Below are 46102 nucleotides of genomic sequence, written 5' to 3'. Positions count from 1 at the left end.
TGTGTTGCTGCGGGAGTGGAATTCTACTCAACCGCCTTCTCGAGTCAAGCCTTATTTTCAAAGGCTTTTCGAGGTTATCGACGAGGTTGTTTGCGTTGCCGCTTGCCCTGTCGATGGAGGCGCATTATAGGGAACAGATTCTTTCTGGCAACCCCTCTCCTGCAATAAAATTGCAAAAAACTGCACTTTTTTAGTTATTCATCTCCAACCACAGCTTTTATACAAACTTATCCACAGAAATGAGTTCCAGGTTGCTAGAATGGCCGAAAACAAGGAGGCCAAGATGGACTTGCGACTGAGACCTTACAAGGAAAAACGCCCACAACTGGGCAAACGGGTGTATGTAGACCCCTGCGCAACACTGGTGGGCGATATCGAGTTGGCCGATGATGCCAGCATCTGGCCCATGGTGGCGGCGCGGGGGGATGTGAACCATATCCGCATCGGCGCCCGCAGCAATATTCAGGACGGCACTGTGCTGCACCTGACTCGCAAGAGCGCCAGCAACCCGACCGGCTATCCGCTGCTGATCGGTGAGGATGTCACGGTCGGCCATAAGGCGATGCTGCACGGCTGCACCATCGGCAACCGGGTGCTGGTCGGCATGGGTGCCATTCTGCTTGATGGCGTCGTGGTTGAAGATGATGTGATGATCGGCGCAGGTTCGCTGGTGCCACCGGGCAAGCGACTCGAATCAGGCTTTCTATATATAGGTAATCCCGTCAAACAGGCTCGCCCGCTCAAGCCCGCCGAGATCGCCTTCCTCAAGACCTCGGCGGACAACTATGTCCTGCTCAAGGATGAGTATCTGCAAGAGACCTGATAGGGCTGGCAGAAACAGGAAGCCCGGCATGATGCCGGGCTTCGCTTCTTATATAGCTATATAGCCGTGCAGAACGGCTGACCGGAAATCAGTGGGCCTGATCCCAGTTGTCACCGGTACCCGCTTCAACCAGCAGCGGCACATGCAGTTCGGCTGCGGCCGACATCTTCTCCTTGATGATGGCGGTGTACTCCTCCAGCTTCTCTTCGCGGATCTCGAACACCAGTTCATCGTGTACCTGCATCAGCATGCGGATCGACTCATCCTCGATACCGCGGATCCAGCTATCCACGTTGATCATGGCGCGCTTGATGATATCGGCGGCCGTGCCCTGCATCGGGGCGTTGATGGCGGCCCGCTCGGCTGCCTTGCGCAGACCGGCGTTGCGGGACTTAATATCCGGCAGATAGAGGCGACGACCAAACAGGGTCTCGACATACCCCTGGGCTTCCGCCTGCTGACGAGTACGCTCCATATACTCCAGCACACCCGGGTAGCGCTCGAAGTAGAGATCCATGTACTTCTGCGCTTCGGCACGACCGATCCCCAGCTGCTTGGCCAAACCGAAGGCGCTCATGCCGTAGATAAGGCCGAAGTTGATCGCCTTGGCGCTGCGGCGCATGTCGGTGGTGACCGCATCGAGCGCCACGCCGAACACCTCGGCGGCAGTCGCCTTGTGGATGTCCTTGCCCTCGGCAAAGGCGGTCAGCAGCCCCTTGTCACCGGAAAGGTGCGCCATGATGCGCAGCTCGATCTGGGAGTAGTCCGCCGCCACCAGCTTGTAACCGGCGCTCGGGATGAAGGCCTGACGGATCCGGCGCCCCTGCTCGTTGCGCACCGGGATGTTCTGCAGGTTGGGATCAGATGATGACAAACGGCCCGTAGCCGCTACCGCCTGATGATAGGAGGTGTGTACCCGCCCGGTTTGCGCCTTGATCATCAGCGGCAACTTGTCGGTGTAGGTGGACTTGAGCTTGGCCAGCCCACGATGCTCCATCAGCAGTTGCGGCAGCTCGTAGGTCTCCGCCAGCTCGGCCAGCACCTCTTCTGCGGTGGACGGTGCCCCCTTCGGAGTCTTTTTGATGATCGGCAGGCCCAGCTTGGTGAAGAGGATCTCCCCAAGCTGCTTGGGTGAGGAGAGGTTGAACTCCTGCCCGGCCAGCTCGTGAGCCTGCTTCTCCAGCTCCGCCAACCGCAGCTCGATCTCCTGGCTCTGCTGGTGCAGCAACTTGGGATCGATAGTGGTGCCGAGCAACTCCATCCGCGCCAGCACTGGCAGCAGGGGCAGTTCGATCTCGCTGAATACCCTGGCGAGACCCGGCACGGCCTCCAGCTGACCCCACAGGGTCTGGTGCAGACGCAGGGTGATATCGGCATCTTCCGCCGCATAGGGGGCGGCCTGCTCCAGCTCGATCTGGTTGAAGGTGAGCTGTTTCACCCCTTTGCCCGCGATATCTTCAAAGGAGGTGGTCTCGACCCCGAGGTAACGCTTGGCCAGCGAATCCATATCGTGGCGACTGGCGGTGGAGTTGAGCACATAGGATTCGAGCATGGTGTCGTAGGCAATGCCCTGCAGGTCGATGTCATGGTTGAGCAGCACGTTGCGATCGTACTTGAGGTTCTGCCCCACCTTGAGACGGGTCGGATCTTCCAGCAGCGGCTTGAGCTTGCCCAACACCACGGCCTCGCTCAGCTGTACCGGTGCCCCCAGATAGTCGTGGCCAAACGGCACATAAGCAGCCTTGCCCGGCTCAACCGCGAAGGAGACACCGACGATCCGCGCCTCCATATAGTCGAGACTGGTGGTTTCGGTATCGAAGGCAAACAGCGGTGCCGCTTTCAGCTGCTCCAGCCAGCCGTCAAACTCGGCTTCATCCAGAATGCAGCGGTAGTCGGTTTCGATGGCGGCAACCGGAGCGGTGTTGTCATCGCCAGCCTCGTCTTGTCCGGCGCTCTCGCTGCCCTCTTCACCACCGGATTCCAGCTCCTTGATCAGGTTGCGCAGCTCGTATTCGCGATAGACCGCCAGCAGGGACTCCTTGTCGACCGGCTTGAGCAGCAGCTCTTCCAGACTCTGTTCCAGTTCGACGTCAGTCTTGATGGTCGCCAGTCGATAGGAGAGACGAACCTGCTCCTCCTGCTCGCGGAACTTGTCGGCGAACGCCTTGGAGCCTCGGAAGCCGAGGGCGGCAACCTTGTCGAGGTTGGCGGCGATCTCGTCGATGCTGCCAATCCCCTGCAGCAGAGCCAGTGCGGTCTTCTCGCCGACACCGGTCATGCCGGGAATGTTGTCGACCTTGTCACCCATCAGGGCCAGGTAGTCGATGATGAGCTCGGGCGGCACGCCGAACTTCTCGATCACCCCTTCCCGATCGGTCTTCACATCTTTCATGGTGTCGATCAGGGTGACATGGTCGGAGACCAGCTGTGCCATATCCTTGTCACCGGTGCTGATCAGGACCGGCAGCTGCTTCTCGGTCGCCTGGCGGGCCAGGGTGCCGATCACGTCGTCGGCCTCCACCCCCTCCACCATCAGGAAGGGGAAACCCATCGCCTTGATCATCTGGTGGATCGGGGCAACCTGGCTGCGCAGATCGTCCGGCATGCTGGCGCGGGTCGCCTTGTACTCGGGATAGATGTCATCGCGGAAGGTCTTGCCCTTGGCATCAAACACCACGGCCACATGACAGTCAGGATATTGCTTGCGCAGGCTGCGCATCATGTTGGCCATGACACGGACGGCGCCGCTCGGCAAACCGGTCGATGTGCGCAGATCGGCCTGCTGGGAGGCGAAGAAGGCGCGGTAAAGATAAGAGGAGCCGTCGACCAGAATAAGGGGGTTGCTAGGGGCCATGAAATCGTCCTGCCAGAGATAAACAGCCGCTAGGATGCCACAGGGCCCCCCTCACACCAAGGGGCGCAGCAACAGCACACAGCGCCTGATAAAGGGACTCAATCTGTGGATAACTCTGTGTTCAAAAATGGGGCGCATCAGAGCGCACAGTGATAAAACTGTGCATAAGAATATAAAAAGCCATTAAAAACAATGCGTTGAGATCGTAAAAACCGATCATGAGACAGTTAGAATGATCTCGATCAATGTGGAAAAAGATTTAAGGGAGTAGGTACGGCAGGATCCAAAACGAAACAATCCTAGCACAGCAAGATGACTTGACCAGCGGAGGGCGAGCGATAACCATACAAAAGTACAACAATCCATCCTGGCTCACATTTTCAACAACGAGGAGTTTGCCATGAAAAAAGTGGCCGTGATTTTGAGTGGCTGCGGTGTCTTTGACGGAGCCGAAATCCATGAGGCCGTCATCAGCCTGCTGGCGCTGGCCCGTCAGGGAGCCGCCGTCCAGTGCTTCGCCCCGAACGTGGCGCAGCTCCATGTCATCAACCACCTGACCGGTGAAGTGAGCAAGGGAGAGAGCCGCAACGTGTTGGTCGAAGCGGCCCGCATCTGCCGTGGCCAGATCAAGGATGTGGCCGAGCTGGATGCGGTAGATTATGACGCCCTGCTGGTGCCCGGCGGCTTTGGCGCTGCCAAAAACCTGTGCGACTTCGCAATCAGGGGCGCCGAATGCCAGATCCAGCCCGATGTGCTGAAAGCGTGCCAGAGCTTTGCCAAAGCCAATAAACCGGCCGCCTATATCTGCATCGCGCCCGCCATGATCCCGCTGATATATGGTGCTGGAACGCTGGCGACCATCGGCCATGACGAGGGTACCGCCAACGCCATCGAGGAGATGGGTGGCAGCCATCTCAACTGCCCGGTCAACGAGTTTGTGGTGGATCAGGAGCGCAAGGTGATCTCCACCCCCGCCTACATGCTGGCCAACAACATAGTCGAAGCCGCGGACGGCATCGAGAAGACAGTCAAACAACTGCTGGCGCTGTAATTCCCATCCCGCCAAAACAAAAATAGACGGGCCGCTCATAGAGCGGCCCGTTTTCAATTCTGCCTGAAGGCGATGAATTAGATGGTTTCGCCCATCTGATCCATTTTACCCAGCAGGGCACGCAGACGCTCCTGCCATGCAGCGTGCTCGTTACGCAGCTGATGGTTCTCGTCTTGCAGCTTGCTGTTCTGTTCTTTCAGCTCGTCCAGCTCCATCTTCAGCAGGGAGATGTTGTCGACAGCGGATTGTACTTTGGATTCGAGTTGCTCAAGGACTTCTAGTGACATATGCATACCTGTTTGTTCAATTGCGATGCCCCACAGAGGGCGATTCAAGCGCGTGAAGCCAGCATACCCCGAGCGCATCGGCACAAACAAGCCAGTGCGCTGTAAAATGCGCCTTCCATAGATGTATTGTCTAAATATGCGTCTATTTTTCTCGCATCCTGCGCCCGAGCCGCGACAACACACTGAACCGTGCGTAAAAGACCCCGCCGCCCGCGCATCATTTGCACCCTCTCGACGGAATCGCCGTTATCCATGCAAGGCGATATAAGCCCCCAGCAACAGACAGGCGACCACATACATCAGCAGGCCGTAGAGCAGGTTCCAGCGCAGGATCAGCCCGGCACTGAGGTTGTAGCGTGAGGCCAGCGCCAGATTGGAGCCGGAGAGCGGACTGGTGCCGGTGGCAAGCCCCCATCCCAGCAGGAAACACATGCCGAGCAGGCTGGGATCCGGCGCCAGCGGCCAGAGTAGCGGCGCCAGCCCGGAGATACTGATGAGCGGATGTACCCCGACGATGGCCACCAGCAGGATCAGCAGCAGAGTGAGGGATGCCTCCAGCCAGCCAAAGTGGTTGAACAGCGGCAGGCCGTGACCGGCACCGAAATCGATGACCGACAGCGCACTGTTGATGCCTGCCGCCAACAAACCGGCCCCCAGAAACAGCACCAGCTGACCGCCGATGGCGGGGAAACGCTCCACCACCTGCCGCTTGAGGGCCGCCTTGCGCCCGGCCCTCGGCATAAAGAGCAGCGCCAGCAGCGGGGCCACCAGTGCGATCACCGCCAGAATGCCGAGCTGGGGCCAGATCTGCTTGATGAGCAGTACCAGCAACGCCAGCGTGACCGGCAACCCCAGTGTCTGCAACCGCAGCGGATAACCGGCAAAGTCGGCCACTCCGATCCTCTCCACCTGCCAGGCAGTCAGCCCCATCGCCAGCAAGGCGGCGAGGATCCCGAGCGGCAGAATATGGGAGAGCTGCAAGCCCGGCGCATAGGTGAGCGCCACCGCCATGGCGACAAAGAAGGGTGACCAGAAGGCGGCGGCACAGAAAATCCGGCTCAGCACCATCACCTGACGCCGCTCCAGGGTGCCATTACGCTCCAGCCGATCGCCGATGATAAAGAGCACCGAGAGATTGATGACCGCCCCCAGCAGATTGAGGCTGGCCATGGTGCTCCACAGCCCCTTGCGCCCGGTCCAGGAGGTGGTGCCGGTCAGCAAGCCGGAAGTGGCAAGGTTGAGGGTGCTCACCGCGGCAAACATGGTGAGCATATTGATATTGGGCAGCAGCCAGTCACCGGCAATGAGGGTCGCGCCCTGCCACCAGGAGAAGATCAACAGCAGCAGGGCGGCACTATACAGGGCCAGCGCCTGCCGCCTGGCGGCCCCTACCAGCCAGGGCCAGGTGAGCAGTGACGCCCCCCAGGCTGCAATGGCCGCGGGCCAGGGGGAGAGACCCAGATAGAGATGAAGCAGGTTGAGCAGCCACATCCCCAAAATCAGATAACCCGACCAGCGTTTGGCCATCGACGCCTCCGGTCAGGAGATCAGAGACACTGATCCATATCCAGTGAAGGCTTGTCGCACTCCGGACGGCCGACGATCTTGGCGGGTACGCCAGCAACCGTGGTATGAGGTGGCACCGGGTTGATCACCACGCTGCCGGCGCCGATTTTGGCACCCACGCCCACTTCGATATTGCCGAGCACCTTGGCGCCCGCCCCTATCATCACCCCTTCGCGGATCTTGGGGTGGCGATCGCCGCTCTCCTTGCCGGTACCACCGAGGGTAACGCTCTGCAGGATGGAGACATCATCTTCAATCACCGCCGTCTCGCCGACCACTATGCCGGTGGCATGGTCAAACATGATGCCCTTGCCGATGCGGGCGGCCGGGTGCACATCCACCCCGAACACCACCGAGATCTGGTTCTGCAGATAAAGAGCCAGCGAGCGGCGCCCCTGACGCCACAGCCAGTTGGCGACCCGATACCCCTGCAGGGCATGGAACCCCTTGAGGTAGAGCAGCGGGGTGGAGAAGAGGTCGACCGCAGGATCGCGCTCCTGCACGGCGCAGATGTCGGCCGCCACTACCGTCAGCAGCTCGGGCTCGCTGCGCAGGGCCAGCTCGATCACCTCGCGCAGGGCGATGGCGGGCATGGTGGCGCTGTCGAGTTTGTTGGCCAGCTGGAAGCTCAGCGCCGAACGCAGATTCTTGTGATTGAGAATGGTGGAGTGGAAGAAGCTGGCCAGCATCGGCTCCTGGGCCGCCATGCACTCCGCTTCTTGCTGAATTTTGTGCCAAGTTTTGGCAACCAGTTCATCCATGTTGCAGCCTACTGTTGTTCTGGGTGAGGGCTCTGTTGTTCTTTTGTCAGCACCGAGATGGGGTCCATGTGGATGATGACATCCATCCGCTCGAATGCCTGGCGAACCGCCAGCTCGGCTTCATCGGCGATCTGATGGGCCTTGACCAGGGGGATCTGATCATCCAGTTCCAGATGCAACTGTACGAATCGGGTCGGCCCGGATTGACGGGTGCGCAGGTCATGTACGCCGTGTACCCCTTCGACGGCGCAGCAGAGGGCCATTATTCTCGCTTGTTCTTCCGCTGGCAACTGACGATCGAGCAGGGCCTGCACCGACTCGTAGCCGATATGTCCCGCCCCCCACAACAGGAACAACCCGATCAGGATGGCAAACAGGCCGTCAGCCCAGTACCACCCCTGCCCCGCCAGCACCAGCGCCAGCAAGACACCGGCGTTGAGCAGCAGATCGGAGCGGTAGTGCAACATGTCCGCCTTGATGGCCACGCTGTTGGTCTTGCGAATAACGAAACTCTGGAAACTGACCAGCAGCAGGGTCAGCACAATGGAACCGCCACTAACCCAGAGACCCGCCTCTAACCGTTCAATAGGTGCCTGTTTGAGCAGGGAGGAGATGCCGTGCATCACCAGCAGCAATGCGGAACCGGAGATAAAGGCCGACTGGATCAGCCCCGCCAGAGACTCCGCCTTGCCGTGACCGAAGCGGTGTTCATCATCGGCGGGGGCCAGCGCATAGCGAATGGCCAGCAGGTTGATGATGGAGGCACTCACATCCATGAAGGAGTCGGTGAGCGACGCCAGCAGGGTCGACGAGTCTGTCATCAGCCAGGCGATCAGCTTGCCGGTGATCAGCAAGGTTGCAGTGGTAACCGCCGCCATGCTGGCAAAGGTAACCCAACGGGAATATTGTTGATGGCTCAAAACCGGCTTTCCTCTGGCGATGAAAAACTTATTATACCCTGACCCCGGCGTCAGTTTGGCGCGAAAATCTGCGGAATAACACCCGATGAACAGAATACTCCTGGTCGACGACGATCTTGAATTGACCCAGCTGCTCACCGAAATTCTGACCCTGGAGGGATTTCAGGTCACGGTCGCCGAGGATGGTGAAGAGGGGCTGCAACGGCTGGCGGAGCAGAGCTTCGATCTGGTGTTGCTGGATGTGATGATGCCCAAGCTCAACGGCTTTGCCATGCTGACCAAGCTGCGCAAGACCCATGAAACCCCGGTGCTGATGTTGACCGCTCGTGGCGACAGCCAGGATCGGGTTAACGGTCTGGAAGCGGGTGCCGACGACTATCTGGCCAAGCCGTTCGACGATCGGGAGCTGCTGGCCCGGGTTCGCGCCATCCTGCGTCGTACCCAGAGTGCCCCGCCCCAGCGTGGCAGCTCCTCCGACGAAGTGCACTTCATGGATATCGTGCTGCAACCCGGCCTGCAGCAGGCCCGCTGCGGCGTACAACTGCTGGAGCTGACCGCCACCGAATTCGGGCTGCTGGAGTGCCTGCTGCGCAATCCCGGCCAGATTGTCAGCAAGAGCCACCTCTCCGAACAGGTGCTTGGCAAGAAGCTGGAGCCCTTCGATCGGGCCATCGACATGCACCTGAGCAACCTGCGCAAGAAGCTGCCGGACCGCAGTGATGGCCAGCCCCGCTTCAAAACCGTACGGGGGCGCGGTTACCTGTGGCTAGAGCAAGAATAAAGAGTACCAGCTCCCTCAACGGCATATCGACCCACATCTTCCTCTGGTTCTGGTTCATGCTGCTGGTGATGCTGGCCGCCGTGATCAGCCTGCCCACTCTGGATCCTCGCAACCAGATCCCGCTGCCGACCCATGAGGCGGTGCGAATGCAGAAAAATGTGCAGGCCCTGCTCAACGCTGCCGATCCGAATCAGGATTTCGATCTGGCCAAAACGATGGACAAGATCGCCATGCTCCCGGTGGACAATGTCTACCTGCGCGACGAGAGGGGGCAGATCCAGTCCACCACCCATCCGCGCAAGTTTGTGGTGCGCTTTATGGTGGACGCCGATGACCCGGCCAACCCCATGCTGGGCAACGAGGATCGCAAGGCGATCGCTGGTCCCTTCCTGATGGAGCACCGCGGCCATCGCTATCACGTCTATTTCGGCCTCAATGCCGAGAACCCCTACCTGTTCCTGTTCATACAGGTGCTGGATCACCCGATCCGCATTCTGGGCATATCAATGCTGGTCAGCACCCCGCTCTGCCTGCTGCTCGCCTGGCGGCTGACCCGCCCCATCCTGCAGTTGCAGAAGTCGGTCTCCCAACTGGCGGCTGGCAATCTGGAGGTACAGATCCCCAACCTGGGACGGGGCGACGAGATCGGTCAGCTGGCGGATAACGTCAGCCGCATGGTGGAGACACTCAAGAGCATGATCCAGAAGCAGAAACAGCTGCTTTCCGATATCTCCCACGAGCTGCGCAGCCCCCTCACCCGGATGCAACTGGCGCAGGCGCTGATCCGCCGCAAGCAGGGTGACAGCGCCGAGCTGGCGCGGATCGAATCGGAGATCGGACGGCTGGACAAGCTGATCGGCGATCTGCTGGATCTGTCGCGAGTGCAGCAGCATGTGGAGGCGCCGGTGGTACATCCGCTGGCCGACCTGCTGGAACCCATCCTCGAAGATGCCATGTTCGAAGCGAATCAGAGTGGCAAACAGCTCAGACTGCCGCCGCTGCCCGCAGAGTCGATCCAGATGTGGCCCGAGCTGCTGGCCCGGGCCGTGGAGAACCCCCTGCGCAACGCCCTCAAATATGCCCGCGAGTTCATCAAGGTGGACTGGTATCGGGAGGGACTGGAGTGGGTGATGACCATTCGGGATGACGGCCCAGGGGTGCCAGACGAGCAGCAGGCGCTGCTGTTCCAGCCCTTCTTCCGGGTCGATGACGCCCGCAACGCCAAGACTGGCGGCACCGGGCTGGGGCTGGCCATCGCCTCGGAGGCAATACAGCGCCACGGCGGCACCATTGCGGCCAGCAACAATCACCCCACCGGGCTGACCATCACCATCCGCTTGCCCATCGCCTGATCCTTTTCATCCGGACGGGCGCTGGGTATGCTGGCGCCCCTTCTTGGCTTTACACCTCTTTGCAGGAGCTCGTCATGCTCGATATCGTCCTCTACCAGCCGGAAATTCCGCCCAACACCGGCAATATCATCCGGCTCTGCGCCAATACCGGTTACCGGCTCCATCTGATCGAGCCGCTGGGATTTGAGTGGGATGACAAGCGGGTAAAGCGGGCGGGACTCGACTATCACGAGTTTGCCGAGGTGAAGCGCTGGCCGAGCTATGAGGCCTTTCTGGCCGCCGTGGCGCCCAAGCGGGTGTTTGCCTGCACCACCAAGGGGCGCACCGCGCACTCGGCAGCACAATATGCCCTTGGCGACGCCCTGCTGTTTGGCCCGGAGAGTCGCGGCCTGCCCATCGAGATCATCGAGAGTCTGCCATTCGAGCAGCGGCTGCGCATCCCTATGGTGCCCCAGAGCCGCAGCATGAACCTCTCCAACGCGGTGTCTGTCTTTGTCTACGAGAGCTGGCGCCAGCTCGGCTACGACGGTGCCATGTAAGCGCCACCGATGATCAGTGGCGGGCGTCGAGCAGATGCCCGCTGCGCTCCAGCCGCCAGCAAGTGACCCCCAGCGACAGACCGCGCCCCACCATCAGCGCCGCCATCGCCGCCCATAACGCGGCCACGCCCCACGACTGACAGAGCCACCAGATCGGGAAGAAGCCGCCAAACGCGGCCAGCAACATGCTGTTGCGCATCTCCCGCGCCCGGGTCGCCCCGATAAATACGCCATCCAGCAGGAAGCACCAGACCGCCAGCAAGGGCATGGCGATCAGCCAGGGAAGCTGACGATTTGCCTCCGCCACCACGGCCGGAATGTCGGTGATATAGCCGATAAGGTGGCTACCAAAGAGGGCAAACACCAGGGTAAAACCACTGGCAATGAGGGCGGCCCAGCCCAGATTGAGCACGATGGCCTCCCGCAGTTTCTGCCGATCCCGCTGACCGATGGCTCGTCCTACCATGGCCTCCACCGCATAGGCAAAACCATCGAGTCCGTAGGAGATAAGCATCAGGAAGTTGAGCAGCACCGCATTGGCGGCCACCGCCACATCCCCCAGTCGTGCCCCTTGCAGAGTCATGAAGGCGAAACAGAGCTGCAAACAGAGGGAGCGCAGAAAGATATCGCGGTTGAGGCCGAGCAACCGCACCATGGGCGCAAGCTGCCGCCAGCGCTGCCAGCCATCCTGCCACACCGTCGGCGCCAGTTGCCGCAGCTGACGGCGTACCAGCCAGATCCCGACCGCCAGCGCGCAGTAGTCCGCCATGACCGAGGCCGCCGCCACACCCCGCACCTGCCAGCCGAGCCCCAGCACAAACAGAGCATCGAGCGCCATATTGACCAGATTGGTGAGGATCAACATTACCATGGGGCTGCGGGCATCCTGCATCCCCAACAGCCAGCCCATGACCACCAGATTGCAGAGCGCCGCCGGGGCGCTCCAGATCCGCACCGCCACATATTGGCCCGCATAAAGCTGCACCTCGGGCGAGCCGCCACTCAGGGCGATCAGTCGTGGCAACAGGGGGAAGAGCAACAACAGCAGCGCCAGACCGAGAGCAATGGCCAGCCCCAGCGCCCGCAGCAGGGTATCGAGCTGGGCACGACCATCGGCGGCGCCGTGCGCCTGCGCCGTCAGGCCGGTGGTCGACATCCGCAAAAAGCCGAGCAGCCAGAAAATGAGGTTGATCAGGGTTGCACCGACCGAAACGCCCCCCAGAAACCAGGCCTGACCGAGATGACCGATCACCCAGGTGTCCACCAGCCCCAGCAAGGGGGTGGTGATATTGGAGAAAACCATGGGCAGTGCGAGCGCAAAGACGGCGCGGTGGCGAGAGGGATCTCGCCACCAGGGGGCAACAGCTGGGGTCACGCTCAGTGGCCTGCCAGCTTCAGAATGCGGGCGAAGTCAGAGAGCATGGTGGCCATCTGCACCCGGGGCACCTGACCCGGCGCCACCTGCGGGCGGAATACCGCCTGCAGCTTGCCCTTGGGATTGATGAGCACGATGGAGGCGGAGTGATCGATCAGGTAATCCTTCTCCCCCTGATTGGCGATGGAGTAGATCAGCCCCAGATTGCGCACGAACGGGAACAGCTTGTCGTGGGGGGCAGTGGCCGCCTTGAATTCGGGATTAAAGAAGGCGGTATAGGTCTTGAGACGGGGAATGTCGTCACGCTGGGGATCCGCCGAGATAAACACCACCTGACTGTCGGGCGCCATCTTCTTCAGCTGGTCATAGACGGAGCGCATATCTGCCAGGGTGGTGGGGCAGATATCGGGGCAGAAGGTGTAGCCGACGAACAGGAAAGTCCAGTGCCCCTTCAAGTTGGCAGGGGTGAACGGCTGGTTGTCCGCATCGGTAAAGACAAAATCGTTGATGTCCCGCCCCGCCGGATAGTAGTCGGCCTGTTCCGGCTGCTCTGGCTGCGTGGCGTAGAACACCAGGATCAGGCAGGCTGTCAGCAGCAGAAAGAGCAGGGGATAGCGGAGCTTCATCATAACAAGAGACCCTTTCAGTTCGAGGCAGATGGCCAGCAGTGACCGGACAAGAGAGGGGCATTGTACCCCAGCGAGCCGCCAAGGTGGTTCAACCTTGTGCAATGCCCTGTCAGGAGTCGACCATTTGGCATAATTAATCGCCAGTTGCGGCCATAAAAAAACCGGCCCCCTCGGGTGCCGGTTATGGATGGATTTGTTTGTCTCTTCTGCTCAGGGGCGAGCGTTACGCCCCTGCTGCAACATCTTGCCGATGGCCCGCACGCCGATGGGAATCACGGGGGCCAGCCAGCCCTCTTCCCCCTGGCGATCACCGTGACCACGCTTGAACAGCAACACCAGACGTACCACCTTCTCTTTCGGACATCCCAGCCAGAGCGTCCAGTGCGAACCACGATGGTGCAGCCAGAGACCGTAAAACCAGGTCATCCGGCTACCTTTGACGAAACGGGTGATTGACGATTCCGCTGGCGCAGCCCCAGCCTCTGAATCCCATGGCGATCTTGATGCCATACCAGTCCTCCTTGACCGACAGGTCATGTTGCTTCGTCGGCCTGAACTGGGAACAGGCCCGTCACGACTATCTGCAACCATTACGAGTGGTTCCCTTTGCCCGACAAGGCTCGGGATCTCCCCACTCCCCCTTCATATCCCGTGAAGGTGTACTGCCCTATTCTCGTTGTTACCGGCCCTTCCGTACCGATGCATTGTGATGGTCAGAGGGAGGTGCCAAGCCCTGTCTCGGCGACAGGGCACTGATCTGAGCATATATCTGAAATGGATGATTGGTAGCCGGTCGCGCAGGACAAAAATGCCGCCGCCGATGATCTGTTTGATATGACAGGGAAAGTGCGCCAGAAACAGCACGGCCTCCCGAAGGAGGCCGTGTGGCAAACGCAGTTGGCGGGGAGGATTACATCCAGTCGGCGTTGCGGATCACCCCGACCGCCAGCCCTTCGATGGTGAGCTGCTGGCAGGAGAGGTCCACCTCGATGGGGGAGAGCTCTTCATTTTCCGGTAGCAGCCATACCTGACTGCCCTTGCGCTGGAAGCGCTTGACGGTGACATCCTCATCGAGACGGGCCACTACCACCTGACCGTTGCGCACCTCCTGGGTCTTGTGCACCGCCAGCAGATCGCCATCCAGAATACCGATGTTCTTCATGCTCATCCCCTGCACCCGCAGCAGAAAATCTGCGCGCGGGTGGAACAGGGTAGGATCAACCTGATAGTGGCTCTCGATATGCTCCTGAGCCAGGATGGGTTCACCGGCAGCGACCTTGCCGATAAGCGGCAGGCCGCTCTCCTCCAGCACCTCTTCCTCTTCGAGCAACAGGCGAATGCCGCGGGACGTGCCCGGCATGATCTCGATGACCCCTTTTTTGGCCAGGGCCTTCAGATGTTCTTCGGCCGCATTGGCCGACTTGAAACCAAGCTTCTGGGCAATCTCGGCACGAGTCGGCGGCATACCGGTTTCGCTCATATTCACCTTGATCAGCTCCAGCACTTCGGCCTGGCGGGGGGTAAGGGGTTTCATAGAATTGGCACCTGTCTTTTTATACAGCACACTGGCAGTATATACAGTGCAGTGGCCAAGGCAAGGCGCAGCTGACATTTGTCGCGACCAACCCCTCATTTACTACTGTTTTGATCCTGCGCAGCCGACTCATCGTACCTCTCGGCGACAAGGGGCTGTCGATTTGCTATGCTCACGCCGCATTTTTTTGGAGAGCAGACGCACATGTCCCTAGGACAGAAGATTTCCAGAGCCATCTTGCAATGGCCGGTCAGCGGCTTGGTCAATCACAAGAGCCTGCCGGAAAATCCCATCACAGAACTCAATCTGGATCCGGCCAGACCCATCGTCTATGCCCTGAAAACCAGTTCGATCACCGACCTGATGACCCTGCAGCAGTGCTGCGAGGATCTCGGTCTGCCCGGTCCCTTCACGCCGCTGGAGCTCAACGGCCAGCTGCTGCCGCGCTATGTCTGTCTGGATCGTCCGCCTCCCCTGTTTGGCAAACGCAGCAAACCGCTCCCCTTCCTGCAGGAGTTCCACCAGCTGCTGGATCTGCACAAGCAGGATCCCGAGCTGGATATCCAGGTGGTGCCCGTCACCCTGTTCTGGGGCCGAGCTCCGGGTCGGGAAGGCGAGGAGGCCTCCGGCCTCAACATCATCAGCAGCCTGGCGCCGAACCGGCTGAAGAAGGCGCTCATCGTGATCCTCAAGGGTCGCGAGAATCTGGTGCGCTTCTCGCCGCCGCTCTCCCTGCGCTACATGGCGGACAAACACGGCACCGACGAGGCGATCGCCCACAAGCTGGCACGAGTGGCCCGTACCCACTTCAGCCGCCAGCAGCTGGCCGCTACCGGCCCGAAACTGCCGAACCGCAACCTGCTGTTCAAGCAGTTGCTCGACTCCGCGGTGATCCAGCAGGCGATTGAAGAGGAGGCCCAGCGCGAGGGGATCAGCCTCGAGAAGGCGCAAAAGCGCGCCCATGGCTACATGGACGAGATCGCCTCCAACTTCTCTTACCGGCTGATCCGCCTGGGCGAGAGCTTCCTTGGCTGGCTGTGGAACAAGCTCTACCGCGGCTTGTCGGTCAATGGCGCCGAGAAGGTACGCCAGCTGGCGCAGGAAGGGCACGAGATCGTCTACGTCCCCTGCCACCGCAGCCACATGGACTACCTGCTGCTCTCCTACGTCATCTACCACCAGGGGATGGTGCCGCCCCATATCGCGGCAGGCATCAACCTCAACTTCTGGCCGGCGGGCCCCATCTTCCGCCACGGCGGCGCCTTCTTCATTCGCCGCACCTTCAAGGGCAACCCGCTCTACAGCACGGTATTCCGGGAATACCTCAACCTGCTGTTTGCCAAGGGTTACTCGGTAGAGTTCTTCACCGAAGGCGGTCGCTCCCGTACCGGCCGTCTGCTGCCGCCCAAGACCGGCATGCTGGCGATGACCCTGCAGGCGATGATGCGCGGGCTGGACAGGCCGGTCACTCTGGTGCCGGTCTATCTGGGTTACGAGCACGTGATGGAGGTGAACACCTACCACAACGAGCTCAAGGGGAGTCGCAAGGAGAAAGAGAGCTTCCTGCAGGTGCTCGGCATCCTGCGCAAGCTGCGCAACTACGGCCGTGGCTTCGTCAACTTCGGCGAGCCGCTGACTCTCAACAGCTACCTGAGCGAACACATCCCCGACTGGAAAAAGCACATCGGGGAAGAGGAGCGTCCGGAGTGGATGGCGGGCACCGTCAACAATCTGGCCGAACTGCTGATGACCCGCATCAACGGCGCTGCCGCGGTCAACGGCCTGACCCTGAGCGCGCTGGCGCTGCTGGCCGCCGAGCGCCACGCCCTGACCCGCGACGAGTTGCAGGCCCAGCTCAACACCTATCTGGATCTGCTCAAAGCGGTGCCCTACAGCCCGCAGAGCACCATTCCGGATGAGGATGCCAAGACCCTGCTGGATCAGGCGATGGAGCTCAACAAGTTCGAAGTGAGCGAGGACAAGCTGGGGCAGATCATCAGTCTCGACCGCTATCAGGCGATCCTGCTGACCTACTACCGCAACAACATTCTCCACCTGTTCGCCATGCCCTCTCTGGTGGCGGCATTGATCGAACGGTGCGAGGGGATCTCCCGCAGCGAGATCATGGCCCGCTGCATCGACATCTATCCGCTGCTCAAGACCGAGCTGTTCCTGCGTTATGAAGAGGAGGAGTTACCAGCGCTGGTCGACAGCCTGCTCGACGCGCTGCAAACCCAGCAACTGATCGAGACCCGCGATGACGGCTACTGGGTCAATCCGGCCAACCAGATGCGCCTGCTGCTGCTGGCGGAGAGTATTCAGGAGACCCTGCAACGCTACGCCATCGTGCTGACCCGGGTACTGGCCCAGCCTCATATCGAAGCGGAGCAGCTGGAGGCGGACGGCCTGATGATGGCAGAGCGCCTCGGCACCCTGCACGGCATCAACGCCCCCGAGTTCTTCGACCAGAAGCTGTTCAGCACCCTGATCCACACCTTGCGCAAAGAGGGTTACCTCTCCCCAGAGTGCAAGCCGGATCTCGGCCGCTTCCAGGCGCTGGCCGACAATATAGTGCCGCTGCTGAGCAACAAGATCCGCCGCACCATTCAGGCAGGCAATCAGCTCTGATCTGCAACGCAAACAAAGAAGGCCGCATCATGCGGCCTTCTTTTTTATCGGAGTCTGCGCGGGAACATGTCACGCCAGCAGGTAATCGAGCACCAGACCGGCAAACACCAGCGCCCCCACATAGTTGTTGTTGAGAAACGCCTGGAAGCAGGCTTCCCGCTGCCGCTCGCGAATGAGCCGCTGCTGATAGACAAACAGCACCGCCGCCCCCAGCAATCCCCAGTAATACCAGCCCCCCAGCGTCATCAGCTGCCCGACCGCCAGCAACAGCAGCAGCGTCGAGAGTTGCAGTGCGCCGATGATCCGCTTGTCGTAACGACCAAACAGGATGGCGCTGGATTTGAGGCCGATCTTGAGGTCGTCATCCCGATCCACCATGGCGTACTGGGTGTCGTAAGCCACCGTCCAGAGCAGGTTGGCGAAAAAGAGCAGCCAGGCCACCAGCGGCAGAGCATCCGCCTGCGCCGCATAGGCCATCGGGATCGACCAGGAGAAGGCCATCCCGAGCACCAGCTGAGGGTTCGAGATAAAGCGCTTCATAAAGGGGTAGCTCACCGCCAGCAGCAGGGCGACAAACGACAGACCGATGGTGAGCGGATTCATGGTCAGCACCAGACCAAAGGAGATAAGCGCCAGCACGAAGAAGAGCGCCAGCACCTCCCACGGCTTGACTCTACCCGTAGGCAAGGGGCGACCAGCGGTGCGTTTGACGTGGCCATCGAAGTTGCGATCCGCATAGTCGTTGATGACGCACCCTGCCGAGCGCATCAGAAAGACCCCGACCACAAAAACGGTCAGCACCCAGAGATTGGGCAGGCCACCAGCGGCCAGCCAGAGCGCCCACAGGGTTGGCCACAGCAGCAGCAGAGTACCTATGGGTTTGTCGACGCGGGCCAACTGCATGTAGGCAAGTCCCCGCTCCTTGGTTAACAGGTTCACTCCAGCTCCTTGTCACAGACGAGAGAGGGCAGAAACAGCTCGTGCACCAGCAGTGGCCACTGCCCCAGAAACAGACGGGAACGACGCCCCCAGACAGTGGCGGCCGGGCAACGAGGATTGGCGGCAATATCGAAACGGGCCAGCTGCAGGTGATCACGGCGGGCAGGCTCATGGCCAAATACCCGCTCACCCAGCGGCTGCTCGCCAAGCTCGGCAATGCCGCTCCCTTGCAATGCGTCATCGGCAAACAGGGTCCAGCCCAGCACGGCGGGCCCACGATCCCCGTGCAGGATCACCTCGCGGCAGGTACCGGCCGGCGAGGCCGAATCCACCAGCCACTGCTCATCGGCAGTAAGGGCGACCGGGTGATTGCCCAGCCACTCCACCGAAAAGTGGCGATTGTGCTGACGCAGCCGCCGGGTCATGGAGCCGGGCTCCAGCAGCCAAGGGCGCAGGCTGGCGGGCAATTCGCAACATTCGGGGGCCAGCCACCCGCTTAACGGCGTGAGGGGAACAGTCAACTCGGACTTCACAGCTTCACCATCCAGAGATTTCCGTGTTCAGGTTAAAATCCGGTTTATTATCCGTAAATCAATAGCGAAATGTAAGAACATCCGTGCTTGACGGCCCCGATGGCAACATCAAAAATGGGTTATCTCTTGCTGATGAGCCATCTATATGAAGATCTTCAAAATTCTGCTGGTGTTGTTACTGAGCTGTGGTGCGCTGCATGTACAAGCCTCATCCGAAGAAGAGCCGCCCGCAGAGGGAGAAGAAGCAGCCGCAGCCGCCAAGCCGGGCTTTTCCTACCACGCGCTCGACCCCGACATCATCACCAACTACCTGAGCAACGGCAAAACCCTCGGTTATGTCCGAGTCACGGTGGAGCTAATGGCGGAAAACGAAGCCGACCTCAAGCTGCTGGAGCAGCATGACCCGCTGATCCGAGATACCATCATTCGTTTGATGGGCAGCAAGAGCGCCGAGCAGATCAAATCCCTGGTCAGCCGTGAAGAGTTGCGCAAGGAGTGCGAAACCAAGGTCAACGAACTGCTGGTGAAAGAGACCGGCAAGAAAGCGGTGCGCGAGCTCATCTTCACCAAGTTCCTTTACCAGTAATCCCTCCCGAAACAATCGCTTATTGGCATAACGGCCAATAAGCGAGCTTTACCGATTCACTCGAAATGAAAATCGATTACAATACGGCCGTCGAGTCTTAGAGGTAGTCGTTATGGGCAGCAAGACCCTGTGTGAGTGGCGTCGCCACGAGATCCCCACTGATCTCAAAGCGTTGCGCAAAATTGTTCGCAAGCCGAAATTCGTCTGCGGCAAGTGCGCCCGCAGCGCCAATGACAAGGGTTACCTCTGCCAGCCACTCCGCTTGAAAGAGGAGTAACCCCTCACGGTCAGTGCACTATTGATCGGTCCAACCCTGTCGTCCCTGCTCGAACAATCTGCGCGCCTGGGTATCGTTCGGGCAGACACCGCGATACTCCTCGCCTGAGCGGCCAGCCAGATAGAGATGCTCGGGGCGGCAATACCATGCCAATCCCTTCTGATGTCCCTGCTTCCACAGCTCGGTATCCACCTTCTTGCCACACTGGCCCTGATGGAACTCAACCCGTTCGGTGGTGAAGCCCAGCTTGCCGTCAGCCTCCCCCACTTCGCTCCACACCTTCTCGCAAGGGTCATCGTTGGAGACACAGCCCCCCAGCAGGGCCGCCAGCAATATGATGGAAAGTCGCATAGTCATCCTTGAGTGTCGTTTGAGCTGTTCATTCTTGACCAGCCAGGGGATGACCACAAGCAACTTGCATCCACCCTGTGAGCGCACCAAAAAAATCAGGCGGGCACAATGCCCGCCTGTTCATTCAATGCTATGGATCACGGGTTGTTGAAGGGGTCATCGAAGGGATCATCGTCCTGCCAGCCTTCTTCTTCCCACTGATCCAGCTCTTCTTCCCAGGAATCCGGCTCCCAATCATCATCAGAGGAGTCGTAATCCGGCTTGTGTCCACCCATCTTCACTCTCCTTGGATAGTTCACCCGCACTCCAATTTTATCCGGAATTGTCGGGCTCGCCAGTCAGAGGGAGTTCAAAGTTTGACCAAGGTGCGGCCGGCGATCTGGCCTTGCGTGATGGCCTCGGCGGCCTCCACTACCTGCTCCAGCCCAATCTCGGTGACCGCCTGTTCAAAGAAGCTGGCAGGCAGATCCCGTGCCAGTCGCTGCCACGCCAGTTGGCGACGTTCAAACGGGCACATCACCGAATCGACCCCCTGCAACCGCACATTACGCAGGATAAAGGGCATCACACTGGTCGGCAGATCGAAACCGCCCGCCAACCCACAGGCCGCCACGGCGCCGCCATAGTTCATCTGGGCCAGCAGCTTGGCCAGCACCTGACTGCCGACGGTATCGATGGCACCGGCCCAAAGCTGCTTCTCCAGCGGTTTGGCAGGCACCAGCAGCTCGCTGCGCGGCACGATGCGGCTGGCACCCAGCGCAGTGAGCATGGCGTCCTGCTCTTCGGGACGACCGGTCAGCGCCGCCACCTGATAGCCAAGGGCCGCCAGCAGGGCAACCGAGGTGGAGCCCACACCGCCTGCCGCACCGGTGACCAGCACCTCGCCACTTGCGGGAGTAATACCCGCCTCTTCCAGTGCCAGCACGCAGAGCATGGCGGTGAGACCGGCGGTACCGATGCACATGGCCTGCCGTTCATCCAGCCCGGCGGGCAACGGCACCAGCCAGTCCCCTTTGACCCGCGCCTGTTCGGCCATGCCGCCCCAGTGGCCTTCACCCACGCCCCAACCGGTCAGCACCACCTTGTCGCCGGTCTGATAGCGGCTGTCGGCAGATTCGAGCACGGTACCGGCGAAGTCGATACCGGGCACCAGCGGCCACTGGCGCACGATCTTGCCCTTGCCGGTGATAGCCAGCCCATCCTTGTAGTTGATCGAGCTGTAAGCGACCGCCACCCGCACTTCACCTTCCGGCAACTGGCTCTCGGCCAGCCGGGTCAGAGTCGGTACAGTCTTGCCGTCTTGGTTTTCCAGTAACAGAGCCTTGAACATGGTTGCCTCTTTGATGACGTGTGAAACGGGGATCAGCTGCTTTGACGCTTTTGCAGTTGAAAATCGAGAGCCAGAGCGGTGCCCATCACGGGCTCCCCGGCCAGTTGGCGCAGGATCAGCTCGGCAGCCTCCTGCCCCATTTTGCGATAGGGGATCCTGACCGAAGTAAGGGTCGGATAACAGGCGCGCGCCACATCCAGATCGTCAAATCCGGCGATGGCGAGTTTGCCCGGCACATTCAAATGGCGGCGCTGGCACTCGAACAGCACCCCGGCCGCCAGTTCGTCGTTGACACAGATCAGCGCGTCCAGCTCGGGCCAACGCAGCAGAAATTCACCCAGCATAGTGGCGCCGGTACTGAAGCTGGGCCGCTCCGAGGTGTTGATGATGGCATCGGGGGAGAGGTAGTTGTCGAGCAGCGCCTTCTGCCAGCCCTGCATCCGCTGTTGCAGCATCCACTGCTCCTGACGGGCGCAGAGAAAACCGATATTGCGGTAGCCCCGCTCGATAAGGTGGCGGGTGAGCTGATAACCGGCATCGAAGTTGGAGACTCCCACATTCATATCGATGGGGCTGCGGGCCATAGCACCCACTTCCACCACCGGCAGGCGGGAGGCTTTCAGGCGAGTACGGATCGTCTCGCCGGGATCGCCACCAAACAGCACCACCGCTGCCGGATTGTGCTGCAAAAAGCTGGTCAGCAGGCGCTCTTCCTGCTGTTTCAGATGCTGGGCATCCCCCAGCATGATCTGGTAACCCTCCTCGAGCAGGGTCTGTTGCAGGCCAGCGATCATCTCGCCACAGCCCGCTTCCGCCAGACTCGGGACGATCACTACGATGGTCTGGGAAGTCGCAGAGGCCAACGCCCCGGCGGCCCGATTGGGGATATAGCCGAGCTCTTCCACCGCAGCTTCGATGCGCTCACGCATCCTGTCGGAGACCATCTCCGGCGTGCGCAGGGCACGGGAAACCGTCATGGCCCCCACACCAGCCAGCTGGGCCACATCGTTGAGGGTCACCCGACCCGTGCTACGGCGCTTCTTTGCTTCTGACATCCATCCCTTCCTCGGCTTGCGGCTGCTCACTTTAAGGCAAAAGAGCGCCACTGACTATTTGCTCAGGGCCGATTCTACCCGCTTTCCCGGATCACGGGGGCAAGATGACTCCCGTTAATGGGTGAAGTGATAGCGCTATCACAGTTTGATGTTAGCGCTATCTGATAGCGCTAACTTTCGCGATCACCCTCACAGTTTCACCACCGCAAGATCGATAGATTGGCGCCATCTTAACTAGCCGGATCACCACCATGCTGACTCAACTGCTGACCGAGGATGTCATCCGCATCGAACCCGCAGCCCGCGACTGGCGTCACGCCATCGAGCTGGCGACGGCGCCCCTGCTGGCCAATGGCACCATCGAACCCTCCTACGTGGCGGCGCTGTTTCGCTCCCATGAAGAGCTCGGCCCCTACTACGTGCTGGGCCCCGGTCTGGCTATGCCCCACGCTCGTCCCGAAGACGGCGTCAACCGGTTGGGTCTGGGGCTGACCGTCATCAAGCAGGGGGTCAACTTCGACTCCGAGGGCAACGACCCGATCCGGCTGCTGATCACCCTGGCCGCCAGCGACAGCAACTCCCACGTGGAGACCATCGCCCAGCTGGCCGAGCTGTTTATGAATGAAGAGGACGTGGCGGCCATCATTGCGGCCGACACCAAAGACGACATCTTGCGCATTCTGGCGCGCTACTAATCTGCGCCAAGGCGCACCTGACAGAGGAAGAGACAATGAAAATTCTGGTTGTATGCGGTCACGGTCTGGGCACCAGCCTGATGATGGAGATGAGCATCAAGAGCATCCTGAAAGAGCTGGCAGTCACCGCCGAAGTGGATCATCGCGATCTGGCCTCCGCCGGCAGCGAAACTGCCGAGATCTTTGTCGCCACCCGTGACATCGCCGAGCAGCTCCAATCCATGGGGGTCAACAGCCGTCTGGTGGCCCTCGACAACATGGTCGACAAGGCCGCGATGAAAGAGAAGCTCGCCACCGCCCTGCGCGAACTGGGCGCCCTCTAAGGATCCTCCATGCGGCCTGCGGGCCGCATCTTCCATTGCCAGGAGCTGACCATGGAATTTTTCAACTTTCTGATGTTTGACGTGCTGTCCGAGCCCGCCGTGCTGGTCGGCCTGATCGCGCTTATCGGCCTGATTGCCCAGAAGAAACCGGTGACCGAGTGCATCAAGGGCACGGTCAAGACCATCATGGGTTTCGTCATTCTGGGGGCCGGTGCCACCCTGGTGATCAACTCGCTGGGTGACTTTGCCGTCATCTTCCAGCACGCCTTCGGCATCAAGGGGGTCGTGCCCAACAACGAAGCCATCGTCTCCATCGCCCAGACCTCGTTTGGCAAGGAGATGGCGATGATCATGTTCTTCGCCATGCTGGTGAACATCCTGATCGCCCGTCTGACCCCGTGGAAATTCATCTTCCTGACCGGTCACCACACCCTGTTCATGTCGATGATGGTGGCGGTGATCCTCTCTGCCGGCGGCATGAGCGGCGTGCCGCTGATCGCGGTGGGCAGTCTGGTGGTCGGTGTCGCCATGGTCTTCTTCCCGGCCATCGCCCACCCCTTCATGAAGCAGATCACCGGCTCCGATGACGTGGCGCTGGGCCACTTCTCCACCTGCTCCTACGTGCTCTCCGCCCTGATCGGCGCCAAGTTCGGCAACAAGGCACACAGCTGCGAAGATGTGCAGGTGCCCAAGAGCCTGCTGTTCCTGCGCGATACCCCGGTGGCCATCTCCTTCACCATGGGTATCATCTTCCTGGTGACCTCCGCCTTCGCCGGCCCCGAGTTTGTCTCCAGCGTCGCCAAGGGCAAGCACTGGTTCATGTTCTCCCTGATGCAGTCCATCACCTTCGCCGCCGGTGTCTACGTCATCCTGCAAGGTGTGCGGATGGTCATCGCCGAGATCGTACCGGCCTTCAAGGGTATCTCCGACAAGCTGGTACCGAACGCCAAGCCGGCACTCGACTGCCCGATCGTCTTCCCCTACGCCCCCAACGCCGTGCTGATCGGCTTCCTGTCGAGCTTTGCCGCCGGTCTGGTGGGGATGGCGCTGCTCTACGCCATGGGCCTGACCGTCATCATCCCGGGCGTGGTACCGCACTTCTTCGTCGGCGCCGCTGCCGGGGTATTCGGCAACGCCACCGGTGGTCGTCGCGGCGCCATTCTGGGTGCCTTCGCCAACGGCCTGCTGCTGCTCACCATTCTGCCGGTGTTCCTGCTGCCGGTGCTGGGCGACCTCGGTTTCGCCAACACCACCTTCAGCGACTCCGACTTCGGTGTGGTCGGCATCCTGCTGGGGCTGATCGTTCGCTAATTCCGGTCACCGCCAAAAACAAAACGGAGCGTATCGCGCTCCGTTTTTTTATGGCTGAGATGTATGAAAGGCTGACACTCAGTCGTTCTCCAACGCAGTGAGGCAGTGCGAGAGGGTACGCGCCAGCGCTCCCTGATTGCGCAGCACAACGGCGCGAGCCTGCTCCCCCATCTCGCGGCGGGCGTTGCCGTCGGCAAACAGCTGGCTCACCCGCTCGCCCAGCTCGGCGGCATCGGCCACAATGGCGGCACCCCCCTGAGCCACCAGCTGGCGGGTGATGTCGCTGAAGTTGAAGTAGGCGGGACCGGTCAGGCAGGGCTTGCCGAGGGCCGCCGGCTCCAGCAGGTTGTGACCGCCGATCTTCACCAGACTGCCGCCAACGAAGGCCACATCGGCCGCAGCCAGCATCAGCGGCAGCTCGCCCATGGTATCGCCGAGATAGACCTTATCCTCCGCACTCACCGCAGCACCATCAGTGCGCCGCACGCAGCCATAAGGGGCACACTGCTCGGCCACCCGATCGAACCGCTCGGGGTGGCGCGGCACCAGAATGAGCAGCGCGTCGGGATGACGTTTGAGCAGCAGATCGAAGGCGGCCAGCACCTGCTCGTCCTCACCCAGATGGGTGCTGGCGGCGATCCAGACCGGCCGCTCGGCGCCCAGCAGCTGGCGCAGAGAGCGCCCTTTGGCCTGCACCTCGTCACCAAACTGGATGTCGAACTTGATGGAGCCGGTCACCGCCAGCCGCGAACGATCGATGCCGAGGCGGGCGAAGCGGTCGGCATCATCCTGATGCTGGCAGAGCAGATGGGTCAGCGGCCGGCTCAGGGCGTCGAAAGCACCGTGGAAGCGGGCATAACGCTGGCAGGATCGCTCGGAGAGGCGGGCATTGATGATGGTCACCGGCAGGTGGCGCGCCTCGCAGGCGGCCAGCCAGTTCGGCCACAGCTCGGTCTCCATCACCCAGAGCGCGCGCGGCTTGAAGGTGTCAAGAAAGGCGGCAATGGCCCAGGGGTAGTCGAGTGGCGCGTAGCGATGGATCACCAGATCCCCCAGCTTGGCAGCCTGATCGGCGCCGGTGCGGGTGGTGGTGGTGAGCAGGATCGGCAGATCGGGCCGCTCCGCCTTGAGGGCGCGAATGAGCGGCGTGATGGCCAGCGTCTCCCCCACGCTCACCGCATGGATCCAGAGCGGCGCCTCCTGTCCGGTGGCGGGCAGCCGCCCGAGATGCTCGGCCCAGCGCTTGCCAAAGCCGGGCTTGCCTTTCTTAGGCTTGTAGAGGGCCAGCAGCGCCAGCGGCAATCCCAGATGGATCAGCAGGTTGTAGAGCAGGCGGTAGGGCATCTTACTGACTCTGCTCCAGCTTCTTGCAGGCATCGACCACCTGCTCCGGCGCCAGGTCGATCAGGCACTTGAGATGGCCGAACTTGCAGGTGCGCTTGAAGCAGGGGCGACACTCGATGTCGGTGTGAACGATCTCGACCCGATCCGCCAGCGGCGGGGTGTAGAGTGGCGAGGTGGAGCCATAGACGCCCACCAGCGGCCGGTTGAGGGCGGCGGCGATGTGCATCAGGCCGGAGTCGTTGGAGATGACCCGGCTGGCCAGCGCCATCAGATCGATCGCCTCGTGCAGGCTGGTCTTGCCCGCCAGCACGTGGCAGTTGGGGCGCGTCAGCAGATTGACCCGATCCCGGATGGTATTGGCCACCGGCACATCCTTGTTGGAACCGAAGATCCACACCTGCCACCCCTCGTCCAGATGCTGCTGGGCTACCACGGCGTAGTGCCCTTCAGGCCAGCGCTTGGCCGGGCCGAACTCGGCGCCGGGACAGAGCACCAGCACCGGGCGGGCGCGATCCAGCCCCAGCCGCTCCAGCGCCTTGCTCTGGTTTATCAGATCGACATGGAGCGCCGGATACGGAATGGTCGGGATATCGGCCCGACTCTTCATCTGCGCTTTGGGATAAGCGAGCGCCAGATAGCCCTCCACCATCAGCGGGAAGGCGGACTTGTTGCTGCGCAGGTCGTTGAGCAGGCCATAGCGGCTCTCACCCTTCCAGCCGGTACGCACCGGAATGCGAGCAAACCAGGGGATCAGCGCCGACTTCATGGAGTTGGGCTGGACGATGGCCTGATCGTACTTCTCGGCTGCCAGCTGCTTGCCGAGGCGGCGGCGCGCCACCAGTTTGAAGTCACCGTGGCCAAGGGGCATGGTGATCGCCTTGTCCACCTCCGGCATCCGCTCCAGCAGGGCACAGCACCAGGCGGGGGCCATCACGTGCAGTTCGCACTCCGGATGGTTGGCCTTGATCGCCTTGTAGAGGCTCTGGGACATCACCATATCGCCGACCCAAGAGGGGCCGATCACCAATATTTTCATCACGCGTCTTCTCTCGGGACTGGCCCGGCTGTTAATCATCACTGGGCGAGATTATGCCCCAAGAATGGTCGGATAAATAACAGAAGATCCTTGGCAGACGCTGCCGTCACCCCATTTTTCCAGCGGTGCCCCTCTTCCAACCGGACGAGACGAGACAGGCAAACAGCTGATAGAAACGGGCAATGGCGGCTCTCTCTTTGGCCCATTTTTCCGTTAGAATGGCCCATCAATACGCATTCGACCCGCCAGCCGGGCAATAACCGTGAGCCCCATTTCGTGAAAAAACCGACTCTGGCTGCCGTTCTGATCGTCAAGAATGAAGCCGACAACCTGCGCAAGTGCCTCGCCTCCCTCGACGGACTGGTGGACGAGATCGTCATTCTGGACTCCGGCAGCCAGGACGAGACCCCGACCATTGCCGCCGAATTTGGGGCCCGCTTCTTCGTCAACGCCAAGTGGCCCGGCTTTGGCAAACAGCGCCGACTGGCCCAGTCCCACGTGCAATCCGACTGGGTGCTGTGGCTGGATGCCGACGAGCGGCTCACCCCCGAGCTGAAAACCGCCATAGCCAACGTGATGACCAATCCGGCCAGCGATACCATCTACTCGATCCCGCGCCTCTCCTGGGTGTTTGGCCGCTTTATTCGCCACAGTGGCTGGTATCCGGATCGGGTGCTGCGCCTCTATCCCAAGGCACTCACCAGCTACAACGAGGCGCTGGTGCACGAGAAGGTGGAGGTGCGCGCCAACATGAAGATCGTCAACCTCTACGGCGACCTGCACCACTTCACCTATCGGGATCTGGAGCACTATCTGGTCAAATCGGCCGGTTATGCCCGCGCCTGGGCCGATCAGCGCACCGCTCGCGGCAAGAAGGGCTCCCTCAGTCAGGGGCTGATGCATGCCGTCGGCTGCTTCATCAAGATGTACCTGCTCAAGGCTGGCTTCCTCGATGGCAAGCAGGGGTTGCTGCTGGCGATCCTCTCCGCCCACTCCACCTTCGTCAAATACGCCGACCTCTGGGTGCGCCAGCAACCGCAGCAGCCGGAATAACCGTCATACGAAACAGGGCACCACGGGGCCCTGTTTACATTGCTGCATACGTTATTTGCGCCAGAAAGGCGCCGCCCAGCGGGCCATCACCGGCACCATGGTCTTGGGATCGAGCTGGCTCATATCCTCAGGATGGTCGCTATCCTCCGGCGGGCTGAAGGCAAGGTGACGCCCTTCGCTGTTGAGGGGCTTCCAGCGCAGCGGAGTCGCGGAGCGGCGCATCGGGAAGAAACCGATAGTCGGCACATCGAGCGCACCGGCGATATGGAGCGGGCCGGTACTGCCAGCGATAAACAGGGCTGCGTTGGCCAGCACCTGACAGAACATCGGCAGACCATCGCTGGAGCGGTAGATCCAGCCATTGCCACCGTGGGCCAGCAACTCGGCCGCCAGCTGTTCGGCCATCTTCTCCTCGCCCGGGCCTGCGGTCAGCACACACTGCAGTTCGGGGCAGGCCTGATTGAGCTTGATGATGATGCGAGCATACTGCTCGATGGAGAGGTTGTTGGCCGAACCGCCGCTACCGGCATGTACCATCAGCCAGGGGCGACTGGTATCGAGCTTGAGCTTGAGCGCCAGCTGCTCGCGCACCTGCCGCAGAGTCTCCTCATCGAACTGCAGGAAGGGGGTCTTGGGCTCCACCACGGCGACCTGATGATCGGTCAGGAAGCGACGGATCAGCTCCAGATTGTACTCGGACTCCGGCTTCTGGGAACGGGAGCGACGCTGCACCAGTCGCTGGTTGTAGAGCACCTGCGCCAGCTTGGTCGCCGGCGCCAGCCGATAAGGGATGTGTGCCTTCCACACCAGCATGGCGTTGCGGGAGTTGGAGAAGAGGCAGATGGACGCGTCGAACGCCGCCGCCTTGATCCGCGCCAGCAGCGCTCGCTGTTGCTCCTTGTCGGCCCGCACGCCCGGATCGATGATCACCTCGTCAATCCAGGGGCAGAGCCGGGCCAGCGGGGCCGTGTAGGCCGGAACCAGGGCAGTCACATGACACTCCATGGAGCCTTTGAGCATGGCGAAACTCGGCCACGCCAGCATGAAGTCACCAATCTTGTCATTGCGAACGACCAGAATACGTTTCATAAAAAATCCCTTTGCTCCCTGTCACCAATGCAGGGAGGCTTGATGCGCGATGGCGTATTCTTGCCTGATGCACTGCTATTCTCAAGCGACGACCTTATAATGCGACCAAATTTCCAGGTTGCAGGACCGCAAAGATGACTACCAGGGTGATCTATCCCGGGACGTTTGATCCCGTTACCAATGGCCACGCCGATCTCATCGGCCGCGCCGCCAAGCTGTTTGACGAGGTGGTGGTCGGTGTCGCCAACAGCCCGAGCAAGCGACCTCTGTTCGATCTGGCAGAACGTGTCCAGCTTGTCCAGCAAGTGACCAGCACGCTTCCCAACGTCAAGGTGGTGGGCTTCTCCGGTCTGCTGGTCGATTTCGCCAAAGAGCATCAGGCCAACGTGCTGATCCGCGGCCTGCGCGCCGTCTCCGACTTCGAGTACGAGTTTCAGCTGGCCAATATGAACCGCCGCCTGATGCCTGAGCTGGAAAGCGTCTTCCTCACCCCGGCCGAGGAGAACTCCTTTATCTCCTCCACCCTGGTGAAAGAGGTGGCGCTGCACGGTGGCGACATCCGCCAGTTTGTCGACCCCGTGGTGGCCCAAGCCATCGCCGCCAAACAGAAAGGGTGATTCCCTTCCACACTGGCCATTCCCGACGGCAACAACGAACAAGGGCTACCCACGGGTAGCCCTTGTTGTATCTTTCTCGTTATAGAGAGGTCAGCATGCTTGCCGGTTACTGACGGGCAAACCGCTCATTCATCTCCTGCACCAGCAGATCGAGCCACTCGTAGCGGCGCCGGTACATGGCCCGCTTCTTGGAGGCGATCTCCTCCAGCGGCTTGCGCGGCTGGGCTTGCAGGGCGACGAAGTTGGCATCCACATCCCGGGCGCCGAATTCCTGCCACAGCTCGTCATAATCGGCCTGCAGGTTGGCTTTTTGCTTGCTGCTGTAGCGCCTAGCCTGAAACACGTGGGCACGCTTGCGCACCGCCAGCACCTCCGCCGCCCCCATGCTCTGCGCCAGTTGCAGCACCAGCTGCACCAGCAGGGATTTGGGCCGCAGGCCGTGTCCCTCTTTGGTCAGCTCGCGCACCCGATCCTGAGCATTGTCGACCGCAGGCTCCGGCCCCTGCATGGAGCCGATCATCAGAATCAAACGATCCACGCTACCCGCCAGCGAAAAGGCGCAGCTGTAGAGGCGCTGCCCCTCGCCGTTGACGATGGAGAGCGCCAGCTCGGCCTCGCGGCGGAAGGTGCCATCGTGGCGCAGCAGAATGCGGCAGCCACTCTGGGGATAGTGCCCCAGCGCGATCCCCTCGCCCAGATAGAGGGGGTCGATCAGCTGCGGGTAGCACTCCAGCAGCAACCGGTAGTGATTTTCCAGCATCTCGGCCCGCTCACGGGCGCTGGCACAGGCGAAGCGATAGGGTCGCATAGGCTTGTCGAGCAGCTCGGGATAGACCGCTGGCAGTGCCTTGAGCGAGTCGCACTGAAACAGGCTGAAGACCCGGCTCAGCGACTTGCGATAGAGCAGGCTGCGCAGCACGAACTTGCCGCGATTGAAGGTTTTCCGGTCACATCCCTCGGGGTAGAGGAAGCGGGCCATGGATTTTGCGCAATAGCGCTCCTGCCGGGATAAATATTCCCAGTCTATTGATTTTAAAGTCATTTCTAGTTCTCAAACCGCCTGAACGGCCGCTGATACTAGTAATGACTGCGCAAATATTCAACAGCCTGGAAATATGCTGTTACAACTTCCCCCGGATCGGGGAAAAAAGTACGCTCAGCGCTGGCAATGACTGCAAAAAACCGTGGTACGCTGCCCCATTCTTGTCTCGGTCAGCAGGGTGTGACAGTGGAAACAGGGCTGACCGCCACGGCCGTAGACCTGCAACTGCTGCACGAAATAGCCTGGCTTGCCATCGGCACTGGTGAAATCCTTGAGGGTGGTGCCGCCCTGCCGGATGGCTTCGGCCAACACCCGCTTGATCTCGGCCACCAGGGTTCCCAGCCGCTCGGCGCTGATATTGCCCGCCGCCCGTTTGGGGTGAATGCCGGCGGCATAGAGCGCCTCGTTGGCGTAGATGTTGCCTACCCCGACCACCACCTGATTGTCCATCAGGAACTGCTTGATGGCAGTGCTGCGCCCCTTGGCACGCCCCTGCAGGTAATCAGCACTGAAGGCATCGGTGAGCGGCTCGGGCCCCAGCTTGGCGAGCAGCGCGTGGGCTTCGGCCGGTTCCCTGGTCCAGAGCAGGGCGCCGAAGCGGCGCGGATCGTTTAGCCGCAGCAGCTTGCCATTCTCCAGCTCGATATCCACATGGTCGTGCTTCTCGGCCGGGGTGCCGATATCCAGTACCCGCAGGCTGCCGGACATCCCCAGATGGAGGATGGCGGTGCCGAAATCGGTCTCCAGCAGCAGGTATTTGGCACGGCGGCGCACCCGATGGATGGTGAGGTCCACCAGCTCCTGAATCTCACCGGGGATCGGCCAGCGCAGGCGGCCATCCCGCACCACCACGCGCGTCACCTTGATACCGGTGAGCCAGGGGGAGATCCCCTGACGGCTGACTTCAACTTCTGGCAATTCAGGCATGGGTACCTCACAAGGAAAAGGAACTCAGGGGGCAGGGCGCAGCAGATCGCGATACTGCTCGGCTGTGAGGGCGAGCCAGAGACCGGAGGGCAGCTGGGCACCATACTGACCGCTATTCTGATAGAGGCCGATCTCGACCGGATCGTTCTGACCGGCAATCCACACCTTGATGGTCACCGGCGCACCGCGTACCGCTTCACCGGGGGGTAACAACCAGCCCTGCCAACGTGCCAGACGGGCATCCAGCTGCGCGCTGTCGAGCCCCAGATCCGGCCCGCTGCGCCAGCCCTGACCGATCCGCTCAATCTGCCAGCTCGGCCCCTGCCAGGTGAGCACCACAGCCGCATCAGGCAGCAAGGGGCGAGCCCGCTTGGCGCTATTCTCCTGCTGGGCCAACTCCATACGATGCAACAGGGTGATCACGATCAGCACCACCACGATGATCACGTTATTCCAGCCTTTGCGGCTCAATTTGAACATGGCAAGTCTCCCTTTGAACCGGCAGTGTACTGAATTCGACGCATAAAAAAACCCGGCACGAAGCCGGGTTTTTGGGAATGCAGCATCAAGTAATTACTTGATTTTGCCTTCCTTGTAGATCACATGCTGACGAACAACGGGATCAAACTTTTTGATCTCCATTTTTTCGGGCATGGTGCGCTTGTTTTTGGTAGTGGTATAGAAGTGACCAGTACCGGCGCTGGAGTTCAGGCGAATTTTCTCGCGAATACCTTTAGCCATGATCTAATTCCTTATACCTTAACACCGCTGGCGCGCAGTTCAGCCAGAACCACTTCAACGCCACGCTTGTCGATGATACGCATGCCTTTTGCGGATACGCGCAGGCTTACGAAGCGTTTTTCACTCTCAACCCAGAAACGGTGAGTGTGCAGGTTCGGCAGGAAACGACGCTTGGTAGCGTTGTTAGCGTGCGAACGGTTGTTACCAACTGCCGGGCGCTTGCCGGTTACTTGGCATACTCTAGACATGTCAGTCTCTCCAAATCTTACTTCATTGCTCGAGCAAATATCTGCCCCGCTGGCCTTCGATTGCGGGGCAAACAGAAGGCGGCATTTTATACAGCATCCGTGATCAAAGATCAACTAATACGGTGCCAGAGCACAGTTATAGCCAACCGCGCTCGGCAAAAGAAACCGTGATGCCGTCACCGATCACCAAGTGATCCAGCACTCTGATATCGATCAGGGCCAAAGCGGCCGTGATCCGATCCGTGATCTGGCGGTCGGCCCTACTGGGCTCGGCGACGCCGGACGGGTGATTATGCGCCAGAATCACCGCGGCTGCATTATGTTTGAGCGCGATCTGCACGATTTCTCTTGGCCAGACGCTCGCCGAATCGATTGTGCCGTAAAAAAGCTCAACAAATTGAATGACTCTGTGCTGATTGTCGAGCAGCAGCAGGGCAAACACTTCGCGCGGCCGATCCCGCAGCTGGGCCTGCAGATAGTCGCGGGTCAGCTGGGGTGAGGTGAGGGCATCGCCCCGCTGCAGCTGCTGCGCCAGATGGCGTTTGGCCATCTCCAGCACCGCCTGCAACTGGGCATATTTGGCTGGGCCAAGACCGTGTGCCTCGCAGAAAGCGCGCTGATCCGCGCCTAGCAGATTGCGCAGCGATCCGAACTGATTCAACAGGTTACGGGAGAGATCGACCGCACTCAGGCCATTGACGCCGGTGCGCAGGAAGATGGCGAGCAGCTCGGCATCGCTGAGCACCGTCGGCCCCTGTCGCAGCAGCTTCTCTCTGGGGCGTTCATCTTCCGGCCACTCCTTGATGCTCATTTGTCTCTCCTCTCTCCCTGTTGAGGAAAAACATAGCAAATATTTGCGTGTTCCCCGCCACAACCCCTTGATGCCAACCCCTGTCGTCATCCCCTGCCTGTGGTATCTTAGCCGACCAGTCAAAGTGAGCCGGATAGAGAAACAGCAGATGAGATTGGCCGATAAACGCATCCTGTTGGGTGTCAGCGGCGGGATCGCCGCCTACAAGAGTGCCGAGCTGGTACGCCGTCTGAAAGATCAGGGTGCCGAGGTGCGGGTGGTGATGACCCGCTCCGCCAAGGAGTTCATCACCCCGCTGACCCTGCAGGCGGTCTCCGGTCATCCGGTGGCCTACAGCCTGCTGGACCCCTCTGCCGAAGCGGGCATGGGCCATATCGAGCTGGCCAAGTGGGCCGATCTGGTACTGATCGCCCCCGCCAGCGCCAACCTGATGGCGCGGATGGCTGCAGGCATGGCCGACGAACTGCTGACCACCCTCTGTCTGGCCACGCCGGCGCCCATCGCGCTGGCGCCCGCCATGAACCAGCAGATGTATCTCAACGCAGCGACCCAGGCCAACCTCAAGACCCTGGCCAGCCGCGGCATTCTGCTGTGGGGGCCGGATGCCGGCAGCCAGGCCTGTGGCGATGTGGGCCCGGGGCGGATGCTGGACCCCCTCGAACTGGTGGATCGCTGCTGTCAGCAACTGGCCGCCGAGCCCTTGCTGGCAGGCGTCAAACTGCTGCTGACCGCAGGGCCAACCCGCGAGGCGCTGGATCCGGTGCGCTACATCAGCAACCACAGCTCCGGCAAGATGGGCTACGCCATCGCTCGCGCCGCCCGTGAAGCAGGCGCAGAGGTGACGCTGGTGAGCGGCCCGGTGACGCTGGCTACGCCAGCAGGTGTTACCCGCGTCGATGTCGAGAGCGCCGAGCAGATGCATCAGGCGGTGATGAGCCGGGTCGGCGAGTGCGACCTCTTCATCGGCTGCGCGGCGGTAGCCGACTATCGTCCTGAGCAGGTGGCCAGCCAGAAGATCAAGAAAACCGGCGACAACGACCAGATGGTGGTGAAGCTGGTGAAAAATCCCGACATCATCGCGGCCGTTGGTGCCCTTTCAGACAAACCCTTCACCGTCGGATTTGCCGCCGAAACCGTGGATGTGGAACAATACGCCCTCGACAAGTTGCAGCGTAAGCGGCTGGACATGATCGCCGCCAACGATGTGTCCCGTGAGGGGCAAGGCTTCAACGCCGATGACAACGCCCTGACCGTGTTCTGGCAAGGGGGCCAGGCCCCGCTGCCGCTGGCCGACAAGCTGACGCTGGCCCGTCACCTGATCGCCCTGATTGCACGCCACTACCGGCACTGAGCGTCCCGAAAGAACAAGACTCACGGCGCCCCGCCTGCCAAGAGGGCCGCCAATACAAGATCCAACTGAAAAAGCGATTCATGACTACACAAATTGAACTGAAGATTCTGGATGCCCGTATCGGTACCGAGTACCCGCTGCCCGCCTACGCCACTCCCGGCTCTGCCGGCATGGATCTGCGCGCCCTGCTGGATGCGCCGCTGACTCTGGCTCCGGGCGATACCACTCTGGTGCCGACCGGTCTGGCCATCCACATCCAGGATCCGGGTCTGTGTGCCACCATTCTGCCCCGCTCCGGCCTCGGCCATAAGCACGGCATCGTGCTGGGCAACCTGGTCGGACTGATCGATTCCGATTACCAGGGTCAGCTGATGGTCTCGGTCTGGAACCGTGGCAAGGATGAGTTCACCATGCAACCCGGCGAGCGCATCGCCCAGCTGGTGATCATGCCGGTGGTTCAGGCCAGCTTCCAACTGGTCGATGAGTTCAATCAGAGCGAACGGGGTGAAGGCGGTTTTGGTTCTTCTGGTCGCCAATAACAGACCACACCAGCCCGATGGGCGGTGCCTAATAACAGAATCAAGCCATTGTTTTTTTAGGGGAATCCATGGCAAGCAGTAATCAGAAACAGAGTCGGCGCGATCAGATCCTGCAGGCGCTCGCCCATATGCTGGAAACCAGTCCGGGTCAGCGCATCACCACGGCCCGTCTGGCGGCCGAGGTCGGCGTCTCTGAAGCAGCCCTCTATCGACACTTTCCAAGCAAGGCGCGGATGTTCGAGGGGCTGATCGACTTTATCGAGGATTCCCTGCTGTCACGGGTCAATCTGATCATGGCGGAAGAGAAAGACACCATGGCGCGCTGCCACCACATCCTGCAGCTGCTGCTGGTGTTCGCCGAGCGCAATCCCGGCATCACCCGCATCCTCAACGGCGATGCCCTGTTGGGCGAGCACGACCGGCTGCGGGATCGCATCAGCATCCTGTTTGACAAGCTGGAGACCCAGATCAAGCAGGTGCTGCGCGAGAAGCGGCTGCGCGAGGGTCAAGGCTTCCAGCTCGACGAGACCATGCTGGCCAATCTGCTGCTGGCCTACACCGAAGGCCGTATCAGCCAGTTTGTCCGTTCCGAGTTCAAGCTCAAGCCGACCGCCGGTTTCGAAGATCAGTGGCAATTTATCCGCAGCCAACTGCTGCAGAGCTGATGGTTTTTTCGCGTCATTCAGCAAAAAGAAGGGAGGCTTTGGCCTCCCTTCTTTTTTATGGCAGGTTTTTATGGCAGAAAAGAAGTACCAGATGCGACCCGTACTGTCGCGCTGCGGTGTTAGATTTATCCACCATAAACCTTTTAGAACCTGACAGGACATCCTATGGAACCCGAAATCATTACCGAAGCGCAGACCTGGCTGGTCAATAATCAGGGACTGCTGATCGAATACGGCGTTAATATCGCCGCCGCCCTGCTGACCCTGCTGGTCGGCTATATCGCCGCCAACCTCGTCAGCGGTGGCGTGGTCAAGGTGATGCAGGCCCGCAAGCTGGACACCACCGTCACCCACTTCGTCGGCAGCATCCTCAAATACGCCATTCTGGTGTTCGTGGTGATCGCCGCGCTGGGCCGTGTCGGCGTGCAGACCGCCTCCTTCGTCGCCATTATCGGTGCCGCCGGTCTGGCCATCGGTCTGGCGTTGCAAGGCTCGCTCTCCAACTTCGCTGCCGGCTTCCTGCTGATCATCTTCCGCCCCATCAAGGCGGGCGAGTTTATCGAAGTGGCAGGCACTGCGGGTGTGGTGCAGTCCGTTCAGCTCTTTACCACTACCCTCACCTCCGGTGACAACAAGATGGTGGTAGTACCGAACTCCGCCATCCTCAACGGCACCATCGTCAACTACTCGCGTATGGATACCCGCCGCGTCGACATGACCTTTGGCATCGGCTACGGCTCTGACCTGCGCAAGGCCAAACAGATCCTCGAGCGTCTGGTAAGCGAAGAGCCGCGCATCCTGAAAGATCCGGCCGCTACCATCGCCGTTGCCGCGCTGGCCGACTCCTCGGTCAATATCGTGGTGCGCCCGTGGGTCAAGACCGCTGATTACTGGGGGGTCTGGTTTGACTTCCACGAGAAGGTGAAACTGACCTTTGATGCCGAAGGGATCGAGATCCCCTTCCCGCAGATGGTGATGCACATGCAAAAAACGCAGGCGTGATCGCGGTAAAGCAGCAACCCACAATGCCAGCCTTCGGGCTGGCATTGTCGTTTCTGGCCCCAGCCCATGGCCATGTCGATGCATAACCACGCCAACCGGATGAAAACAATTTCAGGCTATCGGGGTGGCCCCAATCATGAGCAAGCGCAAGATCCGCCTTGCTTTCGTGACACATAATCCCAATGTTCTGGTTGTATGCTCCCGGCAGTGACCCATTGCGGTAAAAGACAATCGGTAAAAATCTGTTACACGGGCCGCCCGATCGGCTCGCTATAATGCTCGGATAATAAGGTTTGGCGGGACCTTGCCTGCAAGGTTCAAACACAACTTGGCATTTCAGGAATCCTATGAAAAATATCAATCCAACCCAAACCCAGGCCTGGCAGGCACTGGAAGCCCACTTTGCAGCAAACAAAGAGACCCGACTCAAGGATCTGTTCGCGCAGGACCCGAAGCGCTTTGACAAGTTTTCCCTTACCTTCGGCGGCGACATCCTGGTTGATTACTCGAAGAACCTGATCACCGAAGAAACCCTCAAGTTGCTGGTTGATCTGGCCAAAGAGACCGATCTTCGCAGCGCGATCGATGCCATGTTCAATGGCGACAAGATCAACATGACCGAAGGCCGCTCCGTACTGCACGTGGCCCTGCGCAACCGCTCCGACCGCCCCATCGAGTGCGACGGCAAGGACGTGATGCCGGAAGTGAACGCCGTACTGGCCAAGATGAAAGGCTTCTGCGAGAAAATCATCTCCGGCGAGTGGAAAGGCTACACCGGCAAAGCGATCCAGCACGTGGTCAACATCGGTATCGGTGGTTCCGATCTCGGCCCGGTGATGATCACCGAGGCACTGCGTCCCTACAAAAACCACCTGCAGATGCACTTCGTCTCCAACGTCGATGGCACCCACATCGCCGAAACCCTGAAGAAGATCGATCCGGAAACCACCCTGTTCCTGGTGGCCTCCAAGACCTTCACCACCCAGGAGACCATGACCAACGCCCTGACCGCCCGCGACTGGTTTATCAACATCGCCGGTGACAAGGCCCACGTTGCCAAGCACTTCGCAGCTCTCTCCACCAACGGCAAGGCTGTGGCCGAGTTCGGCATCGACACCAACAACATGTTCGAGTTCTGGGACTGGGTTGGCGGCCGCTACTCCTCCTGGTCTGCCATCGGTATGCCCATCGCCCTGTCCGTCGGTTTCGAGAACTTCGAAGCCCTGCTGCAAGGCGCCTTCGAGATGGACATGCACTTCGCCACTGCCTCCTATGAGCAGAACGTACCGGTGCTGCTGGCGCTGATTGGCCTGTGGTACAACAACTTCTACGGTGCCGAGTCCGAAGCCATCCTGCCGTACGACCAGTACATGCACCGCTTCCCTGCCTACTTCCAGCAGGGCAACATGGAGTCCAACGGCAAGTACGTGGATCGCAACGGCAAGCCGGTTGACTACCAGACTGGCCCCATCATCTGGGGTGAGCCGGGCACCAACGGCCAGCACGCTTTCTACCAGCTGATCCATCAGGGCACCAAGCTGATCCCCTGTGACTTCCTGGCGCCAGCCATCAGCCACAACCCGATCGGTGACCACCACCCGAAACTGCTGGCCAACTTCTTCGCCCAGACCGAGGCGCTGGCATTCGGCAAGAGCAAGGAAGAGGTCGAAGCCGAGTTCCTGGCTGCTGGCAAAACCCTGGAGCAGGTCAAGGATCTGGTGCCGTTCAAGGTGTTCGAAGGCAACCGCCCGACCAACTCCATCCTGTTCAAGAGCCTGACCCCGAAAACCCTGGGTGCCCTGATCGCCATGTATGAACACAAGATCTTCGTACAGGGCGCAATCTGGAACATCTTCTCCTTCGACCAGTGGGGCGTGGAGCTGGGCAAACAGCTGGCCAACAAGATCCTGCCGGAGCTGGGCAACAACGAGGCTGTCACCAGCCACGACTGCTCCACCAACGGTCTGATCAACACCTGGAAAGCGTGGAAAGCCTGATTTATCCGGCCTTTCTGAATGCAAAAGCCCCGCTCGATGAGCGGGGCTTTTTTATGACTGTCAGGCTGATTGTTCTGGCTGGCCGGTCGGGTGTCCAGTCCGACCGGCGACGGGGATCGTCATCCCCGCCCCTTCATCATCCAGCCCGATGCCGGCTTAACCGCCAACGGCGATGCGTTTCATGTCTTTCATATAACCACGCAGTACTTGGCCGATTTTCTCGATCGGGTGGTTACGGGTCGCTTCGTTGGCCGCCAGCAGCGCCAGGTTATCCACGCTCTGCCCTTCCGCCTTGCTGGCACCCAGATCACCCGCCTTCAGGGTTGGCATGAAGTGCTCGCGCAGCAACGGCACTGCAGCGTTGGCGAACAGGTAGTTACCGTACTCGGCGGTATCGGAGATGACCACGTTCATCTCGTACAGACGCTTGCGGGCAACGGTGTTGGCGATCAGCGGCAACTCGTGCAGGGATTCGTAGTAGGCAGACTCCTCGTAGATACCGGAAGCCACCATGGTCTCGAACGCCAGCTCGACACCCGCCTTGACCATGGCCACCATCACCACGCCATTGTCGAAGTACTCCTGCTCGGCAATCTTGCCTGCAAACGCCGGGGCGTTTTCGAAAGCAGACATGCCGGTCTCTTCACGCCAGGTGAACAGTTTGACGTCATCTTCGGCCCAGTCGGCCATCATGCCGCGGGAGAACTCACCGGCGATGATGTCGTCCATGTGCTTCTCGAACAGCGGGCGCATCAGGGTCTTGAGCTGCTCGGAGAGCTCGAAGGCGCGCAGCTTGGCCGGGTTGGAGAGGCGATCCATCATCAGGCTGATGCCGCCCTGCTTCAGGGCCTCGGTGATGGTTTCCCAGCCAAACTGGATCAGCTTGCCGGCGTAGGCCGGGTCTGTGCCCTCAGCAACCAGCTTGTCGTAGCAGAGCAGAGAACCGGCCTGCAGCATGCCGCAGAGGATGGTCTGCTCGCCCATCAGGTCGGATTTCACTTCCGCCACGAAGGAGGATTCCAGTACCCCGGCACGGTCGCCGCCGGTGGCAGAGGCCCACGCCTTGGCGATGGCCATGCCTTCGCCTTTCGGGTCATTTTCCGGGTGAACGGCGATCAGGGTCGGTACGCCGAAACCACGCTTGTACTCTTCACGCACTTCGGTACCCGGGCACTTGGGCGCCACCATCACGACCGTGATGTCGGAGCGGATCTGCTGACCCTCTTCCACCACGTTGAAGCCGTGGGAGTAACCCAGCGCAGCGCCCTGCTTCATCAGCGGCATCACGGTTTTCACCACGTCGGAGTGCTGCTTGTCCGGAGTCAGGTTCAGCACCAGATCTGCGGTCGGGATCAACTCTTCATAGGTGCCGACCGCGAAGCCGTTATCGGTAGCTTTCTGCCAGGAGGCACGCTTCTCGGTGATGGCGGCCTTGCGCAGGGCGTAGGAGATATCCAGCCCGGAGTCACGCATGTTCAGACCCTGGTTCAGACCCTGGGCACCACAGCCCACAATCACCACCTTCTTGCCCTTCAGCACGTTGCAGCCGTCCGCGAATTCTTCGCGCTGCATGAAACGACACTTGCCCAGCTGGGCCAACTGCTGACGCAGGTTCAAGGTGTTGAAATAGTTAGCCATGGTGATTGCTCCGTTCGATTGATTCCATGCCGGATAGCGGCGTTGTCTGAACCACTATAGCGCGGGACACTTATTGCCTGAACTGATATATTCGAAACAGTACGTTGCAATAACTGAAAGACTCACCCTTCATAATTGCCTGCTGAATGTACCGCGAGATGGCAGAAACAAGCCACCAACCGCTGGGTATCGGGCACACAAGCCGCGCCAGGAGCTGAAAGATGGACCTTCGCAATCTCGAGCTGTTTCTCCACCTCGCCGACTCCCTTCATTTCGGCAAGAGTGCCGATGCCATGGCGGTCAGCCCCTCCACCCTGAGCCGCGCCATCCAGCGACTGGAACAGGAGACCGGCTGCATCCTGTTCGAGCGGGACAACCGCTCGGTACGGCTCACCCCCGCCGGCGAGAAGCTGCGCGAATTCGGCGGCGGCCTGTTGCAGGAGTGGCGTCAGCTCAAGCAGGAGCTCAAACGCAGCGATGAACCGCTGCAGGGACGGCTGCGGGTATTCTGCTCGGTCACTGCCAGTTACTTTCTGCTGCCCGAGGTGCTGGAGCGCTTTCGCCGCCGCTATCCCCAGCTGGAGATCAAGCTGGAGACCGGCGACCCGGCGCTGGCGGTGGACAAGATCCTGGCCGATGAAGCCGATCTCGCCATCGCCGCCCGTCCCGACGCTCTGCCCGCCAAGCTGGAATTCGCCAGCCTGCAGCTGGTGCCGCTGGTCTTTATCGCGCCGCGCAATGCCCCCCAGCTGAACCAGTGGTTCCGTCAGGGCGAGCCGGACTGGGAGCAGCTGCCAGTCATCCTCTCCGAGCAGGGCTTGGCCCGCAAACGCAGCGATCAGTGGTTTCGCAACAAGGGGATAGCGCCCAACATCTATGCCGAAGTGGCGGGTAACGAGGGAATTGTCGCCATGGTGGCACTTGGTTGTGGCGTAGGATTGGTGCCGGCAGCAGTGATCGACCACAGCCCGCTCGGCGACAAGGTGCGGATCATCGACCTCAAACCCGCCTTCAAGCCATTTGATGTGGGGATTGGGGTGCTCAAGAAGCGGCTGGAAGAGCCGCTGATCCGCGCCTTCTGGGATACCGCGCAGAATCAGGGCTCTCTGCGCTGACACCGGTTTATAGATAAGGGCCGGATCGGCCATCATGATGCGGCTAGGCAGCGGCAAGTCGGGGTTGTGCAGCTCGAGACGCACCCGCTCATCCAGTTTCAACCGCCGAATGGTGCTGCCAAATCCCTCTTCAAAGACCCGGTCAAAAGCACCAGACTGCCGCGCCCGCCGCAGGCCAAGCTCGATGCGCTGGGCCAGCTCCGGATATTTTGGCGAGACAAAGAAGAGCAGCGCCAGCGGATAGCGAAACACCAGACGGGGCTCGATGACGAGATCCGGATGCTGCCTTAGCTCATCCTCGACCTCGATGACCGATCGCAGGAAGCAGTCAAAGCGCTTCTTGCGCAGCATATTGAAGAGCGCCTCATAAAGATTGCCCACCGTCACCTTGAGGCCGTTAGCCCGCAGCAACTGGGTGTCTGGCCAGGATCTGTGCTGACCGATGGAGAGCCCGGCGCGATGCCAGTCCGCCAACGATCTGATCGCGGCAAAACGCCCCTCATCCCCCTGCCGAACCAGACACACCCGCCATCCCAGCAGCCCCTTGGCCAGCGGAATGTGGATTGCCAGCAACTCCCGTTCTCGCTCACCATCCGGGGCAAAGACACCGACCTGAACCAGCTCACCGCTGCGCAGCTCCTTCACCGCCCGCCCCTGTTCCATTTGCGGGCTGGAAACCAGCTGGTAGGGGCCATATTCGGGCACGGTAAGGTCGAGGGAGAGGCGCAGCAACTGGACGACGGCGGGGTTGGGATGATCCAGCAGCAGATTCCAGGCGCGGATAGGCTGCTCGGCTGCCGATACGCCAACCGTCCACAGTGCCATGCACCACCACCAGACTCTGATCATCCTGTGCACCATCCGTGCCTCGTGCTCCTCGCCATACTATAACGCCAGCCAGCGCCTCAACGGCGCCCTCTCTGAAAGATGTGTGAGCGCTCTCGTGTCAAATCTCGTGTCAAAAGTGACAATAGGCAAACCCGGCAGGTCATCGCAGACTGGGCGTTCATCAACACACGCCAAGGCGCAGGGAGGAGAGCCATGAAACAGCATCTGGTAGAGATCAAGGGTTCAACCCTGTTTGAGGAGTATCTGCAAAGCATGGGCGTGCCCAGCACGGCGCTAGATCGGGAGCAGGATATCTATCTTCAGGAACGCCACCTGGGAGCCATTCGCCGGGTGCAGGGCGAACTGCGCTTTTATCTGCGTGCCAATGCCCTCAACAAACGGTGATCAGGATCCGGTCACAGAACCCGCAGCAAAGGCGTATTAGACTGGTATCTTCCCCCTTTTGTCGGGAGTGCCCATGAAAGCAAGCGGTCTGGATCGGCTGTTCAAACCCCACTCAATCGCCGTGATCGGCGCCTCGACCGACCCGCTCAAGGCGGGTCATGTGATCGTGCGCCACCTACTGGCGGGCCAGTTCAAAGGGCCCATCCTCCCTGTCACCCCGCGCAACAAGTCCATCGCCGGCGTGCTGGCCTATCCCGATATTGCCAGCCTGCCGCTGACCCCGGATCTCGCCATCATCTGCACCAGGCGGGAGCGAGTCTTGCCATTGCTGGAAGCGCTCGGCCAGAAGGGCGCAGGGGCGGCTATCATACTGGCCGCCGACTTTTCCCCCGAGGAGCGGCTGGAGCTGAAACGGGTCTGCCAGCAATATGGCATTCGCCTGCTCGGCCCCAACAGCATGGGGATGCTGCTGCCCGGCCAGGGGATTAACGCCAGCTTTTCACCCATTGCCGCCAAGCCGGGACAGGTCGCCTTTCTGTCGCAATCCGCAGCCGTCAGCACCACCATTCTGGATTGGGCCAAGCAGCATGAACTGGGCTTTTCCGCCTTCATCTCCCTTGGCGATCACTGCGACATCGACTTCGGCCAGCTGCTGGATCAGCTTTCCCGCGACAGCGTCACCCGCGCCATTTTGATCTACATGGACAAGTTGCACGACGCCCGCCACTTTCTCTCGGCGGCGCGGGCAGCCTCACGCAACAAGCCGATCCTGGTGCTGAAAAGCGGGCGCCACGAACCGGCCCACGGTCTCGACAACGTCTATGATGCCGCCATCCGCCGCGCCGGCATGCTGCGGGTACGGGATACCCACGAACTGTTTGCCGCGGTAGAAACCTTGAGCCACTCCATGACCCTCAAGGGAGAGCGGCTTGCCATCATCTCCAACGGCCGCGGGCTGGCTAATATGGCAGTGGATGTACTGCTGGAGCGGGGTGGCAAGCTGGCTCGTCCGCCGCTCGATATCGGCAGCGATGCCACCATCACCACCTATCAGGAGGCGCTGGACAACGTGTTGCAGGAGGATGGCATCGACGCCATCCTGATCATCCACGCCCCCTCGCTCACAGCACCGAGCGCGCCGCTGGCCAGCCATCTTATCGCCCATCTGAAACAGCATCCCAGAGCGCGCCGTTTCAATATCCTCACCAACTGGGCGGGCGAATACTCGGCGCAGGAGGGGCGCAAACTCTTTACCGAGGCGGGCTTCCCGACCTACCGCACGCCGGAAAGCGCCATGGCCGCCTTCATGCACATGGTGGAATACCGCCGCAACCAGAAGCAGTTGATGGAGACACCGGCATCCCTGCATGGCAACCAGCTCAATGTCGATCTGTGCCAGCAGCTGATCCGCCAAGCGCAGGAGCGCAAACAGCTAAGATTGGATACCCATCTGGTGCACCCGATTTTACAAGCCGCCGGTCTCTCGACCCTGTCAACCTGGATCGTCACCGACGCCATCGAGGCGACCCTGACCGCCGAGCAGATCGGCTATCCGGTAGCGGTGAAGCTGCGCTCACCCGACATCCTGCACAAGTCTGCCGTGCACGGGGTGGTGCTCAATCTGCGCACCTCGGCCGAAGTGGCGCAAGCTGCAGATGCCATTCTGGACAGGGTCAAACAACACGATCCGGGTGCCCGCATTGAAGGTTTGCTGGTGCAGCGGATGGCTCGCCGCAGCGGTGGCCTCGAGCTGCGGGTACGCATCCAGCAAGACGCCATCTTTGGCCCCGTCATTCTGCTGGGTGAGTCGGGTGCGGAACCGCAGGAGATGGTGGCAGCGTTACCGCCGCTCAATCAGGCGCTGGCCCGTTACCAGATCATCGGCGCCCTCAAGAGCCGCAAGATCCGCGAACAGGCCACGCCGGAACGACTGGATATTGATGCCTTGAGCCAAGTGCTTTGCCAGCTCTCCGAGCTATTGCTCGCCTTTCCAGAGATTCAGGAGCTGGACCTGCACCCGCTGCAAGCGTGCGGTGCCGAAATGGTGGTGCTGGATGCCAGCCTCACGCTGGCTGACCCCGCCATCCCGACCAGCAGCCGACTGGCGATCCGTCCCTATCCTACCGAGCTGGAAGAGGGTGCCTGGCTTAAAGATCAGCGCCATATCCTGCTGCGCCCGATCCGGCCGGAAGATGAACCGGCTCACAAGCAGTTCGTGCTGCAGGTCTCCGATGAAGACAGGTACAAACGCTTCTTCGCCGATGTGGGCGAGCTGGGTCATGAAGAGCTGGCTCGCATGACCCAGATCGATTACGACCGGGAGATGGCCTTTGTGGCGGTGGGGCAAGATGGCGAGCTGCAGGATCAGATCCTCGGCGTGGTACGCGCGATCTCGACCCCGGATCTGAGCGATGCCGAGTTTGCCATTCTGGTGCGATCGGACTTGAAAGGGGTGGGGCTCGGCAAATTGATGATGGAGAAGATCATCCGTTACGCCAAAGAACAGGGGATTGGCCAGCTATCCGGCATGACCATGCCCAGCAATCGCGGCATGGTCAACCTCGCCAAACGGCTTGGCTTCAAGATCGATATACAAATGGAAGAGGGGGTGGTCAATATGGAGCTGCCCTGTAGTCAGCAGGCGACAGAAGCCTGATTTGGCCGCCTGTAAACTCGCTCAAATGGCTGATAAGGCTCGGATATAGCCCGAAAATGGTGGAAATAACCGGCTATCTGGCACTCTTACTTGGCAGGGAAAAGCCAGATATTGGTGGTTTAACGCGCTAAAAATACAAAAGCCCGGTTATTAAACCGGGCTTTGTGTTGGTTCTTGCGTACAAATCTGTGGGACTTATGGGCAAGATCGCACATAGCAAAAAGGCCTTCCCAATCGGGGAAGGCCTTCAAATTAGTGGCGGAGCGGACGGGACTCGAACCCGCGACCCCCGGCGTGACAGGCCGGTATTCTAACCGACTGAACTACCGCTCCGCATTCGGTTAGCTTTCGCTAAATTGTTTGCCGCGTCAGTGAGGTGTCATCCTCGCAGCCAGTGACGTCATTCTTCACATCACCGTTTAATTGGGTGCCTGGCAGTGTCCTACTCTCGCATGGCGAATGCCACACTACCATCGGCGCTACCGCGTTTCACTTCTG

The 46102-nt window shown here is 60.6% G+C and carries 46 protein-coding genes, 1 tRNA gene and 1 pseudogene; 21 read left to right on the top strand and 27 right to left on the bottom strand.

Annotated elements, in window-relative coordinates; genetic code table 11:
- The first annotated feature begins 283 nt into the window (after nt 1–283).
- Entirely contained in the window at nt 284–823 is a 540-nt protein-coding gene (locus tag G5287_RS19685) for a gamma carbonic anhydrase family protein (protein ID WP_164536713.1), read from the top strand.
- 88 nt (nt 824–911) lie between these two features.
- On the opposite strand, the gene polA is transcribed toward G5287_RS19685, so the two are convergent.
- Nucleotides 912–3677: a DNA polymerase I gene (polA, locus tag G5287_RS19680; protein ID WP_304520348.1), complete on the bottom strand. Its 2766-nt coding sequence runs from the start codon at nt 3675–3677 to the stop codon at nt 912–914.
- A 400-nt stretch (nt 3678–4077) separates the two neighbouring features.
- On the opposite strand from polA, the gene elbB reads away from it, so the two are divergent.
- The gene (elbB, locus tag G5287_RS19675) at nt 4078–4728 is read left to right on the top strand and encodes an isoprenoid biosynthesis glyoxalase ElbB (protein ID WP_227341734.1); all 651 of its coding nucleotides are present in this window, start codon (nt 4078–4080) and stop codon (nt 4726–4728) included.
- A gap of 77 nt (nt 4729–4805) precedes the next feature.
- Here elbB and G5287_RS19670 read toward each other — a convergent pair whose 3' ends face one another.
- The 4 genes from G5287_RS19670 to G5287_RS19655 all read right to left on the bottom strand — a co-directional run bounded on the left by G5287_RS19670 (nt 4806) and on the right by G5287_RS19655 (nt 8262).
- A complete protein-coding gene (locus G5287_RS19670; RefSeq protein WP_005342050.1) occupies nt 4806–5015 on the bottom strand; it encodes a cell division protein ZapB in 210 nt (69 codons plus the stop codon).
- A 246-nt stretch (nt 5016–5261) separates the two neighbouring features.
- Nucleotides 5262–6542: a hypothetical protein gene (locus tag G5287_RS19665; RefSeq protein WP_421207252.1), complete on the bottom strand. Its 1281-nt coding sequence runs from the start codon at nt 6540–6542 to the stop codon at nt 5262–5264.
- A gap of 20 nt (nt 6543–6562) precedes the next feature.
- Nucleotides 6563–7342, bottom strand: coding sequence for a serine O-acetyltransferase (gene cysE, locus G5287_RS19660; protein ID WP_005339552.1), 780 nt, complete (start codon nt 7340–7342; stop codon nt 6563–6565).
- Nucleotides 7343–7350: 8 nt separating this feature from the next.
- The gene (locus tag G5287_RS19655; RefSeq protein ID WP_227341732.1) at nt 7351–8262 is read right to left on the bottom strand and encodes a cation diffusion facilitator family transporter; all 912 of its coding nucleotides are present in this window, start codon (nt 8260–8262) and stop codon (nt 7351–7353) included.
- Between the two features lie 85 nt (nt 8263–8347).
- On the opposite strand from G5287_RS19655, the gene G5287_RS19650 reads away from it, so the two are divergent.
- From G5287_RS19650 to trmL, 3 genes are all read left to right on the top strand, one after another.
- A complete protein-coding gene (locus tag G5287_RS19650; protein WP_227341731.1) occupies nt 8348–9043 on the top strand; it encodes a response regulator in 696 nt (231 codons plus the stop codon).
- Nucleotides 9025–10395 carry an ATP-binding protein gene (locus G5287_RS19645; protein WP_408082979.1) on the top strand — a complete coding sequence of 457 codons (1371 nt, stop codon included), beginning with the start codon at nt 9025–9027 and terminating at the stop codon, nt 10393–10395. The genes G5287_RS19650 and G5287_RS19645 overlap by 19 nt, the downstream gene beginning before the upstream one ends.
- A 74-nt stretch (nt 10396–10469) precedes the next feature.
- The gene (trmL, locus tag G5287_RS19640) at nt 10470–10934 is read left to right on the top strand and encodes a tRNA (uridine(34)/cytosine(34)/5-carboxymethylaminomethyluridine(34)-2'-O)-methyltransferase TrmL (protein WP_005339545.1); all 465 of its coding nucleotides are present in this window, start codon (nt 10470–10472) and stop codon (nt 10932–10934) included.
- Nucleotides 10935–10947: 13 nt separating this feature from the next.
- Here trmL and dinF read toward each other — a convergent pair whose 3' ends face one another.
- The 4 genes from dinF to lexA form a co-directional block, all read right to left on the bottom strand.
- Nucleotides 10948–12309, bottom strand: a complete 1362-nt coding sequence (dinF, locus tag G5287_RS19635) for an MATE family efflux transporter DinF (RefSeq protein ID WP_227341730.1) — start codon at nt 12307–12309, stop codon at nt 10948–10950.
- 2 nt (nt 12310–12311) lie between these two features.
- Nucleotides 12312–12938 carry an SCO family protein gene (locus G5287_RS19630; RefSeq protein WP_158114375.1) on the bottom strand — a complete coding sequence of 209 codons (627 nt, stop codon included), beginning with the start codon at nt 12936–12938 and terminating at the stop codon, nt 12312–12314.
- A gap of 210 nt (nt 12939–13148) precedes the next feature.
- Entirely contained in the window at nt 13149–13364 is a 216-nt protein-coding gene (locus G5287_RS19625; RefSeq protein ID WP_019446524.1) for a hypothetical protein, read from the bottom strand.
- A 484-nt stretch (nt 13365–13848) separates the two neighbouring features.
- The gene (gene lexA / locus G5287_RS19620) at nt 13849–14472 is read right to left on the bottom strand and encodes a transcriptional repressor LexA (protein WP_139433841.1); all 624 of its coding nucleotides are present in this window, start codon (nt 14470–14472) and stop codon (nt 13849–13851) included.
- A gap of 204 nt (nt 14473–14676) precedes the next feature.
- Between lexA and plsB the strand changes: the two genes are divergently transcribed.
- Nucleotides 14677–17100, top strand: a complete 2424-nt coding sequence (gene plsB, locus G5287_RS19615; protein ID WP_019446525.1) for a glycerol-3-phosphate 1-O-acyltransferase PlsB — start codon at nt 14677–14679, stop codon at nt 17098–17100.
- A 69-nt stretch (nt 17101–17169) separates the two neighbouring features.
- On the opposite strand, the gene ubiA is transcribed toward plsB, so the two are convergent.
- Nucleotides 17170–18039 (bottom strand): 4-hydroxybenzoate octaprenyltransferase, encoded by an 870-nt coding sequence (ubiA, locus tag G5287_RS19610; protein ID WP_005339536.1) that lies wholly within the window; start codon nt 18037–18039, stop codon nt 17170–17172.
- Complete coding sequence (locus tag G5287_RS19605) at nt 18036–18572, bottom strand: chorismate--pyruvate lyase family protein (protein ID WP_005339534.1); 537 nt, start codon at nt 18570–18572, stop codon at nt 18036–18038. The genes ubiA and G5287_RS19605 overlap by 4 nt, the downstream gene beginning before the upstream one ends.
- Nucleotides 18573–18717: 145 nt before the next feature.
- On the opposite strand from G5287_RS19605, the gene G5287_RS19600 reads away from it, so the two are divergent.
- Both G5287_RS19600 and G5287_RS19595 read left to right on the top strand, forming a co-directional pair.
- Complete coding sequence (locus G5287_RS19600) at nt 18718–19158, top strand: flagellar basal body-associated FliL family protein (protein ID WP_216952370.1); 441 nt, start codon at nt 18718–18720, stop codon at nt 19156–19158.
- Between the two features lie 112 nt (nt 19159–19270).
- On the top strand, nt 19271–19435 hold the full coding sequence (locus G5287_RS19595; protein WP_098971330.1) for a hypothetical protein: 165 nt from the start codon (nt 19271–19273) through the stop codon (nt 19433–19435).
- An 18-nt stretch (nt 19436–19453) separates the two neighbouring features.
- Here G5287_RS19595 and G5287_RS19590 read toward each other — a convergent pair whose 3' ends face one another.
- The 4 genes from G5287_RS19590 to G5287_RS19575 form a co-directional block, all read right to left on the bottom strand.
- Nucleotides 19454–19786 (bottom strand): DUF2799 domain-containing protein, encoded by a 333-nt coding sequence (locus tag G5287_RS19590; RefSeq protein WP_216952374.1) that lies wholly within the window; start codon nt 19784–19786, stop codon nt 19454–19456.
- Nucleotides 19787–19923: 137 nt separating this feature from the next.
- Complete coding sequence (locus G5287_RS19585) at nt 19924–20061, bottom strand: hypothetical protein (protein WP_216952376.1); 138 nt, start codon at nt 20059–20061, stop codon at nt 19924–19926.
- Between the two features lie 74 nt (nt 20062–20135).
- Nucleotides 20136–21116, bottom strand: a complete 981-nt coding sequence (locus tag G5287_RS19580) for an MDR family oxidoreductase (RefSeq protein WP_227341729.1) — start codon at nt 21114–21116, stop codon at nt 20136–20138.
- A gap of 32 nt (nt 21117–21148) precedes the next feature.
- Nucleotides 21149–22171 carry a LacI family DNA-binding transcriptional regulator gene (locus tag G5287_RS19575; protein ID WP_115522531.1) on the bottom strand — a complete coding sequence of 341 codons (1023 nt, stop codon included), beginning with the start codon at nt 22169–22171 and terminating at the stop codon, nt 21149–21151.
- Nucleotides 22172–22422: 251 nt separating this feature from the next.
- Between G5287_RS19575 and G5287_RS19570 the strand changes: the two genes are divergently transcribed.
- From G5287_RS19570 to G5287_RS19560, 3 genes are read left to right on the top strand one after another with little or no spacing between them, the layout of a single operon-like run.
- Entirely contained in the window at nt 22423–22866 is a 444-nt protein-coding gene (locus tag G5287_RS19570) for a PTS sugar transporter subunit IIA (RefSeq protein ID WP_005356016.1), read from the top strand.
- Nucleotides 22867–22901: 35 nt separating this feature from the next.
- Nucleotides 22902–23189, top strand: a complete 288-nt coding sequence (locus G5287_RS19565; RefSeq protein ID WP_227341728.1) for a PTS sugar transporter subunit IIB — start codon at nt 22902–22904, stop codon at nt 23187–23189.
- A 51-nt stretch (nt 23190–23240) separates the two neighbouring features.
- Complete coding sequence (locus tag G5287_RS19560) at nt 23241–24500, top strand: PTS ascorbate transporter subunit IIC (protein ID WP_042030406.1); 1260 nt, start codon at nt 23241–23243, stop codon at nt 24498–24500.
- A 78-nt stretch (nt 24501–24578) separates the two neighbouring features.
- On the opposite strand, the gene waaA is transcribed toward G5287_RS19560, so the two are convergent.
- Together waaA and waaF are read right to left on the bottom strand one after the other, a co-directional pair.
- A complete protein-coding gene (gene waaA / locus G5287_RS19555; protein WP_227341727.1) occupies nt 24579–25844 on the bottom strand; it encodes a lipid IV(A) 3-deoxy-D-manno-octulosonic acid transferase in 1266 nt (421 codons plus the stop codon).
- 1 nt (nt 25845) lies between these two features.
- Nucleotides 25846–26880 (bottom strand): lipopolysaccharide heptosyltransferase II, encoded by a 1035-nt coding sequence (gene waaF / locus G5287_RS19550; RefSeq protein ID WP_227341726.1) that lies wholly within the window; start codon nt 26878–26880, stop codon nt 25846–25848.
- Nucleotides 26881–27156: 276 nt separating this feature from the next.
- Between waaF and G5287_RS19545 the strand changes: the two genes are divergently transcribed.
- Nucleotides 27157–27933, top strand: coding sequence for a glycosyltransferase family 2 protein (locus tag G5287_RS19545; protein WP_421231755.1), 777 nt, complete (start codon nt 27157–27159; stop codon nt 27931–27933).
- Nucleotides 27934–27984: 51 nt separating this feature from the next.
- On the opposite strand, the gene G5287_RS19540 is transcribed toward G5287_RS19545, so the two are convergent.
- A complete protein-coding gene (locus G5287_RS19540; protein WP_227341724.1) occupies nt 27985–29022 on the bottom strand; it encodes a glycosyltransferase family 9 protein in 1038 nt (345 codons plus the stop codon).
- 134 nt (nt 29023–29156) lie between these two features.
- On the opposite strand from G5287_RS19540, the gene coaD reads away from it, so the two are divergent.
- On the top strand, nt 29157–29639 hold the full coding sequence (coaD, locus tag G5287_RS19535) for a pantetheine-phosphate adenylyltransferase (protein WP_040069411.1): 483 nt from the start codon (nt 29157–29159) through the stop codon (nt 29637–29639).
- 106 nt (nt 29640–29745) lie between these two features.
- On the opposite strand, the gene G5287_RS19530 is transcribed toward coaD, so the two are convergent.
- The 6 genes from G5287_RS19530 to radC form a co-directional block, all read right to left on the bottom strand.
- Entirely contained in the window at nt 29746–30618 is an 873-nt protein-coding gene (locus G5287_RS19530) for a VirK/YbjX family protein (RefSeq protein WP_216952390.1), read from the bottom strand.
- A gap of 177 nt (nt 30619–30795) precedes the next feature.
- Nucleotides 30796–31608 carry a bifunctional DNA-formamidopyrimidine glycosylase/DNA-(apurinic or apyrimidinic site) lyase gene (mutM, locus tag G5287_RS19525; RefSeq protein WP_005357390.1) on the bottom strand — a complete coding sequence of 271 codons (813 nt, stop codon included), beginning with the start codon at nt 31606–31608 and terminating at the stop codon, nt 30796–30798.
- Between the two features lie 24 nt (nt 31609–31632).
- Nucleotides 31633–32088 (bottom strand): hypothetical protein, encoded by a 456-nt coding sequence (locus G5287_RS19520; protein WP_216952392.1) that lies wholly within the window; start codon nt 32086–32088, stop codon nt 31633–31635.
- A gap of 93 nt (nt 32089–32181) precedes the next feature.
- Nucleotides 32182–32349 (bottom strand): 50S ribosomal protein L33, encoded by a 168-nt coding sequence (rpmG, locus tag G5287_RS19515; RefSeq protein WP_005307500.1) that lies wholly within the window; start codon nt 32347–32349, stop codon nt 32182–32184.
- An 11-nt stretch (nt 32350–32360) separates the two neighbouring features.
- Nucleotides 32361–32597, bottom strand: coding sequence for a 50S ribosomal protein L28 (gene rpmB, locus G5287_RS19510; RefSeq protein ID WP_005307492.1), 237 nt, complete (start codon nt 32595–32597; stop codon nt 32361–32363).
- A gap of 136 nt (nt 32598–32733) precedes the next feature.
- A complete protein-coding gene (radC, locus tag G5287_RS19505; RefSeq protein ID WP_033113596.1) occupies nt 32734–33408 on the bottom strand; it encodes a RadC family protein in 675 nt (224 codons plus the stop codon).
- A gap of 148 nt (nt 33409–33556) precedes the next feature.
- Here radC and coaBC point away from each other — a divergent pair, with 148 nt between their 5' ends.
- The 5 genes from coaBC (at nt 33557) to pgi (ending at nt 38962) form a co-directional block, all read left to right on the top strand.
- The gene (coaBC, locus tag G5287_RS19500) at nt 33557–34759 is read left to right on the top strand and encodes a bifunctional phosphopantothenoylcysteine decarboxylase/phosphopantothenate--cysteine ligase CoaBC (protein ID WP_005357385.1); all 1203 of its coding nucleotides are present in this window, start codon (nt 33557–33559) and stop codon (nt 34757–34759) included.
- Nucleotides 34760–34839: 80 nt separating this feature from the next.
- Nucleotides 34840–35298 carry a dUTP diphosphatase gene (gene dut, locus G5287_RS19495; RefSeq protein ID WP_005339498.1) on the top strand — a complete coding sequence of 153 codons (459 nt, stop codon included), beginning with the start codon at nt 34840–34842 and terminating at the stop codon, nt 35296–35298.
- Between the two features lie 68 nt (nt 35299–35366).
- Nucleotides 35367–35963, top strand: coding sequence for a nucleoid occlusion factor SlmA (gene slmA / locus G5287_RS19490; RefSeq protein WP_005339495.1), 597 nt, complete (start codon nt 35367–35369; stop codon nt 35961–35963).
- 165 nt (nt 35964–36128) lie between these two features.
- Nucleotides 36129–36965, top strand: coding sequence for a mechanosensitive ion channel domain-containing protein (locus G5287_RS19485; RefSeq protein WP_201959210.1), 837 nt, complete (start codon nt 36129–36131; stop codon nt 36963–36965).
- Between the two features lie 347 nt (nt 36966–37312).
- A complete protein-coding gene (gene pgi / locus G5287_RS19480; protein WP_005339491.1) occupies nt 37313–38962 on the top strand; it encodes a glucose-6-phosphate isomerase in 1650 nt (549 codons plus the stop codon).
- 156 nt (nt 38963–39118) lie between these two features.
- On the opposite strand, the gene ilvC is transcribed toward pgi, so the two are convergent.
- On the bottom strand, nt 39119–40600 hold the full coding sequence (gene ilvC, locus G5287_RS19475; protein ID WP_204381472.1) for a ketol-acid reductoisomerase: 1482 nt from the start codon (nt 40598–40600) through the stop codon (nt 39119–39121).
- 221 nt (nt 40601–40821) lie between these two features.
- On the opposite strand from ilvC, the gene ilvY reads away from it, so the two are divergent.
- Complete coding sequence (gene ilvY, locus G5287_RS19470; RefSeq protein ID WP_005342097.1) at nt 40822–41715, top strand: HTH-type transcriptional activator IlvY; 894 nt, start codon at nt 40822–40824, stop codon at nt 41713–41715.
- On the opposite strand, the pseudogene G5287_RS19465 reads toward ilvY, so the two are convergent.
- Nucleotides 41707–42564: pseudogene (locus tag G5287_RS19465) on the bottom strand (hypothetical protein); the annotation flags it as partial. The gene ilvY and the pseudogene G5287_RS19465 sit on opposite strands and share 9 nt — an antisense overlap.
- 192 nt (nt 42565–42756) lie before the next feature.
- On the opposite strand from G5287_RS19465, the gene G5287_RS19460 reads away from it, so the two are divergent.
- On the top strand, nt 42757–42948 hold the full coding sequence (locus G5287_RS19460) for a hypothetical protein (RefSeq protein WP_124930448.1): 192 nt from the start codon (nt 42757–42759) through the stop codon (nt 42946–42948).
- 73 nt (nt 42949–43021) lie between these two features.
- On the top strand, nt 43022–45604 hold the full coding sequence (locus G5287_RS19455) for a GNAT family N-acetyltransferase (protein ID WP_421231754.1): 2583 nt from the start codon (nt 43022–43024) through the stop codon (nt 45602–45604).
- Between the two features lie 256 nt (nt 45605–45860).
- Here the strand turns inward: G5287_RS19455 and G5287_RS19450 are convergent.
- Nucleotides 45861–45937: transfer RNA gene (locus tag G5287_RS19450), tRNA-Asp, on the bottom strand.
- Nucleotides 45938–46102 lie beyond the last annotated feature (165 nt).

The sequence above is a fragment of the Aeromonas sp. 603079 genome, from assembly GCF_049172135.1.
Taxonomy (GTDB): Bacteria; Pseudomonadota; Gammaproteobacteria; order Enterobacterales; family Aeromonadaceae; genus Aeromonas; species Aeromonas veronii.
This window is presented reverse-complemented; position numbering and strand designations above follow the sequence as displayed.

Coding starts and splice junctions, on each gene's coding strand:
- G5287_RS19460 (WP_124930448.1), top strand. CDS start 42,757: ATGAAACAGCATCTGGTAGAGATCAAGGGTTCAACCCTGTTTGAGGAG.
- G5287_RS19520 (WP_216952392.1), bottom strand. CDS start 32,088: ATGTTCAAATTGAGCCGCAAAGGCTGGAATAACGTGATCATCGTGGTG.
- lexA (WP_139433841.1), bottom strand. CDS start 14,472: ATGAAACCCCTTACCCCCCGCCAGGCCGAAGTGCTGGAGCTGATCAAG.
- coaBC (WP_005357385.1), top strand. CDS start 33,557: ATGAGATTGGCCGATAAACGCATCCTGTTGGGTGTCAGCGGCGGGATC.
- G5287_RS19530 (WP_216952390.1), bottom strand. CDS start 30,618: ATGGCCCGCTTCCTCTACCCCGAGGGATGTGACCGGAAAACCTTCAAT.
- G5287_RS19630 (WP_158114375.1), bottom strand. CDS start 12,938: ATGATGAAGCTCCGCTATCCCCTGCTCTTTCTGCTGCTGACAGCCTGC.
- rpmB (WP_005307492.1), bottom strand. CDS start 32,597: ATGTCTAGAGTATGCCAAGTAACCGGCAAGCGCCCGGCAGTTGGTAAC.
- ilvY (WP_005342097.1), top strand. CDS start 40,822: ATGGACCTTCGCAATCTCGAGCTGTTTCTCCACCTCGCCGACTCCCTT.
- waaF (WP_227341726.1), bottom strand. CDS start 26,880: ATGAAAATATTGGTGATCGGCCCCTCTTGGGTCGGCGATATGGTGATG.
- G5287_RS19665 (WP_421207252.1), bottom strand. CDS start 6,542: ATGGCCAAACGCTGGTCGGGTTATCTGATTTTGGGGATGTGGCTGCTC.
- G5287_RS19650 (WP_227341731.1), top strand. CDS start 8,348: ATGAACAGAATACTCCTGGTCGACGACGATCTTGAATTGACCCAGCTG.
- G5287_RS19625 (WP_019446524.1), bottom strand. CDS start 13,364: ATGACCTGGTTTTACGGTCTCTGGCTGCACCATCGTGGTTCGCACTGG.
- cysE (WP_005339552.1), bottom strand. CDS start 7,342: ATGGATGAACTGGTTGCCAAAACTTGGCACAAAATTCAGCAAGAAGCG.
- G5287_RS19580 (WP_227341729.1), bottom strand. CDS start 21,116: ATGTTCAAGGCTCTGTTACTGGAAAACCAAGACGGCAAGACTGTACCG.
- G5287_RS19590 (WP_216952374.1), bottom strand. CDS start 19,786: ATGCGACTTTCCATCATATTGCTGGCGGCCCTGCTGGGGGGCTGTGTC.
- G5287_RS19540 (WP_227341724.1), bottom strand. CDS start 29,022: ATGAAACGTATTCTGGTCGTTCGCAATGACAAGATTGGTGACTTCATG.
- G5287_RS19455 (WP_421231754.1), top strand. CDS start 43,022: ATGAAAGCAAGCGGTCTGGATCGGCTGTTCAAACCCCACTCAATCGCC.
- radC (WP_033113596.1), bottom strand. CDS start 33,408: ATGAGCATCAAGGAGTGGCCGGAAGATGAACGCCCCAGAGAGAAGCTG.
- G5287_RS19570 (WP_005356016.1), top strand. CDS start 22,423: ATGCTGACTCAACTGCTGACCGAGGATGTCATCCGCATCGAACCCGCA.
- dut (WP_005339498.1), top strand. CDS start 34,840: ATGACTACACAAATTGAACTGAAGATTCTGGATGCCCGTATCGGTACC.
- G5287_RS19485 (WP_201959210.1), top strand. CDS start 36,129: ATGGAACCCGAAATCATTACCGAAGCGCAGACCTGGCTGGTCAATAAT.
- mutM (WP_005357390.1), bottom strand. CDS start 31,608: ATGCCTGAATTGCCAGAAGTTGAAGTCAGCCGTCAGGGGATCTCCCCC.
- G5287_RS19585 (WP_216952376.1), bottom strand. CDS start 20,061: ATGGGTGGACACAAGCCGGATTACGACTCCTCTGATGATGATTGGGAG.
- waaA (WP_227341727.1), bottom strand. CDS start 25,844: ATGCCCTACCGCCTGCTCTACAACCTGCTGATCCATCTGGGATTGCCG.
- G5287_RS19575 (WP_115522531.1), bottom strand. CDS start 22,171: ATGTCAGAAGCAAAGAAGCGCCGTAGCACGGGTCGGGTGACCCTCAAC.
- G5287_RS19670 (WP_005342050.1), bottom strand. CDS start 5,015: ATGTCACTAGAAGTCCTTGAGCAACTCGAATCCAAAGTACAATCCGCT.
- elbB (WP_227341734.1), top strand. CDS start 4,078: ATGAAAAAAGTGGCCGTGATTTTGAGTGGCTGCGGTGTCTTTGACGGA.
- G5287_RS19685 (WP_164536713.1), top strand. CDS start 284: ATGGACTTGCGACTGAGACCTTACAAGGAAAAACGCCCACAACTGGGC.
- slmA (WP_005339495.1), top strand. CDS start 35,367: ATGGCAAGCAGTAATCAGAAACAGAGTCGGCGCGATCAGATCCTGCAG.
- trmL (WP_005339545.1), top strand. CDS start 10,470: ATGCTCGATATCGTCCTCTACCAGCCGGAAATTCCGCCCAACACCGGC.
- polA (WP_304520348.1), bottom strand. CDS start 3,677: ATGGCCCCTAGCAACCCCCTTATTCTGGTCGACGGCTCCTCTTATCTT.
- G5287_RS19600 (WP_216952370.1), top strand. CDS start 18,718: ATGAAGATCTTCAAAATTCTGCTGGTGTTGTTACTGAGCTGTGGTGCG.
- ilvC (WP_204381472.1), bottom strand. CDS start 40,600: ATGGCTAACTATTTCAACACCTTGAACCTGCGTCAGCAGTTGGCCCAG.
- coaD (WP_040069411.1), top strand. CDS start 29,157: ATGACTACCAGGGTGATCTATCCCGGGACGTTTGATCCCGTTACCAAT.
- G5287_RS19565 (WP_227341728.1), top strand. CDS start 22,902: ATGAAAATTCTGGTTGTATGCGGTCACGGTCTGGGCACCAGCCTGATG.
- rpmG (WP_005307500.1), bottom strand. CDS start 32,349: ATGGCTAAAGGTATTCGCGAGAAAATTCGCCTGAACTCCAGCGCCGGT.
- G5287_RS19560 (WP_042030406.1), top strand. CDS start 23,241: ATGGAATTTTTCAACTTTCTGATGTTTGACGTGCTGTCCGAGCCCGCC.
- pgi (WP_005339491.1), top strand. CDS start 37,313: ATGAAAAATATCAATCCAACCCAAACCCAGGCCTGGCAGGCACTGGAA.
- G5287_RS19595 (WP_098971330.1), top strand. CDS start 19,271: ATGGGCAGCAAGACCCTGTGTGAGTGGCGTCGCCACGAGATCCCCACT.
- plsB (WP_019446525.1), top strand. CDS start 14,677: ATGTCCCTAGGACAGAAGATTTCCAGAGCCATCTTGCAATGGCCGGTC.